The organism is Gottfriedia acidiceleris, from assembly GCF_023115465.1.
Lineage (GTDB): Bacteria > Bacillota > Bacilli > Bacillales > Bacillaceae_G > Gottfriedia > Gottfriedia acidiceleris_B.
In genome coordinates, this window is the sequence record NZ_CP096034.1 from 4,036,098 (window position 1) to 4,093,768 (window position 57,671).

54 protein-coding genes, 16 tRNA genes and 3 rRNA genes (2 of these 73 cut by a window edge) are annotated in these 57,671 nt (G+C 34.3%); 14 read left to right on the plus strand and 59 right to left on the minus strand.

Annotated elements, in window-relative coordinates:
• Positions 1-183, plus strand: partial view of a hypothetical protein gene (locus tag MY490_RS19060; RefSeq protein ID WP_248267088.1) — the 3' portion only. Its footprint begins 30 nt before the window's first position; 183 of the gene's 213 nt are visible here — the last part of the coding sequence; its start codon lies off the left edge, out of view; it ends in the stop codon at positions 181-183.
• A 158-nt stretch (positions 184-341) separates the two neighbouring features.
• Here MY490_RS19060 and MY490_RS19065 read toward each other — a convergent pair whose 3' ends face one another.
• Both MY490_RS19065 and MY490_RS19070 read right to left on the minus strand, forming a co-directional pair.
• A complete protein-coding gene (locus MY490_RS19065; protein ID WP_248267089.1) occupies positions 342-1,805 on the minus strand; it encodes a flavin monoamine oxidase family protein in 1,464 nt (487 codons plus the stop codon).
• A gap of 669 nt (positions 1,806-2,474) precedes the next feature.
• A complete protein-coding gene (locus MY490_RS19070; protein WP_248267090.1) occupies positions 2,475-2,987 on the minus strand; it encodes an SRPBCC domain-containing protein in 513 nt (170 codons plus the stop codon).
• Positions 2,988-3,320: 333 nt separating this feature from the next.
• Here MY490_RS19070 and MY490_RS19075 point away from each other — a divergent pair, with 333 nt between their 5' ends.
• Positions 3,321-3,683, plus strand: coding sequence for a carboxymuconolactone decarboxylase family protein (locus tag MY490_RS19075; RefSeq protein ID WP_248267091.1), 363 nt, complete (start codon positions 3,321-3,323; stop codon positions 3,681-3,683).
• 588 nt (positions 3,684-4,271) lie between these two features.
• Here the strand turns inward: MY490_RS19075 and MY490_RS19080 are convergent.
• The 11 genes from MY490_RS19080 to queG all read right to left on the minus strand — a co-directional run bounded on the left by MY490_RS19080 (position 4,272) and on the right by queG (position 17,263).
• On the minus strand, positions 4,272-4,427 hold the full coding sequence (locus MY490_RS19080) for a hypothetical protein (protein ID WP_156339672.1): 156 nt from the start codon (positions 4,425-4,427) through the stop codon (positions 4,272-4,274).
• Positions 4,428-4,615: 188 nt separating this feature from the next.
• Entirely contained in the window at positions 4,616-5,128 is a 513-nt protein-coding gene (locus tag MY490_RS19085; RefSeq protein WP_248267092.1) for a DUF2199 domain-containing protein, read from the minus strand.
• A 498-nt stretch (positions 5,129-5,626) separates the two neighbouring features.
• Positions 5,627-6,754 (minus strand): IS110 family RNA-guided transposase, encoded by a 1,128-nt coding sequence (locus tag MY490_RS19090; protein WP_248267093.1) that lies wholly within the window; start codon positions 6,752-6,754, stop codon positions 5,627-5,629.
• Between the two features lie 228 nt (positions 6,755-6,982).
• Positions 6,983-7,489, minus strand: coding sequence for a hypothetical protein (locus MY490_RS19095; protein ID WP_248267094.1), 507 nt, complete (start codon positions 7,487-7,489; stop codon positions 6,983-6,985).
• 1,493 nt (positions 7,490-8,982) lie between these two features.
• Positions 8,983-9,468: a hypothetical protein gene (locus tag MY490_RS19100; RefSeq protein WP_248267095.1), complete on the minus strand. Its 486-nt coding sequence runs from the start codon at positions 9,466-9,468 to the stop codon at positions 8,983-8,985.
• 265 nt (positions 9,469-9,733) lie between these two features.
• Positions 9,734-10,927 carry a sporulation protein YhbH gene (gene yhbH / locus MY490_RS19105; protein ID WP_248267096.1) on the minus strand — a complete coding sequence of 398 codons (1,194 nt, stop codon included), beginning with the start codon at positions 10,925-10,927 and terminating at the stop codon, positions 9,734-9,736.
• A gap of 327 nt (positions 10,928-11,254) precedes the next feature.
• Positions 11,255-12,157 carry an aldo/keto reductase gene (locus MY490_RS19110; RefSeq protein ID WP_248267097.1) on the minus strand — a complete coding sequence of 301 codons (903 nt, stop codon included), beginning with the start codon at positions 12,155-12,157 and terminating at the stop codon, positions 11,255-11,257.
• 103 nt (positions 12,158-12,260) lie between these two features.
• The gene (locus MY490_RS19115) at positions 12,261-14,156 is read right to left on the minus strand and encodes a PrkA family serine protein kinase (protein ID WP_248267098.1); all 1,896 of its coding nucleotides are present in this window, start codon (positions 14,154-14,156) and stop codon (positions 12,261-12,263) included.
• A 434-nt stretch (positions 14,157-14,590) separates the two neighbouring features.
• Positions 14,591-15,085, minus strand: a complete 495-nt coding sequence (gene trmL, locus MY490_RS19120) for a tRNA (uridine(34)/cytosine(34)/5-carboxymethylaminomethyluridine(34)-2'-O)-methyltransferase TrmL (protein WP_056467857.1) — start codon at positions 15,083-15,085, stop codon at positions 14,591-14,593.
• Between the two features lie 62 nt (positions 15,086-15,147).
• Positions 15,148-16,062 (minus strand): amidase domain-containing protein, encoded by a 915-nt coding sequence (locus tag MY490_RS19125; RefSeq protein ID WP_248267099.1) that lies wholly within the window; start codon positions 16,060-16,062, stop codon positions 15,148-15,150.
• A 76-nt stretch (positions 16,063-16,138) separates the two neighbouring features.
• On the minus strand, positions 16,139-17,263 hold the full coding sequence (queG, locus tag MY490_RS19130; protein WP_248267100.1) for a tRNA epoxyqueuosine(34) reductase QueG: 1,125 nt from the start codon (positions 17,261-17,263) through the stop codon (positions 16,139-16,141).
• A gap of 523 nt (positions 17,264-17,786) precedes the next feature.
• On the opposite strand from queG, the gene MY490_RS19135 reads away from it, so the two are divergent.
• Complete coding sequence (locus tag MY490_RS19135) at positions 17,787-18,083, plus strand: hypothetical protein (RefSeq protein ID WP_248267101.1); 297 nt, start codon at positions 17,787-17,789, stop codon at positions 18,081-18,083.
• A 235-nt stretch (positions 18,084-18,318) separates the two neighbouring features.
• Here the strand turns inward: MY490_RS19135 and MY490_RS19140 are convergent.
• From MY490_RS19140 to MY490_RS19230, 19 genes are all read right to left on the minus strand, one after another.
• A tRNA-Leu gene (locus MY490_RS19140) sits at positions 18,319-18,401 on the minus strand.
• 93 nt (positions 18,402-18,494) lie between these two features.
• Positions 18,495-18,578: transfer RNA gene (locus MY490_RS19145), tRNA-Leu, on the minus strand.
• Positions 18,579-18,592: 14 nt separating this feature from the next.
• Positions 18,593-18,663, minus strand: a tRNA-Cys gene (locus MY490_RS19150).
• 5 nt (positions 18,664-18,668) lie between these two features.
• A tRNA-Gly gene (locus MY490_RS19155) sits at positions 18,669-18,743 on the minus strand.
• Between the two features lie 5 nt (positions 18,744-18,748).
• A tRNA-Gln gene (locus MY490_RS19160) sits at positions 18,749-18,823 on the minus strand.
• A 79-nt stretch (positions 18,824-18,902) separates the two neighbouring features.
• Positions 18,903-18,978, minus strand: a tRNA-His gene (locus MY490_RS19165).
• A gap of 15 nt (positions 18,979-18,993) precedes the next feature.
• A tRNA-Trp gene (locus MY490_RS19170) sits at positions 18,994-19,067 on the minus strand.
• A gap of 5 nt (positions 19,068-19,072) precedes the next feature.
• Positions 19,073-19,157, minus strand: a tRNA-Tyr gene (locus tag MY490_RS19175).
• Between the two features lie 10 nt (positions 19,158-19,167).
• A tRNA-Thr gene (locus MY490_RS19180) sits at positions 19,168-19,240 on the minus strand.
• A gap of 243 nt (positions 19,241-19,483) precedes the next feature.
• Positions 19,484-19,559: transfer RNA gene (locus MY490_RS19185), tRNA-Phe, on the minus strand.
• Between the two features lie 8 nt (positions 19,560-19,567).
• Positions 19,568-19,643 (minus strand) — tRNA-Asp (locus tag MY490_RS19190).
• Between the two features lie 3 nt (positions 19,644-19,646).
• Positions 19,647-19,723: transfer RNA gene (locus tag MY490_RS19195), tRNA-Met, on the minus strand.
• A gap of 177 nt (positions 19,724-19,900) precedes the next feature.
• A tRNA-Val gene (locus MY490_RS19200) sits at positions 19,901-19,976 on the minus strand.
• 9 nt (positions 19,977-19,985) lie between these two features.
• Positions 19,986-20,060: transfer RNA gene (locus MY490_RS19205), tRNA-Glu, on the minus strand.
• 23 nt (positions 20,061-20,083) lie between these two features.
• Positions 20,084-20,175: transfer RNA gene (locus MY490_RS19210), tRNA-Ser, on the minus strand.
• Between the two features lie 4 nt (positions 20,176-20,179).
• A tRNA-Asn gene (locus tag MY490_RS19215) sits at positions 20,180-20,254 on the minus strand.
• Positions 20,255-20,264: 10 nt separating this feature from the next.
• Positions 20,265-20,380: ribosomal RNA gene (gene rrf, locus MY490_RS19220) — 5S ribosomal RNA — on the minus strand.
• A gap of 120 nt (positions 20,381-20,500) precedes the next feature.
• Positions 20,501-23,438 (minus strand): 23S ribosomal RNA (locus tag MY490_RS19225).
• A 152-nt stretch (positions 23,439-23,590) separates the two neighbouring features.
• Positions 23,591-25,140: ribosomal RNA gene (locus tag MY490_RS19230) — 16S ribosomal RNA — on the minus strand.
• Together the 16S, 23S and 5S rRNA genes with 16 tRNA genes alongside form the textbook arrangement of a ribosomal RNA operon.
• Before the next feature lie 341 nt (positions 25,141-25,481).
• On the opposite strand from MY490_RS19230, the gene MY490_RS19235 reads away from it, so the two are divergent.
• Together MY490_RS19235 and MY490_RS19240 are read left to right on the plus strand one after the other, a co-directional pair.
• Positions 25,482-26,171 carry an MgtC/SapB family protein gene (locus tag MY490_RS19235; RefSeq protein WP_248267102.1) on the plus strand — a complete coding sequence of 230 codons (690 nt, stop codon included), beginning with the start codon at positions 25,482-25,484 and terminating at the stop codon, positions 26,169-26,171.
• A 69-nt stretch (positions 26,172-26,240) separates the two neighbouring features.
• Positions 26,241-27,227: a potassium channel family protein gene (locus tag MY490_RS19240; RefSeq protein WP_248269429.1), complete on the plus strand. Its 987-nt coding sequence runs from the start codon at positions 26,241-26,243 to the stop codon at positions 27,225-27,227.
• A gap of 49 nt (positions 27,228-27,276) precedes the next feature.
• Here the strand turns inward: MY490_RS19240 and MY490_RS19245 are convergent, their stop codons facing one another.
• Both MY490_RS19245 and MY490_RS19250 read right to left on the minus strand, forming a co-directional pair.
• Positions 27,277-27,681 carry a YugN family protein gene (locus tag MY490_RS19245; RefSeq protein ID WP_248267103.1) on the minus strand — a complete coding sequence of 135 codons (405 nt, stop codon included), beginning with the start codon at positions 27,679-27,681 and terminating at the stop codon, positions 27,277-27,279.
• 120 nt (positions 27,682-27,801) lie between these two features.
• Positions 27,802-29,154, minus strand: a complete 1,353-nt coding sequence (locus MY490_RS19250) for a glucose-6-phosphate isomerase (protein WP_248267104.1) — start codon at positions 29,152-29,154, stop codon at positions 27,802-27,804.
• A gap of 202 nt (positions 29,155-29,356) precedes the next feature.
• Between MY490_RS19250 and MY490_RS19255 the strand changes: the two genes are divergently transcribed.
• Positions 29,357-29,590 (plus strand): DUF378 domain-containing protein, encoded by a 234-nt coding sequence (locus MY490_RS19255; RefSeq protein ID WP_056468643.1) that lies wholly within the window; start codon positions 29,357-29,359, stop codon positions 29,588-29,590.
• A 76-nt stretch (positions 29,591-29,666) separates the two neighbouring features.
• Here MY490_RS19255 and MY490_RS19260 read toward each other — a convergent pair whose 3' ends face one another.
• On the minus strand, positions 29,667-30,053 hold the full coding sequence (locus MY490_RS19260; protein ID WP_248267105.1) for a CvfD/Ygs/GSP13 family RNA-binding post-transcriptional regulator: 387 nt from the start codon (positions 30,051-30,053) through the stop codon (positions 29,667-29,669).
• Positions 30,054-30,375: 322 nt separating this feature from the next.
• Between MY490_RS19260 and MY490_RS19265 the strand changes: the two genes are divergently transcribed.
• The gene (locus MY490_RS19265) at positions 30,376-31,212 is read left to right on the plus strand and encodes an alpha/beta fold hydrolase (protein ID WP_432707095.1); all 837 of its coding nucleotides are present in this window, start codon (positions 30,376-30,378) and stop codon (positions 31,210-31,212) included.
• 38 nt (positions 31,213-31,250) lie between these two features.
• On the opposite strand, the gene MY490_RS19270 is transcribed toward MY490_RS19265, so the two are convergent.
• The 6 genes from MY490_RS19270 to kapD all read right to left on the minus strand — a co-directional run bounded on the left by MY490_RS19270 (position 31,251) and on the right by kapD (position 36,613).
• The gene (locus MY490_RS19270; protein WP_248267107.1) at positions 31,251-32,654 is read right to left on the minus strand and encodes a sensor histidine kinase; all 1,404 of its coding nucleotides are present in this window, start codon (positions 32,652-32,654) and stop codon (positions 31,251-31,253) included.
• The gene (locus tag MY490_RS19275; RefSeq protein ID WP_248267108.1) at positions 32,651-33,325 is read right to left on the minus strand and encodes a response regulator transcription factor; all 675 of its coding nucleotides are present in this window, start codon (positions 33,323-33,325) and stop codon (positions 32,651-32,653) included. The genes MY490_RS19270 and MY490_RS19275 overlap by 4 nt, the downstream gene beginning before the upstream one ends.
• Complete coding sequence (locus MY490_RS19280) at positions 33,318-34,304, minus strand: YncE family protein (protein WP_248267109.1); 987 nt, start codon at positions 34,302-34,304, stop codon at positions 33,318-33,320. The genes MY490_RS19275 and MY490_RS19280 overlap by 8 nt, the downstream gene beginning before the upstream one ends.
• A gap of 93 nt (positions 34,305-34,397) precedes the next feature.
• Positions 34,398-35,144, minus strand: coding sequence for a FixH family protein (locus tag MY490_RS19285; RefSeq protein ID WP_248267110.1), 747 nt, complete (start codon positions 35,142-35,144; stop codon positions 34,398-34,400).
• A 212-nt stretch (positions 35,145-35,356) separates the two neighbouring features.
• The gene (locus MY490_RS19290; protein ID WP_069034802.1) at positions 35,357-35,539 is read right to left on the minus strand and encodes a hypothetical protein; all 183 of its coding nucleotides are present in this window, start codon (positions 35,537-35,539) and stop codon (positions 35,357-35,359) included.
• 453 nt (positions 35,540-35,992) lie between these two features.
• The gene (kapD, locus tag MY490_RS19295) at positions 35,993-36,613 is read right to left on the minus strand and encodes a 3'-5' exonuclease KapD (RefSeq protein WP_248267111.1); all 621 of its coding nucleotides are present in this window, start codon (positions 36,611-36,613) and stop codon (positions 35,993-35,995) included.
• A 241-nt stretch (positions 36,614-36,854) separates the two neighbouring features.
• Between kapD and MY490_RS19300 the strand changes: the two genes are divergently transcribed.
• The gene (locus tag MY490_RS19300; RefSeq protein ID WP_248267112.1) at positions 36,855-38,726 is read left to right on the plus strand and encodes a transglycosylase domain-containing protein; all 1,872 of its coding nucleotides are present in this window, start codon (positions 36,855-36,857) and stop codon (positions 38,724-38,726) included.
• A gap of 51 nt (positions 38,727-38,777) precedes the next feature.
• Here MY490_RS19300 and MY490_RS19305 read toward each other — a convergent pair whose 3' ends face one another.
• From MY490_RS19305 to MY490_RS19335, 7 genes are all read right to left on the minus strand, one after another.
• A complete protein-coding gene (locus MY490_RS19305) occupies positions 38,778-39,335 on the minus strand; it encodes a DUF5366 family protein (protein WP_248267113.1) in 558 nt (185 codons plus the stop codon).
• Positions 39,336-39,625: 290 nt separating this feature from the next.
• The gene (locus MY490_RS19310; protein WP_025671788.1) at positions 39,626-40,012 is read right to left on the minus strand and encodes a PaaI family thioesterase; all 387 of its coding nucleotides are present in this window, start codon (positions 40,010-40,012) and stop codon (positions 39,626-39,628) included.
• A gap of 202 nt (positions 40,013-40,214) precedes the next feature.
• Positions 40,215-40,676: an SRPBCC family protein gene (locus MY490_RS19315; protein WP_248267114.1), complete on the minus strand. Its 462-nt coding sequence runs from the start codon at positions 40,674-40,676 to the stop codon at positions 40,215-40,217.
• 3 nt (positions 40,677-40,679) lie between these two features.
• Positions 40,680-41,327 (minus strand): 3D domain-containing protein, encoded by a 648-nt coding sequence (locus MY490_RS19320; RefSeq protein WP_248267115.1) that lies wholly within the window; start codon positions 41,325-41,327, stop codon positions 40,680-40,682.
• Between the two features lie 90 nt (positions 41,328-41,417).
• The gene (locus tag MY490_RS19325) at positions 41,418-41,735 is read right to left on the minus strand and encodes a YuiB family protein (protein ID WP_248269430.1); all 318 of its coding nucleotides are present in this window, start codon (positions 41,733-41,735) and stop codon (positions 41,418-41,420) included.
• A 94-nt stretch (positions 41,736-41,829) separates the two neighbouring features.
• Positions 41,830-42,309, minus strand: coding sequence for an NUDIX domain-containing protein (locus MY490_RS19330; RefSeq protein WP_248267116.1), 480 nt, complete (start codon positions 42,307-42,309; stop codon positions 41,830-41,832).
• Between the two features lie 190 nt (positions 42,310-42,499).
• The gene (locus tag MY490_RS19335) at positions 42,500-43,717 is read right to left on the minus strand and encodes an NAD(P)/FAD-dependent oxidoreductase (RefSeq protein WP_248267117.1); all 1,218 of its coding nucleotides are present in this window, start codon (positions 43,715-43,717) and stop codon (positions 42,500-42,502) included.
• A 369-nt stretch (positions 43,718-44,086) separates the two neighbouring features.
• Here MY490_RS19335 and MY490_RS19340 point away from each other — a divergent pair, with 369 nt between their 5' ends.
• Positions 44,087-45,076 carry an NAD(P)/FAD-dependent oxidoreductase gene (locus MY490_RS19340; RefSeq protein ID WP_248267118.1) on the plus strand — a complete coding sequence of 330 codons (990 nt, stop codon included), beginning with the start codon at positions 44,087-44,089 and terminating at the stop codon, positions 45,074-45,076.
• A 302-nt stretch (positions 45,077-45,378) separates the two neighbouring features.
• Here MY490_RS19340 and MY490_RS19345 read toward each other — a convergent pair whose 3' ends face one another.
• The 3 genes from MY490_RS19345 to MY490_RS19355 form a co-directional block, all read right to left on the minus strand.
• Positions 45,379-45,732 (minus strand): HesB/IscA family protein, encoded by a 354-nt coding sequence (locus MY490_RS19345; protein ID WP_098565754.1) that lies wholly within the window; start codon positions 45,730-45,732, stop codon positions 45,379-45,381.
• The gene (gene dapF, locus MY490_RS19350; RefSeq protein WP_248267119.1) at positions 45,733-46,599 is read right to left on the minus strand and encodes a diaminopimelate epimerase; all 867 of its coding nucleotides are present in this window, start codon (positions 46,597-46,599) and stop codon (positions 45,733-45,735) included.
• A 342-nt stretch (positions 46,600-46,941) separates the two neighbouring features.
• A complete protein-coding gene (locus MY490_RS19355; RefSeq protein ID WP_216853911.1) occupies positions 46,942-47,178 on the minus strand; it encodes a YuzB family protein in 237 nt (78 codons plus the stop codon).
• Positions 47,179-47,374: 196 nt separating this feature from the next.
• Between MY490_RS19355 and MY490_RS19360 the strand changes: the two genes are divergently transcribed.
• Positions 47,375-48,442, plus strand: a complete 1,068-nt coding sequence (locus MY490_RS19360; protein WP_248267120.1) for an NAD(P)/FAD-dependent oxidoreductase — start codon at positions 47,375-47,377, stop codon at positions 48,440-48,442.
• Between the two features lie 68 nt (positions 48,443-48,510).
• On the opposite strand, the gene MY490_RS19365 is transcribed toward MY490_RS19360, so the two are convergent.
• From MY490_RS19365 to MY490_RS19380, 4 genes are all read right to left on the minus strand, one after another.
• Positions 48,511-49,476 (minus strand): SPFH domain-containing protein, encoded by a 966-nt coding sequence (locus tag MY490_RS19365; protein ID WP_205753817.1) that lies wholly within the window; start codon positions 49,474-49,476, stop codon positions 48,511-48,513.
• 15 nt (positions 49,477-49,491) lie between these two features.
• Positions 49,492-49,911, minus strand: a complete 420-nt coding sequence (locus MY490_RS19370) for an NfeD family protein (RefSeq protein WP_248267121.1) — start codon at positions 49,909-49,911, stop codon at positions 49,492-49,494.
• A gap of 449 nt (positions 49,912-50,360) precedes the next feature.
• Positions 50,361-51,821, minus strand: coding sequence for an IS1182 family transposase (locus tag MY490_RS19375; RefSeq protein WP_248267122.1), 1,461 nt, complete (start codon positions 51,819-51,821; stop codon positions 50,361-50,363).
• A gap of 557 nt (positions 51,822-52,378) precedes the next feature.
• Positions 52,379-52,681, minus strand: coding sequence for a DUF1462 family protein (locus MY490_RS19380; protein ID WP_049819759.1), 303 nt, complete (start codon positions 52,679-52,681; stop codon positions 52,379-52,381).
• Between the two features lie 122 nt (positions 52,682-52,803).
• Here MY490_RS19380 and MY490_RS19385 point away from each other — a divergent pair, with 122 nt between their 5' ends.
• Positions 52,804-53,031 carry a NifU family protein gene (locus tag MY490_RS19385; RefSeq protein WP_025671774.1) on the plus strand — a complete coding sequence of 76 codons (228 nt, stop codon included), beginning with the start codon at positions 52,804-52,806 and terminating at the stop codon, positions 53,029-53,031.
• Between the two features lie 41 nt (positions 53,032-53,072).
• On the opposite strand, the gene yutH is transcribed toward MY490_RS19385, so the two are convergent.
• Complete coding sequence (yutH, locus tag MY490_RS19390) at positions 53,073-54,071, minus strand: spore coat putative kinase YutH (protein WP_248269431.1); 999 nt, start codon at positions 54,069-54,071, stop codon at positions 53,073-53,075.
• Between the two features lie 506 nt (positions 54,072-54,577).
• Here yutH and MY490_RS19395 point away from each other — a divergent pair.
• Positions 54,578-55,099: a phosphatidylglycerophosphatase A family protein gene (locus MY490_RS19395; RefSeq protein WP_248267123.1), complete on the plus strand. Its 522-nt coding sequence runs from the start codon at positions 54,578-54,580 to the stop codon at positions 55,097-55,099.
• A 117-nt stretch (positions 55,100-55,216) separates the two neighbouring features.
• On the opposite strand, the gene MY490_RS19400 is transcribed toward MY490_RS19395, so the two are convergent.
• Positions 55,217-55,987 (minus strand): TIGR01457 family HAD-type hydrolase, encoded by a 771-nt coding sequence (locus tag MY490_RS19400; RefSeq protein ID WP_248267124.1) that lies wholly within the window; start codon positions 55,985-55,987, stop codon positions 55,217-55,219.
• Between the two features lie 87 nt (positions 55,988-56,074).
• Entirely contained in the window at positions 56,075-56,527 is a 453-nt protein-coding gene (locus MY490_RS19405) for a DUF86 domain-containing protein (RefSeq protein WP_025672293.1), read from the minus strand.
• A 289-nt stretch (positions 56,528-56,816) separates the two neighbouring features.
• On the opposite strand from MY490_RS19405, the gene MY490_RS19410 reads away from it, so the two are divergent.
• Both MY490_RS19410 and MY490_RS19415 read left to right on the plus strand, forming a co-directional pair.
• Positions 56,817-56,996 carry a fructose-bisphosphatase class II gene (locus MY490_RS19410; RefSeq protein WP_248267125.1) on the plus strand — a complete coding sequence of 60 codons (180 nt, stop codon included), beginning with the start codon at positions 56,817-56,819 and terminating at the stop codon, positions 56,994-56,996.
• A gap of 14 nt (positions 56,997-57,010) precedes the next feature.
• The gene (locus MY490_RS19415; protein WP_025672291.1) at positions 57,011-57,280 is read left to right on the plus strand and encodes a DUF3055 domain-containing protein; all 270 of its coding nucleotides are present in this window, start codon (positions 57,011-57,013) and stop codon (positions 57,278-57,280) included.
• Positions 57,281-57,501: 221 nt separating this feature from the next.
• Here MY490_RS19415 and MY490_RS19420 read toward each other — a convergent pair whose 3' ends face one another.
• Positions 57,502-57,671, minus strand: partial view of a YutD family protein gene (locus MY490_RS19420; RefSeq protein ID WP_056468720.1) — the 3' portion only. It continues 106 nt past the right edge of the window; only the last 170 of its 276 coding nucleotides appear in the window; the start codon falls outside the window, past its right edge — the gene reads right to left on this strand; it ends in the stop codon at positions 57,502-57,504.

Sequence of the window (57,671 nt, forward strand, 5' to 3'; positions counted from 1 at the left end):
CAACTTGTCACGAGAGGGAATTACTTTTTAATCAACATTAAAAATTCCCAAGAAAATGATAAAAATATAATTGAAAAACTGGCTAAAGAGCTAGAACTTGATGGGAAAATTAAACTTAAAGAGTGCACACTTCTAGAAGATTCAATCTTTTTAACTGGAATACTTAAGTATGCATCCATTTAAATTGGATGCTTTTTACTTGTTGAACATGGAAGTATAAAAGATAATTATTTAACCGAATAATTATTCTTTGGCTTGACCTTCTGTAATCCCTTTTACTAATTCATTTATTTTTTTATTTAATATTTAATTTAAATATATACTTTTAATAGTAATAAAATTTATCTATTATTAACTTCATACGCTGTTCTAACTCCTGCTTCAATTGCACCTTGAATCCAACCTGGTGTAGTTGACGAATGTGATCCTGCGAAATGAATTCTTCCTTCTGGTGTACCAATAAATTGACCAAACTCTTTTATTTGGTCGGGTTTATACATGACAAATGCTCCTCCAGCATAAGGAAATTCTGACCAATTATGTGAGTATCCTATTAAAAAATCTGAAAACACTTGATCTCCAAATATATATGAGAGATTATTCAAGGCAATTTTTATCCTTTCTGCCTGTGTCATATTATCCCAGATACTAGAATCATCTTCCCATGTATAGCTAGCTAACATTATCCCTGTATCGTCCGCTGACCCTTGACCATGACTAGGAAAATATGCAAACTTGATTGGTAGATCTGTCGTTAATTTACCACCACTTAATCCATACTTTTCCCAAAATCTTGTTTTAAATTGAAGACCTATTTTAGTTGAATTTGCATAATGGATCTTTCTAATAACATTTCTCTTTTCATATGAAACAGACTCATAGGGTAGTAAATCTATGAAATTCAATAAAGTATAAGGAACTGTAGAAATTACAAAATCGCTTGTAAGTTGATGCTCAGTATTAAGTATTTGATTTTCAGTATAGATCGTTACGTTCGAATCTTGTTGTATAATTTTTTTCACTCTTTGATTTGTAATAATATGGTCTTTAAGTTGTGGTAAAAATCCATTAATAAGATGATCCGTTCCCCCTGTAATTTCATAAAGTTTTAGATCCTTAGTTAGGAGTACTAAAACTTCTCTTAATATTGCAGTAAATGCAAGTTCTGAAAATCCCTCCAATCCAACCATTGTTTCTATCATATTGATTGCTTCAGATGATAAAGATACACCCACAGGGTTATATCTTAAAAATTGATACATTGAATATTGATCATACATATTGATAACTATTTCCCAATTTTTCTCGGGATTTTGGTTTATAAAATCAATGACTGGACCAACTGCTAATAATAGTAATTCTGATGCAGTCTTTCCTTTTTCACTTGGAGAGACATTATAGTTTAATTGGTCAGGATTTGATTCATAGTTTTTTTCATTAGTTAATACATTATTGATGAACATCAGATCATTAGGGGTTCTATTTATAAATTCATTTACTTGTAAATTGAATTTTTTTATATATTCAATTACTAAATAATGAAATGAAGGTATTCGCATTGCTCCAAGATCTATATACTGATTATTAATAAAAGGTTCTCTTTTTGTATAAATTCTCCCGCCAATTCTGTTATTTGCTTCAATAATGGTAACATGATGTCCTGCTTCCTTTAAAAGTGACGCAGCGACTAAACCCGATATACCTGCACCTATAATAGTTACATTCTTTGGTGAATTGGATTTTTGTAATCCATTTTGTATTATGAATATCATTTGCTCTTTTGAAAGTTGTAATTTTTGTATCATATTTATCACCCCAACTTACAAAAATTATCCGTCTCTTCATTATTATTCCATTGTAAGTTGTAATAGAATTTTAACTAATCTTTATTTCATTAATAAACAAATTGAAATTAAAGTGCTAATTCAAAAATTCTGCCAAATAGTGAACTAAGTAAGGGAAGTCTCTCATGTGACTTCCCATCTATGAAATCCGTTATCTATATAGGCATACGGCTTATCCATATGTTAAACGTTCTATGCAATAAAAGAGTATCTTCCCATTATCTTTTAACTAACGAGCTCTTACTTTGTAACACCATAGAACGAAACGAACCTTATCTTTTTACAAGTCAAAAATTAATTCAAAAAGTATAAACTGTTGTGTACCCATTTAGATGTTACCTTCTACTCCTATTAATACATATTTTAAAAATGACAAAAAACCAGAAAAACCTTCATTTAGTCTTCTCTGGTTTCTAACTTTCTACGAATCTCGCACTCCGTTTAATACCCTATACCCATTTACTTTGCCGACTTCTCATGCTCCTGTTTGACTCTTTTTTGAAAGTCATTTTCCCAAAAATCCGCTGTTAAGGATATACCCGTATTTGATCAATTTCATAATATACGAAGCTAAGGATCATTTTCCCAAATACCTTCAGAATTTTCACCACCATCCCCCCCATAAACATACTAATTTAGGGAGACAAGATAGTCGGCAAGTTTATCGAAAGTACCCTCAAGATCTTGTTGAAGCTTTGGTGCCATACTTTTGTAGGTTTCTTGTTCCTCAGCTGAAGCGTTCACAGGGCAACCTATCAGTTTTAAAACAGTTTTACCTTCGTCATCTTCTAGCGTTATGATATTCATAATTTCAAGAGGCCAGCTCACGCTAAAAGGCGCTCTGACTGTATTGCCTTGCTCATTAGAAAAGGATCGGATATAAACCACTTTCTCAGGTTCGACAACCTCTTGGTATGTAAATTTTCCCCACAGAACCTGTTTTCCGTCAGGAGACGTCTGAATACCTAAAAACTCGCCACCTGATCGAGCGTCCATTTTAACGATTTCGAGGGTGACCCCCTTTGGTCCCCACCATTTCGCGAAATGCCCGATCTCTGTCCATGCTTTAAATACGAGTTCGCGAGGGGCATCGAATACACGCTTAATTGCTATTTCGAACGATTGATTCAGATTGTTATCCATGAAAATCCTCCTTGTTTTTCATGTAGCGTAAAAGCCTCGGTAATTAGCCAAGCAGTCAACGAACAGGCGAGTAACGGAGCACCACGTCGCCGAAGTAGCCGAAGTAGCCGAAGTAGCCGAAGTAGCCGAAGTAGCCGAAGTAGCCGAAGTAGCCGATCCAAATTGAACTAACGCATGCGTTAGTTCAATTTGGACTTTTATAATATATAAAATCCCGACCTTTTACTTGTTATATGTATATTTGAATGTAAGTTATAAAATTTTAATATTTTTATTTATAACGTTAATAATACTATTGATAAACCTAGTAAATAGAAAAGGAGCTTTAATAATATGGAATATGATTCAAAAAATACTACACAATTAGCACTAAAGAAATATAAAATAGGACTTGGATTGTTTTCTGAGAAATTTCCTCACTTTGTAAATAAATTTAATTCTTTTACAGAAGAATGCTTTAAAGAAGGTGCTTTATCTCAAAAACAAAAACAATTAATTGCGCTAGGAATTAGCCTTTATGCTCAGGATGAGTATTGCATCATCTATCATACAAAAGGATGTCTTGATCAAGGATGTTCTGAACAAGAAATTTTCGAAGCCATCGGAGTGACTGCTGCATTTGGAGGTGGGGCAACAGTGAGCCAAGGGGTTACTCTTGTTCAAGAGTGCATTCAGGAGTTAAATGAAGTTAAGTAGGAATATTGTTGAGTGTAAGAAACACCAATTTAAAAGCATGTAAATATAAAATGCATGGTATCTTAAATTATATACTTTGAATTGAATTCTTTAAAACTGATTAACTTATTTACTAACTTGTCAGGCATTAATTGTTTGAAATGCACCCCAATTGTTAGAAAGATGTAACTAACCATTGGAGGTGCCATTTTTTTGTTATAAATATGGAGAGTTTTTTAAACAAGTTCAACATTGACACTGCATTTTGTTAGCGTTACACAGCAATATCGTACTCAAGGTACTTCGCATAGAAGAAGAATCCTTTCTTATACACTATGAAATCGTTAAGTTCCGGCGATAGTGGGCGGCTAATCTGGTATCTTTCGCATAGTGGTCATGTAAATAAGGTTGGTACCCTTTGTTATTTTTCGTTTGTAGCGAGCGATATCTTCGACGTCAGCGCTGACACAGGATGTCCAGTGAAAATAAGCTTCGTGCGTATGCTTAGAGAAGGTGAAGCACAAAAAAGGTGTTTTACAGCCCTTCGCGATCTTCAACTATCGCATCAGTTAGTTGAACAAGAAAAGAAATTAGTAGTTATCAAATAAATTATTTCGAATTTAATAATTGGAAAATATTCCATAATTGTCCTCTAATATTGTCCAAATCCTCTTGTAAGTTATGAATTTGAAAACCGATATAGTATAACCCTGAAATAAGAGCAATACCAAAAATATACAGGGAAATTTTATCAAATTTACTCATTTAAATCCTCCTGATAAATTAACGTTAGTAATGATTATTCGGCAAATTAATATATAAACCTTTACTAAGTAAATTTCTTGGATTGTTATGCAACTAAACTGCCATTATGTTGAATAAAAAAATCGACTAAACAGTCGATCTTGGTATTCAACTAAAGCATGCGTTAGTTGCATAAGAAATTACTAATCTTACTCTTCTGAATCACATAATTCTTCTGCAATTTGCTTAATTCGTTCTAATGTTATTCCTTCTCTTTGTTCCACTGCTAATGGGTGTTTAGTTGGCTCTAATTCAATAACAGAACACAAACCGATTGTCCTTGTGTGTATCATAGTTTTTAAATTTATTGTGTCTGGGTAACAAGGAATATCAATCGATAACCAACCAAACATAGGATCCAATTTTTGTTCCCTTTCAGGATCCTCCCAAAAATCATTTGTTTTATCGAAGTTCTCTTCGCTTAATGATACCCATACATCCCAAATAAACTTTTGATTCGTATCGATAACAGGAATTTCAATATTTCCACGAATAAAAAAATACTTATCATCAATAATACATAAATCATCGTTCATCTCGACACGACTTTCTTGCTCATCAACTGGAATATCAAAAAAATAGTCAGGAACTGCACTTCCGTAACTCATTGGTAACTCTTCATGATATTTTCCACAACACTTACATACAAAACCATTACTCATGTGATTGCCCCCAAATACTTTTAACTAATTTAATAATAAACTAACTTTTATTTTTGATGAAGTAGAGAACTTCTTATATGAACGAAACTGTCAAACCACCAAACCAAAAATGTTTTAATTTAGGGATTTTTCAATTTTTAGACAGACTTAAATTAGGACTACCAACCTAGAATTTAAAAATTAGATTTTCTAAGTCTGTGAATGACAACTTTATAATAGTAGATATTTTTAGTTTCTAAAGAAAAGATAATGTCTTAAAAGCTTGGCACGAAGGCAAATAAATTAACAGTGATTTACAGTCTGATATGCGTGGGTTGGTTACCACATTTCATTTTATCCGTTACGGAGCTGCCTCGATCTAAACGCGCATGTTCAGTTATTAAACTTAATGCATAGTTGCACAAGAGGGTTCTCCTTACCGAATTTGCCTCCGAGCCAAGATTTCAATATTTACTAGACTTATTATTTTAATATTTATTGATTAGTGTGGTTTAGCTTTTAAGCAATTTTTGATTGGGATAATTGTGTACCTTCGATACTACAACCAATTGCCCATATAAATCCAATTAATTCTCGAGCGACTGCGACTACTGCGAATTTACCTGTTTTCCATCTAGCAGTGATTCGGCTATATTTTAAATTAAGACGGTGCTGAGCTTTCCAGGCAATTCTTTGTGCTTCGAGAGGTTGACCAATTTGCCTCTTTTTTAATTCACCTTTTAGTGATGGACGATGGCGATAAGACCAGGAAACTTCCACTAAAGCACGTCGGATATGTGAATTTCCAACTTTGGTAATCGAACCTTGCCAACGATTTGATCCACTGGAATATTCTTTCGGAACAAGTCCTGCATAAGACATTAGTTGCCTTGGATTTGAGAAACGAGAAAATTGCCCAACTTCAGCGACTAGTGTTACAGCTGTAATTTCAGCTATACCTCTTAGTGTCTGAAGTGCCTGAATGACAGGCGCATGTTCGCTTTCAATTGCTTCTTCATGAATCTGTGCTTCAATTCTCTTCATTCTTTCTTCAACTTCATAAATTGAATGAAGATACTCTTGGAATACAATTCGTAATGAAGTTTTTTCGAAAGTAAGAATGTTCAACCAGGCACGATATTTGACTGTCCAATTTTTAACACCTTGAGGTGGGCGAATTTCATGACGGAGTAAGAAGTGAACAAGTCTTTGACGTACTCTTTGTAAATCTTCACGAGTATCAAATCGAGCACGAATTAAATCTCTTAAAGCTTCATGGTTTTCATCAGGTACCCAAACAGAAGTTAGCTCTCCAGCTCGAAGAAGCTGAGCTAGTCTTAGTGCATCACGACGGTCTGTTTTTACTCGATCACCAGCTCTTTTCGGAATTAGAGTAGGTGCAACTACAATACATTCTATATCCATTGATAAAAGTTGACGGTAAATACAATACCCGCATGAACCTGCTTCATAGCAAACTAGTAGCTTTTCTGGATCGCCTAACTTCTTAAAAAGTTTACGAATGCTTTCAGGTGTGTTTTGAATATTACCGTGAAATCGTGGTTCGCCACGTCCTTCTTCAGCAATACCAACAGAAATAATGTCTTTTGACACGTCTAAACCAATAAATTTTTGACTATCCTTCATAATATAAACGGCTCCTTTTTGTTTGTAGCTCTACATTTGGAATGGGTAGGCTTTTAGTTAACTCCCATTATTGCCAAGTGCAACCTACGCTAAGCAAAAGGAGCCGTTTCGTTCATTATGACTAAACTGCCATTTACTTCAATAAAAAAACTGCAATTAAGCAGCTTGTAATCTTCAACTAATACTTGCTTTAGTTGAAGAAGAATCCCTTTATTGATAGTTGAAGAATTACTCGTCAATGGAATCTGCTGTTTTAACAAGGTCATTAATCGTGTACTTTGTTTTTGCATCTGGTAATTTAATTAATGTAATGTCATGATAAAATCCATCTTTTTTCCATCGAATCTCCTTTGGACTATCCTTATCCTTTATAATATTCACTCTTGTTCCATCTTTTAATTTAGTTGTTTTATGTTCTTGATCATCCCCATTAAAGGCAGTGTTTCTATTGTGAAACGTTGTGATATATAATATGGTTCCATTTCCGTAAGTATATTTAATAGAAGTGTGATCATATGTATGACTTTCCATGTTTTCTCCTACTTCAAGTGACACAGTTTTTACATCAAAAGGTAGTTTCTCAGGTACAACTATTTCATTTTGAACATCTTTAGGTAGTTTTTCTACTTCTTTTTTTAGTGTAGGGTAGTCTTCTTTTAGCTTATTTAATGTGCTATTCCCGTTAGTACAGGCAGTTAATAAAACAATAGAGATTGCTACAATAATTTTTTTCATTTTGCCACTCTCCTCTATTAATATAATTCATCAAATAATATTCGGATTCTTATATTTGTAATCTACATTACAGTTTTCCTTATGCAACTAAGCTGCTATGTACTTAAATAAAAAAGACGCATATTAGCAGCCTTGATTTTCAACTATTGCATGCGTTAGCCATCCATGAATCCTCAGATTCACAACTGTGAATGGAAGTTATAACGTACTCCCATGGTAGTTGAATAAGAATGTAAATCATGCATTATTAATTTTAATAAAATAGTAAATTAATATATATAAATAAGAAAAAACAATCGGAATAACATTTATCCATTTTGGTATTTTCACATTAAATTTACCCAAAACTTTCCTTAATAAGTCATTACATAATTGAAATAGATTTATTGTCAAAACCAGTATCATTACGAAATAAAAAATATTAAATTTGATTGCATATAAAATCAAAGATAAAAAAATTACTAAAGATAGTAATTCAGCTAAATCCATATTTTCTAACAATGTGTTCTGATAACCATTTTCTATATCTCTTTAATACCGGCATTTTCCAGCACCTCAAATTTTACTTTTCGTTCTAAAATTTCTATATTCTAATTCCAAAATTTATTACTAAATTATAAAATTCACTAGACATTTTCAAAATCCTTATACAACAAAACTGCCATTTAGCTCAATAAAAAAATCGACCATTACAGCCGATCATGTTGTTCAACTAAAGAACATGTTAGTTGAAGATCTACCTCAACAAACTTTTTCATATCATTTCTGTAACAAAGAAAGGTAGGTTTACTCCACCATCAATTGCCTTACTTCTTTAAACGCAATGTGAAATTTTATGCTATTAGCCAAAATTTTGCTAATCATCTGGCAAATCACTTATTAATCGCGGCTTTATAGGTACCACATCTAATTCATAATCATATTTGCTAAACCCCTGTCGAGCTATCATACTTGCACCCATAGTCATATAAATAGAAACCGCGCTTTGCCAGTTCAATAAAATCATTGGTTCCTGTCAGTTGGACGGGCATATTAGTATCAGAAATACATGATAATTGGAGCACTGCTGCCTCAATGTTTTCAAAAGGAAAATTTAACAATTCACATGGAACAGGAGCTTGCCCAGGGTAACAAATGGCCAAGTTGCCCGTTTTTATCAGATGCAATCCATACCATGTCCCAGCCACCAAAATAATCCATATATTGAGGATGATCCATCCTCCACAATTTGGTCTCTCGATTTACTAACATTATGGAGCTCAATCCCTTCAACCATTTGGCTTTCGGCCCGCTATCTAACTGTCTACGCTTAAAGATTAAAGTTACCATTAACCCTCCAAGACTCGCTACGAGCGAATGGCTAATTCTTACTCGACGGGAATCCTACCCGTTATATGATACGACCTAGGCTCGGCCCGCACATGCATCAGTTAGTTGAATAAGAAAAAGCTTTATTTAAATTGTTTATACAAAATTTAAAGGCGATACCAACATTAATCCCAATAATTAAACATTACATCACCAATTGTTCTTGGCTCCCAACGCTGTACTTGTTCTTTAATAGTACGAACATTTCTTAACTCCTCATGTTCTTCAATATTAAATTGTTTGTTCAATTCTTTTACTTTCATAACTGTATAATCCCAAAACTCTTCTGCCAACTCTTTAAAGTCGATAAAATTCAATGGGAATGAGTTTCCAAATTTACCGTATTCATCAGCAAGACAAAATGCTAAAAATGGATGTGCATCATTTACAACTGCATATATAGGTTGGGGTAGAAAGAAAAACTTTACTGCATAAAAATTTTTATAATCTGTTTCTAAATCACTTAATATCTCATACTTTATATGTTTTAATGAAGCAACTTCTTTACATTTAGCATAAAATTTTGATTTATCAATTGAGGGTGGTTCAGGTTCCTCTCCAGGCATGTAATATCCCCCTGTTACTCCATATGGTAAATTTACTTTGGTCATATTGAACTCCTATATCAAATTGGATTTTAATTAAAATTTTCTATAATTATACCAAATTAATTAGACCTAAAATGATATACCTTAGTGAAAATATTCTATTTTTCTTATTCAACTAATCTGCCATTAAGTTGAATAAGGATTTTCTCTATTCCATTATTAAACTTTAAGTAAGTATGACAAAAAAACAGAAAAACCCTCAATGAGGTCTCTCTGTTTCTCACTTTCTACGAATTTTGCAATCCACTTAATTCTCCATACCCAACTACTATTTCGCTGCCTTCTCATGCTCTTGTTTAAAGAAACTCTTCATTGAATGGAATACATCTGATTTTTGTTTAAGGATGTAGTAGCGGAATTTTTCGTCGTTAATGTTTTTATATGCGGACATTAGCGTACTGTGTCGATTGTATTGGTTTACTTCTCCGTATCCGAACATATTACTCACTTTCATTAATTCTTGAACTAGTTTTACGCAGCGAGCATTATCAGATGTTAAATTATCTCCATCAGAAAAGTGGAATGGATAGATATTATATCTTTCAGGAGAATATTTGAATTCAATTACTTCTAAAGCTTTTCGATAAGCAGATGAACAGATCGTTCCTCCGCTTTCTCCTTTTGTGAAGAACTCTTCTTCTGTAACTACTTTTGCTTCAGTATGGTGTGCGATAAACTCGATATCAACTGATTCATATTTTGTTCGTAAAAATCTTGTCATCCAAAAGAAGAAGCTTCGTGCCATATACTTTTCCCATAAGCCCATACTTCCGCTCGTATCCATCATTGCGAGTACGACGGCTTTAGATTCTGGTTTTCTAATTTCATTCCATGTACGGAACTTTAAGTCTTCTGGAGATATCGGATAGAATGATGGAGTACCACGCATAGCGTTACGTTTAAACGCTGACATCATCGTACGTTTTTTATCAATGTTACCCATTAAACCGGTTTTTCTAATGTCATTAAATTCAATGTTTTCTACTGTATTTAAATCTTGTTCTTTTCGTTTTAGATCAGGTAATTCTAACTGACTAAAAAGAGCTTCCTCTAATTCCATTAGTGAAACCTCTGCCTCATAGTAATCTTCGCCTGATTCTTTACCTGCTCCTTGACCTTTACCAGCACCCTTTTGCGGCTGGCCACCTTGTGAACCATCTCTTGCCACTACATCGCCAACTTTACTGTCTCCAGTACCCTGACCAACGTGTTTATTTTTATCATAGTTGTATCGAATCTTATACTCATCAAGTGACCGAATTGGAATTTTTACTACATCGCGCCCGTTTGACATGATGATGCTTTCTTCTGTGATCAAATCTGCTAAATTCTTTTTAATCGCCTCTTGTACCTTCTCTTGATGGCGCTGTTGGTCGTCGTGTCCTTTACGATGGAGGGTCCAGTCTTCCTGTGAAATGGTAAAATTATGCTTTTGTTCATGTTCATTATTTTCATTACTCATTTTCTTTCCCTCCCTTACTTGTTTGATTTATTTTTAAAAATAAAAAAATCGTCACACAATAATACACAATTGCATAAACTAATTCGGTAGATGATTTTCTACCCTTTTTTATGGATTACTCTATCATATGCAGAAGGACACAATAATTGACAAAGTTTCTTCTAAATTTTACACCCATTTTTTCAGAAAATTGGACGAGTCCTTAAAAATATATATATTTATATAAAAATTCCAATAAACTTTCGCCTTTAACTATATGTAAAAATACTTAAAAAAGAACAAAAAAATAGTGGAAAACTAGTAAAAAAGTTCTCCACTTATTTTTATTTAAGGTAAATTATGTCCCATTCCAGCTACGTAAATTCGTAACCATTGTTCCGCTGACATACTTAACTTAGTAGACTCAACTGCTGCTTTAACACGTTCAATTTTACCAGACCCTACGATTGGCATCATTTTAGCAGGATGAGCTAATAACCATGCGTACATTACTTCGTCGATTGAATTTGCGCCAATTTCACTAGAAACCTCTTCAAGCATTGCTCGAACTCGTACAGCTGATTCAGACTGACTAGTAAAAATTTGTCCGCCTGCTAATGGGGACCAAATCATTGGAGCAATATCTTTTTCAAGTAATAAATCAATTGTTCCTTTTTCAAAATGCTCTAATTGCATTGGAGAAACTTCAATTTGATTTGTTACTAAAGGCATGTTTAGATATGCTTGTAATGCATTAAATTGAGTTGGTAAAAAATTTGATACCCCAAAGTAGCGTACTTTTCCTTCCGAATGAAGTTGATTAAACGCCTCTGCGATTTCCTTTGGATTCATAAAAGGATTTGGTCTATGTATTAAAAGTAAATCGATATAATCTGTTTGTAGATTTTCCAGAGAATTATTAACACTCATAAGGATATGCTCTTTACTAGTATCATAATGATTCATTTTAAGTTCAGGAAACTTTGCTGACTTTAACTTTATTCCACATTTTGTAACGATTTGGATTTTTTCACGAAGCTCCGGTTTTAGCGCTAAAGCCTTTCCAAAAATTTCTTCACAAGTATAGCCACCGTAAATATCGGCATGATCGAATGTTGTAATTCCTAACTCAATACATTCTTCTATAAAAGTGACTAATTGTTCTGATGTCATTTTCCATTCAGATAAACGCCATAATCCGTGTATAATTTGTGAAAACTCAAGATTTTCAGCTATTTGAATTCTTTTCATCTGCACTACCTCATCTTTCTTTTCAATCATTATCATCATTATAAGATAAACGTTATTAAATGCAAAAGAAAACGGCTATCTAATAGATAGCCGCTTAAACAATTTATCGGTTAAGTAATGAGCCTACGTAGCGTAATAATTCATTTGCTGATGTTGAGTTATAACCATACTCATCAACTAATCTACTGACAACGTCATTGATTTTCTTTAATTGACGCTCATCAGGAGTTTTTGTGGACGTCGTAATCTTCACAACATCCTTCAAATCCGAAAAAAGTTTCTTTTGGATTGCTTCTTTTAATCTTTCATGTGAATTGTAATCAAAGCGTTTGCCTTTTCTTGCATATGCAGAGATTCTGATTAGTATTTCTTCACGGAATGCTTTCTTTGCATTCTCAGAGATACCAATTTGTTCTTCAATCGAACGCATCAACTTCTCATCTGGATTCATCTCTTCACCTGTTAATGGATCGCGAAGCTTATTCTTATTGCAATATGCTTCTACATTATCAAGATAATTATCCATAAGAGTTTTTGCAGACTCTTCATATGAATAAACAAAAGCTTTTTGAACTTCTTGTTTTGCAATATCATCATATTCTTTTCTTGCAATAGAGATAAAATTCATATAACGCTCACGATCTTCATTAGAAATAGATGGATGTTGATCTAAACCATCTTTTAATGAGCGTAATACATCCAATGCATTAATTGATGGAATCTCTTTTCGAATAATTGTAGATGAAATACGGTTAATAACATATCGTGGATCAATACCATGCATACCTTCATCTAAATATTCTTTCTTCAGTTCCTCTAAATCAACAGTGTTATAGCCTTCTACCATTTCACCATCATATAGACGCATCTTCTTAACTAAATCAATATCTCCTCGTTTTGGTTCTTTTAAACGAGTAAGAATTGTAAACATAGCTGCAACACGTAAAGTATGTGGAGCAATATGAACATTTGAAACATCACTTTCAGAGATCATTTTTTGATAAATTCTCTCTTCTTCGCTAACTCTTAAATTATAAGGAATTGGCATTACGATTATTCGTGAATGAAGTGCTTCATTCTTCTTATTATTAATAAAGGATCTGTACTCTGTTTCATTCGTATGAGCAATGATTAATTCATCCGCAGAAATCAATGCAAAACGCCCTGCCTTAAAGTTTCCTTCCTGCGTCAGGGATAATAAGTGCCATAAAAACTTTTCATCACATTTTAACATCTCTTGGAATTCCATCATTCCACGGTTTGCTTTATTCAATTCACCATCAAACCGGTAGGCACGTGGATCTGACTCTGATCCAAATTGAGCAATTGTTGAAAAATCAATACTTCCTGTTAAATCTGCAATATCTTGAGATTTTGGATCAGACGGGCTAAAAGTACCAATACCAACTCGACGATCCTCTGATAAAAAGATTCTTTCTACGATAACATCTTCTATCCTTCCACCAAACTCTTGTTCAAGTCTCATTAAATTTAAAGGTGAAAGATTTCCTTCAATTCGAACTCCATATTCTTTGAAAAAGTCTTCTCTTAAATGGTTAGGAATTAAATGCAATGGATCTTCATGCATTGGGCAACCTTTAATAGCGTAGATTGCACCTTGATCAGATCTTGAATAATTTTCTAAGCCTCTCTTTAACATCGTTACCAAAGTAGATTTACCACCACTTACAGGCCCCATTAACAATAAAATACGTTTTTTTACATCTAATCTCTTGGCAGCAGGATGGAAATATTCTTCCACGAGTCTCTCTAACGCTTCTTCTAATCCATATAGGTTGTTACTAAAGAAACTGTAGGCTTTTTTACCATTCACTTCTTCAATACCTGCGTCTTTAATCATATTATAAATTCTAGAATGTGCAGTTTGTGCAACCCATGGTTCCTCTTTTAACATTTCAAGATACTCAGCAAAAGTGCCTTCCCATTTCAATCTTTGTTCCATGTCCCGATGCTGCTCAAGTTTCTTTAAAATATCCATGGACAAGTACCTCCTTCTTCTCATCTGTAAGAGAGATTATTAAAGGATATGCAAGGATGTCCGTACTCATGCTATATCTTTGAGTAGGAAAATATATTTTATCGAAATTCAATTCTCATAATTTTACTTTCATATTTCTATGTTTTTTTTGTATAATAAGGTTTAGGGTGTTGGGAATTTTTCAATTGGGAGGATACATACTGATGAGACTAGTATTAATTTTATTAGTTACAGCATCATTCTTAGCAGCAATTTTCACAGGCGGCTATAATGACAAACCTGGACTGAAAAACAGATAATATTTTTTAAAGGATGCTTCTAAATGCGGATCTTAATTTTATTTAGACCGTTCTAATGGAAGCATCTTTTTTTTGTTTACTCTTTGATAAAATCTTGATTTAATAAAAAAATCACCATTTATATGGTGACTTTTATTACTTAGAATAATCCTTTACCTTTAACAGCTCACGGAAATCTTGCTGACGTAAAGCTTCGTAAATTAAAATTGCTGCTGTATTTGATAAATTTAGAGATCTAATATGATCTGTCATTGGTATACGTAAACAAGTTTCCATGTTTTTTTCAATCAACTCTTTTGGAAGCCCTGTTGTTTCTCTACCAAATACAAAGAAAATCTCTTCATCTAAATTTGTATAATCAAAGTTTGAATATGTTTTTTCTCCAAATTTAGTTATAAAGTAAAATTTCCCATCTTTATATTTATCAAATAAATCGTCCAAAGAATCATGATAATGTATGTCAACATGCTCCCAATAATCAAGACCAGCTCTTTTTAACATTTTATCATCAGTTGAAAAACCTAATGGACGGATTAAATGTAAACTTGTATCTGTTCCTGCACAAGTACGTGCAATATTTCCTGTATTTGCTGGAATTTGTGGTTGATATAATACAACGTGTATTCCCATCTTTTTCACCTCTATATTGTTTCAATGCTTAATATTATACCAAATTCGTAATGAATAAGGTATTATTCCATTGAAGGGTTAGAAAAGTCATCAACGAAGTGAAAAAACTTATACTTAATATTCTCCGTAAAAGCAGAAGAATCATAGTATGACCAATATCTTTTACGGCTATTTACAGTATGTGCATTCACTAACGGTTCACCATTTTCATCCTTAGCAACAACGATCGTACAATGATTCCATACTCCATCACCTTCAAAATCATATACGATAATATCCCCCAATGTAAGATCTTTTGGAGAAGGCACCTCTTCTGCTTTAATTCCAGTTTTAGAAGCAGGTAAAAATCGTCTTAATGCGTGAGCAACTCTCCAGCTATAACTACTATTCGAATGATTTTTATACCACCACCCTGTCCCGGGTTTTGGCATTCCAACCATTCGAATACCTCCAGCCCTTAAACATTGAGATATAAAATTAGTACAATCATTTGCATACAATGGATATTCTTTATTATGGCCATCCCACCAGGTTTCAGCATATTTAACAGCATTAAAACGATTATATCTGTTGTTTCGATCTAAAAATTCATTTTCAACTAAATCATCTACCTCGAGTTCAAAATTTTCAACTTGATTATCGATTGGGAATGGTATGTCATATAAAATCACACCATTTTCAATCGCGATCTGTCTTTCATGCTGATCCTCTTCAAAATATAAATCAGTTTGCTTTAAAAAATATCGCGTATGGAATGTATAATTTATATAAGTTGCTTCCTGTTCAGTCCAAATATTGTTTACTTCAAGATTTCCATATACTTTCACTAATGAGATATTACGCTTATTATATAATTCAACTTTACGCTTGATTGCCTGATATTCTTTTTCTTGAATAGGATGACTTCGATGTCCTTCACCAAAATAAAGTTGTAATCGTTCTTTTAAATAACGCTCTAAAAGTTCACGATTAAACAAGATAATCCCCCTTTTCAACATCTATTCTTATTCTATACGATGTTGAAAAATAAGAGATTATACCACTCAATATTGATTACTTTGATAGAACGGCATTAATTTCTTTTAATACAATCTCGTCTTGCTCTTTTTGCAAACAACTTTCAATAAATGGTGTACTGTTCTTACCTTCAATCTCAAAAATAGCCCAAATAGCTGTACCTCTAATTACCGGTCTTGCATCTTTTTTCGCTAATTCCTTTAAATCATCTAATGCCGATTCATCTTTAAAATGTGCTAAAGCAATGATGGCATTTCGCTGAATAGGATTCTTTCCTCTCCATGACCCAGACATTTGGCCAAACTGAGTTTTAAACTCTCTGTTACTTACCTTTAAAACAGAGCGTAATAAAGGTTTTACGGTTTCTGGATCTGGTTCCATTTCAGTATGATGAGTAAAATTAATTCCTTTATTTTTAGGACAAACTGTTTGACATGTATCGCAACCATATATACGATTTCCCAGCTCTTTTCGAAACTCAACAGGAATCATCTCTTTTGATTGGGTTAAAAAAGCAATACAATTTTTAGCATTTAATTGACCTGGAGAAACAATCGCACTTGTCGGACAAACTTCAAGGCATTTTGTACACTCTCCACACTGCTCTTCAATAGGCGAATCTGGTTCAAAAGGTAATGATGTAATCATTTCCCCTAAATACACATAAGAACCGAATTCTGGCGTAATGATTGAACAATTTTTGGCACTCCAACCTATACCTGCTCGTTCAGCTACAGCTCGATCTACTAGCTCACCAGTATCGACCATCGACTGAACCTTTGCACTTGGATAATGTAATAAAATAAATGACTCAAGCTGCAGTAATTTCTTTTTTACAACTACATGGTAATCTTCCCCCCATGAGGCCCTACAAAAAATTCCTCTTGTAGATCCTTTTTTACTTTTTGGAGGATTTTTTAGTTTAGATGGATATGCTAGAGCAATTGCAATAATTGAATTAGCTTCTGTCATAATTTTTCTGGCATCTACTCTTCGTTCAATACCCTTTGTCTCAAAACCGGATTGATAGTTTAATTCCTGCTGCCTATATAAACGATTTTTTAATGTTAAAAATGGATCAACAGTCGTAAATCCAATCTTATCTATTCCAATTTCTTTACTATATGAAATCAATTCTTTTTGAAATTCTTTTATATTCACAAGAATCACCTAACTGCCTGTTAATTTACTTATTATATTTTCTATTTTAGTCAGAAAATTATTTCTTTATCTAATTATGTCACAAAAGCCCTTAATAATAGACATTTTAATATAAAAAAACGCAATGTATCGTTCTTCGAATGAATCAATACACTGCGTTGTTATCAAGTTATAAGTGCTAACTACTAATACAAATGTAATATGTATTTAGTAGGTTTTTAATGAACTTGTAATTAAATTTATCATAAATATGTCATAAATTCAAGAATAAAATCATTTTTTGTCGAAAGGGTTATAGAATGACTTATGAAAGGGTTGAGAATGACTTATGAAAGGGTTGAGAATAGAAAATATTTATAGTAGATAAAAAATAGCGGATGACGTGGGTAAGAAAAAGATCAATATTCATCATAATTAACTAATTGTAGTGGATATTGAAAGATTTGTAGAAATTTGAATGAAGGTATTATGAATTTTTCCATAGAATTCTTCTTTATAGGTTAAATATAGGAGGAGAGTAACTATGACAGATCCTTTGGTAAATGAAGAAAAAAATCCTTTGGTCGAAAGTTTCGAAGGTGTCTGTAGTTTGATTGAAGAAACAAACGACAGGATTGATTTTACACAAGATACTCTTAAGGAACTTGATCGATACAATAATGAGAAATTAAAAGATGCAAAACAATTTACGATTAAAGTAGCTGCTGCAAGCCTACTAATAGCAACAACAGGCTTAGTAGTTACTTTAGCAAATAAAAGAAAACCAAAACAATTTGATTGGCTTACTGCTAAGCAAAAACGTAAGTATGTAAAGATGTAATGAATAGTATTTCTAAATGTGGAATAACCACATTTAGAAAGGCAGCGAACATTATGATAGTCGAATAGTCGTTGCCTTTCTTTATGATGATCGTTATACATAATGAAGACAATTATTAAATGCTGGTTGAAGATAAAGAATGTAAAAGCCTATTCTATTCTTTTCTTTACCCTTTTCTTTCTAAACAAAAAAAGGATTCTGCATCTCTGCAAAATCCTCTTCTCAGATTTCAATATAGCGGTGACAGGACTTGAACCTGCACATCCGTGAAGATACCTGATTTTGAGTCAGGCGTGTCTGCCATTCCACCACACCGCCAAAAAGTTATAAAATAATTATAATATATGAAAGACAAATTGTCCATTCAAATCTGTAATTAAAAACCTCTTACAAAAGTAAGAGGTTTAATGATACCGAGGGCCGGACTCGAACCGGCACGGGGTCAACCCCCGCAGGATTTTAAGTCCTGTGTGTCTGCCATTCCACCACCCCGGCAGAAGTAAACTAAAAGGCGGTAACCGGATTTGAACCGATGATAAAGGTTTTGCAGACCTCTGCCTTACCACTTGGCTATACCGCCATATTTGGAGCGGAAGACGGGGCTCGAACCCGCGACCCCAACCTTGGCAAGGTTGTATTCTACCACTGAACTACTTCCGCATAAATGGCTGGGCTACCTGGATTCGAACCAGGGCATGACGGAATCAAAATCCGTTGCCTTACCGCTTGGCTATAGCCCATTAATTAAGAACTTTATATACTATATTCTATTTACTATAAATTATATTACACTCTTTAGTAATCGTTACAATAATTAAATGGGGCGACCGATGGGAATCGAACCCACGAGTGTCGGAACCACAATCCGATGCGTTAACCACTTCGCCACGACCGCCATTATTGTATTGTTTGGCAGGGGCAGTAGGAATCGAACCCACACCAAAGGTTTTGGAGACCTCTATTCTACCGTTAAACTATGCCCCTATAAATGGTGGAGGGGGACGGATTCGAACCGCCGAACCCACAGGGAGCGGATTTACAGTCCGCCGCGTTTAGCCACTTCGCTACCCCTCCGGTTAAAGAGTGCCGACTAGAGGACTTGAACCCCCAACCTACTGATTACAAGTCAGTTGCTCTACCAATTGAGCTAAGTCGGCTTAATATTAATTAAATTAGTTTGTTTAGTTAGTTACTTATATAATTCATTTCACTCAAACTTAGGTATTGGTGTAGTAATCTTCATAAAGTCGTCCTTGTCTCATATAGATAATTCAAGGTGTTTTTCGACAAGTACGCTGATGTTTCGCTACGAAGCTTATTCATTCGTGCTCTACCAATTGAGCTAAGTCGGCTTAATATTAATTATATTAGTTTGTTAATTTACTTATAAACTTTTAAGATGGTGGCTCGGGACGGAATCGAACCGCCGACACGAGGATTTTCAGTCCTCTGCTCTACCGACTGAGCTACCGAGCCATCTTAAATGGCGGTCCCGACCGGGATCGAACCGGCGATCTCCTGCGTGACAGGCAGGCATGTTAACCGCTACACCACGGGACCATTTGGTTGCGGGGACAGGATTTGAACCTGCGACCTTCGGGTTATGAGCCCGACGAGCTACCAGACTGCTCCACCCCGCGATAATGTGGATACTATTTTTTATAGATCCATGAACTGTATTTTCGTTAAGACCATCCCAATCTCAGGATGTTATTGCAAGTAGCAGCTCGATTGGTATGCTGAAGTAATTTCTTCGAAGCATATTCGTTCGTGCTCCACCCCTCGATAATAAGAGATATTTATTAAACTTAATTAGATGGTGGAGGATGACGGGCTCGAACCGCCGACCCCCTGCTTGTAAGGCAGGTGCTCTCCCAGCTGAGCTAATCCTCCGTAATAAAATGGTGACCCGTACGGGACTCGAACCCGTGTTACCGCCGTGAAAGGGCGGTGTCTTAACCGCTTGACCAACGGGCCAGTATAATAGTGCTGAAAACATGTGGCGGAGAGCAAGGGATTTGAACCCTTGAGACAGGGTTACCCGCCTACACGATTTCCAATCGTGCTCCTTCGGCCACTCGGACAGCTCTCCAAAATGGCTCCGCAGGTAGGGTTCGAACCTACGACCACTCGGTTAACAGCCGAGTGCTCTACCACTGAGCTACTGCGGAATAATCATAAACCAAGCGACGTTCTACTCTCACAGGGGGAAACCCCCAACTACCATCGACGCTGAAGAGCTTAACTACCGTGTTCGGTATGGGAACGGGTGTGACCTCTTCGCTATCATCACTTGATTCAATTCCTTAAGGACAATAACTATTATATCATATCTTATTTGAAAGTCAATGACTTTTTCAAAGTTTTTATAATAATTTTTGCACCCTCAAAACTAGATAATGTCAATATCAAACTTGTTAGTTAAGTCCTCGACCGATTAGTATCAGTCAGCTCCACGTGTCACCACGCTTCCACCTCTGACCTATCAACCTGATCGTCTCTCAGGGGTCTTACTAGCTTAACGCTATGGGAAATCTCATCTTGAGGGGGGCTTCATGCTTAGATGCTTTCAGCACTTATCCCTTCCACACATAGCTACCCAGCCATGCTCTTGGCAGAACAACTGGTACACCAGCGGTGTGTCCATCCCGGTCCTCTCGTACTAAGGACAGCTCCTCTCAAATTTCCTGCGCCCACGACGGATAGGGACCGAACTGTCTCACGACGTTCTGAACCCAGCTCGCGTACCGCTTTAATGGGCGAACAGCCCAACCCTTGGGACCGACTACAGCCCCAGGATGCGATGAGCCGACATCGAGGTGCCAAACCTCCCCGTCGATGTGGACTCTTGGGGGAGATAAGCCTGTTATCCCCGGGGTAGCTTTTATCCGTTGAGCGATGGCCCTTCCATGCGGAACCACCGGATCACTAAGCCCGACTTTCGTCCCTGCTCGACTTGTAGGTCTCGCAGTCAAGCTCCCTTATGCCTTTACACTCTTCGAATGATTTCCAACCATTCTGAGGGAACCTTTGGGCGCCTCCGTTACTCTTTAGGAGGCGACCGCCCCAGTCAAACTGCCCACCTGACACTGTCTCCGAGCCGGATCACGGCTCTAGGTTAGAATTTCAATACAGCCAGGGTAGTATCCCACCGACGCCTCCACCGAAGCTAGCGCTCCGGCTTCTCAGGCTCCTACCTATCCTGTACAAGCTGTACCAAAATTCAATATCAAGCTGCAGTAAAGCTCCACGGGGTCTTTCCGTCCTGTCGCGGGTAACCTGCATCTTCACAGGTACTATAATTTCACCGAGTCTATGGTTGAGACAGTGCCCAAATCGTTACGCCTTTCGTGCGGGTCGGAACTTACCCGACAAGGAATTTCGCTACCTTAGGACCGTTATAGTTACGGCCGCCGTTTACTGGGGCTTCAATTCAGAGCTTCTCCCGTAAGGGATAACCCCTCCTCTTAACCTTCCAGCACCGGGCAGGCGTCAGCCCCTATACTTCGCCTTGCGGCTTCGCAGAGACCTGTGTTTTTGCTAAACAGTCGCTTGGGCCTTTTCACTGCGGCTCTCCCGGGCATACACCCAAAAGAGCACCCCTTCTCCCGAAGTTACGGGGTCATTTTGCCGAGTTCCTTAACCATAGTTCTCTCGCTCACCTTAGGATTCTCTCCTCGCCTACCTGTGTCGGTTTGCGGTACAGGCACCTATTTCCTCGCTAGAAGCTTTTCTTGGCAGCGTAGAATCAGGAACTTCGGTACTATATTTCCCTCGCCATCACAACTCAGCCTTATGATGTGCGGATTTGCCTACACATCAGCCTAATTGCTTGGACGCGCATATCCAGCAGCGCGCTTACCCTATCTTTCTGCGTCCCTCCATTGCTCAAACGGAAATGAGGTGGTACAGGAATATCAACCTGTTGTCCATCGCCTACGCCTTTCGGCCTCGGCTTAGGTCCTGACTAACCCTGGGAGGACGAGCCTTCCCCAGGAAACCTTAGGCATACGGTGGACGGGATTCTCACCCGTCTTTCGCTACTCATACCGGCATTCTCACTTCTAAGCGCTCCACCAGTCCTTACGATCTAGCTTCAACGCCCTTAGAACGCTCCCCTACCACTGATACCATATGGTATCAATCCGCAGCTTCGGTGATACGTTTAGCCCCGTTACATTTTCGGCGCAGAGTCACTCGACCAGTGAGCTATTACGCACTCTTTAAATGGTGGCTGCTTCTAAGCCAACATCCTGGTTGTCTAAGCAACTCCACATCCTTTTCCACTTAACGTATACTTTGGGACCTTAGCTGGCGGTCTGGGCTGTTTCCCTCTTGACCACGGATCTTATCACTCGTAGTCTGACTCCTATGGATAAGTCATTGGCATTCGGAGTTTGACTGAATTCGGTAACCCGTTGGGGGCCCCTAGTCCAATCAGTGCTCTACCTCCAAGACTCTAACACATAAGGCTAGCCCTAAAGCTATTTCGGGGAGAACCAGCTATCTCCGAGTTCGATTGGAATTTCTCCGCTACCCACACCTCATCCCCGCACTTTTCAACGTGCGTGGGTTCGGACCTCCATTCAGTGTTACCTGAACTTCATCCTGGACATGGGTAGATCACTCGGTTTCGGGTCTACGACCACGTACTATATCGCCCTATTCAGACTCGCTTTCGCTGCGGCTCCGTCTCTTCAACTTAACCTTGCACGGGATCGTAACTCGCCGGTTCATTCTACAAAAGGCACGCCATCACTCGTTAACGAGCTCTGACTATTTGTAAGCACACGGTTTCAGGTTCTCTTTCACTCCCCTTCCGGGGTGCTTTTCACCTTTCCCTCACGGTACTGGTTCACTATCGGTCACTAGGTAGTATTTAGCCTTGGGAGATGGTCCTCCCAGATTCCGACGGAATTTCACGTGTTCCGCCGTACTCAGGATCCACTCAAGAGGGAACGAGGTTTCAACTACAGGGTTTTTACCTTCTTTGACGGACCTTTCCAGGTCGCTTCATTTACCCCGTTCCTTTGTAACTCCGTATAGAGTGTCCTACAACCCCAAGAGGCAAGCCTCTTGGTTTGGGCTATCTTCCGTTTCGCTCGCCGCTACTCAGGAAATCGCTATTGCTTTCTATTCCTCCAGGTACTTAGATGTTTCAGTTCCCTGGGTCTGTCCTCAGTACCCTATGTATTCAGGTAAAGATACTACTCCATTACGAGTAGTGGGTTTCCCCATTCGGAAATCTCCGGATCAAAGCTTACTTACAGCTCCCCGAAGCATATCGGTGTTAGTCCCGTCCTTCATCGACTCCTAGTGCCAAGGCATCCACCGTGCGCCCTTTCTAACTTAACTAATTTTAAAACTAATTGAATTAAACTTACGCAGTTTAATGAATGACATTATCTAGTTTTCAAGGTACAAAGTTGAGAGTGAACTCTCAAAACTAAACAAAACAATGAAGAAACATTTCATACATGAACCATCGGTTCATGATGTCTCCATAGAAAGGAGGTGATCCAGCCGCACCTTCCGATACGGCTACCTTGTTACGACTTCACCCCAATCATCTGTCCCACCTTAGGCGGCTGGCCCCTAAAAGGTTACCCCACCGACTTCGGGTGTTACAAACTCTCGTGGTGTGACGGGCGGTGTGTACAAGGCCCGGGAACGTATTCACCGCGGCATGCTGATCCGCGATTACTAGTGATTCCGGCTTCATGTAGGCGAGTTGCAGCCTACAATCCGAACTGAGAATAGTTTTATGGGATTAGCTCCACCTCGCGGTCTTGCAACCCTTTGTACTATCCATTGTAGCACGTGTGTAGCCCAGGTCATAAGGGGCATGATGATTTGACGTCATCCCCACCTTCCTCCGGTTTGTCACCGGCAGTCACCTTAGAGTGCCCAACTAAATGCTGGCAACTAAGATCAAGGGTTGCGCTCGTTGCGGGACTTAACCCAACATCTCACGACACGAGCTGACGACAACCATGCACCACCTGTCACTCTGTCCCCGAAGGGAAAGCCCTATCTCTAGGGTTGTCAGAGGATGTCAAGACCTGGTAAGGTTCTTCGCGTTGCTTCGAATTAAACCACATGCTCCACCACTTGTGCGGGCCCCCGTCAATTCCTTTGAGTTTCAGTCTTGCGACCGTACTCCCCAGGCGGAGTGCTTAATGCGTTAACTTCAGCACTAAAGGGCGGAAACCCTCTAACACTTAGCACTCATCGTTTACAGCGTGGACTACCAGGGTATCTAATCCTGTTTGCTCCCCACGCTTTCGCGCCTCAGCGTCAGTTACAGACCAGAAAGTCGCCTTCGCCACTGGTGTTCCTCCAAATCTCTACGCATTTCACCGCTACACTTGGAATTCCACTTTCCTCTTCTGCACTCAAGTTTCCCAGTTTCCAATGACCCTCCCCGGTTGAGCCGGGGGCTTTCACATCAGACTTAAGAAACCGCCTGCGCGCGCTTTACGCCCAATAATTCCGGACAACGCTTGCCACCTACGTATTACCGCGGCTGCTGGCACGTAGTTAGCCGTGGCTTTCTGGTTAGGTACCGTCAAGGTGCCAGCTTATTCAACTAGCACTTATTCTTCCCTAACAACAGAGCTTTACGACCCGAAGGCCTTCATCGCTCACGCGGCGTTGCTCCGTCAGACTTTCGTCCATTGCGGAAGATTCCCTACTGCTGCCTCCCGTAGGAGTCTGGGCCGTGTCTCAGTCCCAGTGTGGCCGATCACCCTCTCAGGTCGGCTACGCATCGTCGCCTTGGTGAGCCGTTACCTCACCAACTAGCTAATGCGCCGCGGGCCCATCTGTAAGTGATAGCCGAAGCCATCTTTCAATAAAGGAACAGGAGTTCCTTTATGTCATCCGGTATTAGCTCCGGTTTCCCGAAGTTATCCCAGTCTTACAGGTAGGTTGCCCACGTGTTACTCACCCGTCCGCCGCTAACTAACGGGAGCAAGCTCCCATTAGTCCGCTCGACTTGCATGTATTAGGCACGCCGCCAGCGTTCGTCCTGAGCCAGGATCAAACTCTCCATAAAAGTTAAGTTTAAATCTTGTATTGCTCAAAAAACTAATAATTGACGTTTACTTCATGTTTTGTTTAGTTTTCAAAGTTCACTTCGTCGCGTCATTTGCGACTTTTTCATATTAACATCTCTTTAACAGCGAAGTCAACATTTTTTTTATTTTTTCTTACTTCATTTCGTTTTTTGTCGAACCATCTCGGCGACGTATATAAATATAACATCCCATTTCGATTATGACAAGCCCTTTTTTTCATTTTTTTTATAAATAATAAAAAAATTTCTATATAGTACGAAGGAAGTGTAATACGCAATGTCGAATTAGCCATAAACTATATAGAAAAGGGGTTTAGAAAATGGATCTACAACCAGATATCCTCATAAAATTACTTGTATCAGCAATGTTAGGTTCCGTTATCGGTTTAGAAAGAGAGTTAAAAAGAAAACCTCTTGGATTAAAAACATGCCTTGTTATTTCAATAATGAGCTGCCTATTAACAATTGTTTCTATTAGTTCTGCCTTTTCATTTCATGGAAGTGATTATTTAAATATTACCATGGATCCATTACGTTTACCGGCTCAAATAGTATCAGGAATCGGTTTCGTTGGAGCTGGTGTAATTCTCCGAAGAGGTAATGATACAATAGCTGGCTTAACAACAGCTGCTATGATTTGGGGCGCATCAGGTATCGGAATAATTGTTGGGGCTGGCTTTTACGCCGAGGCTTTAGCAGGCGTAGGCTTATTAATAATAAGTGTAGAATTAATTCCTTACTTAATTAACAAGCTTGGTCCTAAAAGATTAAAAGAAAGAGATATAAGTTTAAAGCTAACAGTATTAGGAAGCGATAATATAAATATTGTCATTGATCAAATTACCGCTCAGGATATAACAGTTAAAAACATTAAAATAAAAGGATTAAATAATGATGAACATTATGTCCAAATGAAATTATTAGTGTTTAATAAACGAAGAACGACAGAAATTTATTATGATATTGAACAAATAGAAAACATCCGTGGAATTGAAATAGAAAGTATATAGTAGTGATAAGTTATTGCTTATTGGTAAAAATAAGTGTTACGAAATTGCGATGGAGGAATAAACTTGAAAGTGTTTCGTAACCAACCTATCTATTTTAAATCCTATACACTATTTAAAATTACATTAATTTTATTATCGTTAATTGCTATTTTCGGATTAATCATCCATTTCGCTGAGCCATTTACTTTTCCAACTGTTTGGGACGGTATGTGGTGGTCAATAGTAACTACATTTACAGTAGGTTACGGCGATTACGTACCTCTATCTCCAGTTGGACGTTTTTTTGCAGTTATCTTAATTTTACTTGGTACTGGATTTGGTTCTTATTATATGATTTCATTCACAGCACAAACATTTAAGAACCAGGACGCGGATTTTAGAGGTGCACTTACATTTACGAAAAAGAACCATATTATAATAGTAGGATGGAACGAACGAGTTAAAAATGTTATTAAACAACTACGTGCATCTTCAAACCAGGTCTATATTGTATTAATTGATGAAAGTTTAGAGTTATTACCTCCTGATTTAGAAAAAGTGCACTTTGTAAAAGGCTCTGCCTCCAATGACTCAGTTTTAGAAAAAGCAAATATAAAATTTGCCAATACAATCTTAATTACTGCTGATCAAAATAAAAATGAGCAAGATGCTGATATGCAAACAATTTTAACAATCATTGCTACGAAAGGTCTTAACCAATCAATTAACTGTATCGCAGAAATCTTAACCAAAAATCAAGTTATTAATGCAAATCGAGCTGGCGCCAATGAAATAATTGAAGCGCATTTGTTAACTTCCTTTGTAATGTCAGGTTCAATTATGCATAAAGGATATTCAGATGTTGTACTTAAGTTAACAAATCAATTAGAAAACTTTACAGTAAAAATATTGGAAGTTGAACAAAAAATGATTGGAAAATTTTATTTCGATATTGTAGTTGAAGAATTAAACAACGATAAAATGATTATTGGAATCATTCGTGATAAACAAACAATCATCAGACCCGATAAAAGTATTAAAATTACTAAAGATGATTTTCTGATCTTACTTACTTAACAATCGCTATCAAAAAAGAGAGCCAATCGGAAGATTTGGCTCTTTTTTTTTATAAAAGTTCATCCTCAATTCTCTTAAGAATTTCAAACCCTTTTATTTGATATTTTCTAGGAACTTTTCCATCTTTTTCAAGTGGTTCTTGGAACTGATTTAATGATCCAGTTAAATTTCCCTCTATACCAACATTATCATCTAACCCCTCATTATAAATATGAGTTAATAAAAAGGGAGTCTCAAATTGTACAACAGCCCCATCCATATCTAACGAACCTGAAGTAACATTAAAGGGTAATCTTAAATATTGATACCCGTCATCGTCCTGCATTAATAAATCAAAACTCCCATGATCATATTCCCAGTTTGCTCCAATTACAAATCCATGATTTTTTAATTTCCCCTCAATGTCATTAAGCGGAAATATTGCATTCTCTAATTTAGATTTTAAAGGATACATGCTTTTCTCCTCCTTTTTCAATAGTATTTTCTTATTAAGTAAAAACATGAATATTAATTTTAATTTAAATAAAAAAACCGTTGTTAAATTCAATTTAACAACGGCCTTTTTGTCTTAATATTATTTTAAGCGTTCTTCTAATTGCATTTTTAGTTCTTCAAATCCTGGTTTACCTAATAATGCAAACATATTTTTCTTGTATGCTTCAACACCTGGTTGATCAAACGGATTTACACCAAGTAAATATCCACTCATCGCACAAGCTAGTTCAAAGAAGTATACTGTATAACCGAAAGTATACTCATCTAATTTTGGTAATGAAACAATTAGATTTGGTACTCCACCGTCAGCATGAGCTAATATTGTACCTTCAAAAGCTTTTTTATTAACAAAATCTACAGTTTTACCAGCAAGATAATTTAATCCATCAGAGTCGTTATCCTCAAGTTCAATTGTTAATTCATGGCGAGGATTTTCAACAGATAAAACTGTTTCAAATAAATCACGTCGACCTTCTTGTACATATTGTCCAAGAGAATGTAAATCCGTTGAGAAGTTTGCTGAAGATGGATAGATACCTTTTTGGTCTTTCCCTTCACTCTCTCCAAATAATTGCTTCCACCATTCTCCAAAGTATTGTAAAGATGGTTCGTAGTTAACAAGCATCTCAATTGTTTTCCCTTTGTTATATAAAACATTACGAACAACTGCATATTGATATGCTTGATTATCTTCTAATTCTGAAGAGTTGTATTCTTTATATGCATCTTGTGCACCCTTCATCATTTGTTCAATATCAATACCCGCTGCAGCAATCGGTAATAAACCTACTGCAGTTAATACTGAATAACGTCCACCTACATCATCAGGAATAACAAATGTTTCATATCCCTTTTCATCAGCAACAGTTTTTAATGCCCCACGTTCCTTATCAGTTGTAGCATAAATACGATGTTTAGCTTCTTCAACACCATATTTTTCTTCTAACAGCTTTCTAAAAATACGGAATGCAATAGCTGGTTCAGTAGTTGTCCCAGATTTTGAAATAACATTAATAGAAAAATCCTTATCCTTTAAAACTTGAGTTAAATCGTGCATATATGTAGAACTAATATTATTTCCTACGAAGAAAACTTGAGGTGCTTTTCTTTCTTCTTTAGATGCAATATTAAAAAATGAGTGTTGTAACATTTCAATTGCAGCGCGTGCACCTAAATAAGATCCACCGATACCAATTACTAAAAGAACGTCTGAATCTGATTTAATTTTCTCTGCTGCTTTTTGAATTCGAGAAAATTCTTCTTTGTCATAGTCATTAGGTAACTCTACCCATCCTAGAAAGTCGCTACCTGCACCTGTTTTTTCATGAATTGTATGGTGAAATAATTTCACGGCATCCCTTAAATATGATATTTCATGATCTTGAAAAAACATTTTTGCTTTTGAATAGTCAAATTTAATATGAGAAGTCATACATCAAACCTCCTTAAATAGTTGTAATACCTTTACAATGTACCTAATTAAATAATTGAAAGCAAGTAAATGCAATTATATTTATGTGAAAAAATTAACAAAAAATTAAAAGATATTTCTTCTTATAATTATTTTTGAGTACATAAACAAAAATAAATGAGGAAAGCTATGTTAGAAGGTCATAAAAAGGAGGTTAACCTATATGAGTACATTACAACGTATTGCACTTATTTTTACAATTATTGGGGCTATAAACTGGGGTTTAATTGGATTTTTTCAATTTGATTTAGTTGCAGCAATTTTTGGTGGTGCAGATTCTGCATTTGCTCGAATTATTTATGGTATCGTTGGTATTTCAGGATTAATTAACCTTGGCTTATTATTTAAACCTTCAGAAGAGCTAGGAACACATCCTGAAACAAATGAAGTAAGATAAATTGCAGACGAAATTAGTCTCTTTTGTATCTATACTTTCCTAAGAATTAAAAAGGAAGGGTAAATCCCCTTCCTTTTTAATTCGTCATATTTTCTTTCTTCATCTCAACACGAAGCCATTCATTTAATTTTTTATGCAGGGTACTAAATCCATCTGGTTTAAGTTCTCTTAATAGTCTAGCTGCATGTTTTAAGTTCTCTTCACCATTAAATCCTTGATCGATACTTGCTCCTTTTAAAGACAAACTTATTTTTCCTGTCATCTCATCAATAGACAGTACACGTACATTTACTAATTGCCCAACAGAAATATAGTCTCGAATATCGCGAACATATCCATTTATAATTTCGGAAATATGTACTAGTCCTTGTGTTTGTTGATCAAGTGAAATAAAGGCACCATACGTTTGAATCCCTGTTACTTTACCAGTGTAAACTTTTCCAATATTGTAGTTTTGTGCCATTCAAAACACTCCTAATTTTCGTTCAATTCCACTAACTAAATTTTAGCACACACAGACCAACTTTTAAAGTTTGCTTACTACTCATAAATGGCACTTCTTTTCTAAAATCCCTTTACTTATTATAGTCACTTTAAAGGTTGGGTTATTTCAATTATTTTAAATAAATACTTTGTCTCTATTAGAATTGACGAAAAACTTATAATTTAAAAGTATTTTAACGATTTGCATAACATATGGTGACATACAGAGCATTACTTTGATAAAGAATGTATTCCTTCCGTTTGGACATAATAATCCAAAAACTTAAAGGAGAGTTTGGATGATGAATCATTCTGGAACAATGCAGTCAACATATAAGGTTTCTGGACTTGATGTTTATTATGAACTTTACGGATACCATAATAGCAATAAGCAAGATTCAAAAGTATTTGTATTAATTCACGGTTTTTTATCATCTTGCTTCAGTTTCCGAAGACTAATCCCTTTTATCTCAAAAGATCATGTTGTTGTCGTAATTGACCTACCCCCGTTTGGGAAAAGTGGAAAGCATTTAAATTTTAAATATTCGTATGATAACTTTGCGAATGTCGTTATCTCTCTTGTAAATCATTTAAATTTACAAAACATTTATTTAGTTGGACATTCTATGGGTGGGCAAATTGCTTTATATGTAACAAAGAAAGAACCGGAGCTTGTTAAAAAAGTGATTTTATTATGTAGTTCTGGTTATTTAGGAAGGGCAAATCCACATTTAATAATTTCATCTTATTTTCCTTTTTTCTATCTATATATTAAAAGGCATTTAGCTAAACAAGGTATTATGAATTCACTAATTTCAGTTGTTCATAATCAGAAGTTAATCGATGATGAGATGATAAACGGATACAAGGAACCTTTTTTACAAGATGAAATTTTTAGAGCATTAACAAAGATGATTCGTGATCGAGAAGGTGATTTAAGTCCTGAAGATTTACAAAATATATCTGTACCTACTCTATTAATTTGGGGTGAAAAAGATAAAGTTGTTCCATTAGAAGTAGGCGAAAGATTGCATCGTGATTTAAGGTACTCAACTTTATATACTTATCCAGAAGCAGGACACTTAATTCCTGAAGAAATTCCTGAACATATTTATGAACGTATTTCAAATTTTGTATAAGAAAAAGAGTCCTCAATCTGGACTCTTTTTCACATTTATTATATTTCAAATATCGGCAAAGTAATAATAACCTTCAAGCCTTTACCATCTATATTCATAAATTTTATCTTACCATTGTGTTGGTCAATAATATGTTTTACGATGGCAAGTCCTAATCCGGTTCCACCTTCGTTTCTAGATCTTGCTTTATCGACTCGATAAAATCTTTCTCCTAAATGAAGAATCTCTTTAGTGGGAATTCCCTTTCCTTCGTCTAAAATTTCTAATGTGACTTGTTTTTCTTGAAATAGTGTAATATAAATTGTTTTACCTGTAGGTGTGTAACGAATTGAGTTATCAAGTAAATTGTGGATAACCTGTTGAAAACGATCTGGGTCAACATTTGCGATAATCGTCTCATCTAAATTCTTTTGAATTTTAATATTACGTTTAATGAGGATTTGAGAATATGTTTCAATTGTATCTTCAATTAGCTGAGCAATTACGTTAGGTTCTTGACTAAGTGGAAATTGCTGACCATCTAATGTGGCCAAGTCAAGTAAATCTCTAACTAACCTTTGCATCCGACTAGCCTCTTTCTGAATGATACCAACATATTTTAGTTGTTGTTCTTGTTTTATTACACCATCTAAAATTGCTTCACTATATCCCTTAACATAACTTAATGGCGTTCTTAATTCATGCGAAACATTGGCTAAAAACTCTTTTCTATTTTCATCTTCTTTTTGTAAAGAATCAGACATTGAGTTAAACGCAGTAGCTAGTTTTCCTATTTCATCACCACTATTATAGTGTATACGTTCGGTGTAATCACCATTTGCCATTTTATAAGATATTTGCTCCATTCTGGATAAAGGCTTAATCATTTGTTTTATTATACTTCTACCAATTAAAAGAATAATGAAAGCAAATAACAATGTACTAATCGTAAAGATCCATTTTGATTGTTGGATCAATTCTGTAACACTCCGTAAAGGTAAGTGTAAATAAATAATTCCTTCCAGTTTTTCTTTTTTTACAACTGGAACAACAACACCAATTATTTGATGCTTAAATCTTTTTTCAAATCCTGTTTTCGTAATCACTTTTCCTTTTAATAAAGTTTCACGATCATCTTCAGTAATGAAAGATTCGTGGCTTACATTATAGGGAATACATGCACTTAAATCTCTAGGATTACTAATAAATAAAACATTAGCATTTGAAACAGCATCAAATTTTGAAACAAATTCTGAAAAGTCATTAACATTATTCGTTTTATGATAATGTTTTACTAAACTTGTACCTTCTTGGATTAAAGTGGAACGAACATATGAAACATATAATTGCTTATATGCAAATTGAAACATTAAAAAGAAAAAGATTGTTGTACAAATTACGATTAAACAAATCGTTAACCAAAGCTTTTGTAAAAACGATAACGAATAGAGTAATTTCCTCATCCGTTTATCCCAAATTTATACCCTACACCCCAAACAGTAGAAATATAATCTGCATCCTGTCCTAATTTAATTCTTAATGTTTTAATATGTGTATCAACTGTTCTGGCTGTACCAAAATAATCGAAACCCCAAACCCTTTCTAAAATTTGTTCGCGGCTAAAAACGTGGTCTTGGTGCTTACAGAAGAAGAGGAGCAAATCATATTCTTTTAAAGTAAGTGATAAAGGTTTGTCCGATACAAAAGCATTCCTAGACTTTTCATTTATTTTGATTTTGCCAATCTGTAAAACGGGCACATCCGAATTTTTCGTTCTTCTTAAAACTGCATCTACTCTTGCAATTAATTCTCCAGGACTAAATGGTTTTACGATATAATCATCCGCTCCCATTTTTAATCCATTTACCTTGTCCCACTCTTCACCTTTTGCTGTTAAGAAAATAACAGGTACATTTGAAGTTTCTCTAATCTTTTTACAGAGGGTCCACCCATCCATTATCGGCATCATTATATCTAAAATTAATAAATCATAGTTTGATTGACTTATTTTTGATAATGCGCTCTCACCATTGTTTGCCTCGTCCCAACTATATCCACTATTTTCTAAATACATTCCAACCAATTGGCAAATTTCTTGTTCATCATCAACAATTAATATCTTTCTTTCAATCATGACGAATGCCCTCTCTTAACAATAATTGAAAAGGTCCTCTTCCTACTGCAACTTCTTTTTCAATTTTCATCGTTGTCGTATTTATTTGGTATAACTTGTTTAAATCATAGCTAGCTGCATACGCGTTATGTTTAAAACCAATAGCCGCATATGGATTTGATCCAACTTCAATAAACGTGGTCTGATTAACTATATTCGGATTTAGCTTATAAATTTGATTTGTTCCATGAGCGATCGTAAACAATCCATCTTCATTTTGAAAAAACGAAATAGGCATTAATGGCGTATGAAGAGACTTTTGTTGCTTACCAGTAATAGTTGAATATACTTTTACGTCCTCATTTTCCACTTCGCCATTTCCGTGTCCCCCAACAAATAGTTCAGATGAATCTTTGTTTAGTATTAAACCTACCGATGTGTACGGTACTTCGATCGTTTGTTCAGTTTTAAAACGCTCCAAGTTAATACCAATCACTTTTCTTTCGTTAAACAAGCTAACATATAATCTATGATGATTCGTATCTTCTACCATCGAAATTGGATTTCTACCTATTTTAATTTTTTTAAGAACCTTACCCTTCTGATTAAAAAATGTAATATTATTCTTCTTTCCATTCGTTACAGCAATCACCCGATTACTTTTTAAAGAAATTATATTAGTAATACCAGTACCAGCATTCCAACTATCGACATGGTCCCCTGTTGAAAGATGATAAATATCTATGTTGGGATTTGCTGGATGATATACGGCAATATCTTCTCCGTTTTGTACTAATACTGCTCCACTTACATCTCTATTTAAATTCCAATCTGTTACTTTATGTAAGTTATCTAAATTTAGGAACGTTAAACTTCCCACTTTTTTATTTACTGTAATAAGGACATTTTCCGAATCCTGAATACGTGATAGATTATTTGGCACACAGCCATTACAAAACAAGAAGAGTATAATCGTGCTGAAGATCGAAATCTTTCTCAAAATATTCACCCCCATAAAAGCGATATCAGTCAGCTTTTATATAAAAGAGGCTATCCTTCTATTCATCAAAGATAGGATAGCCTTTGTTATTATTTAATTTACCGTAACTTCTTTTTCAGTATGGTCATGTAGTCCTTCTTTCTCAACATGAACCTTTACTGTACTTGTTCCTTTTTCTTTAAAAGTATACTTAACTTCATATTCACCTGGTGCAACTTCTTTTGCATCAGTATAGTCATGCTTTCCTTGCTCATCTTTCCATGTTTCAATTCGCACGTTCGCTTTTTCAAGCGGTTTTCCATCATTCGTCATAAGATGAATCGTAAAGAGATTTTCTTTATTTGCATCAATATTTTCAGTGCCCATCAAATGAATCATTACATCGCCATGATGATCGTCTCCACTGTGAGTTTCATGCTCACTCTTTACATTATTACTATTACTAGTTGAGTTACTAGTTTGAACTTTAAAATCCTTTTTAGGCATTGAATGTTGATCCCTAGCAGTAACATGGGCAATTACATAATAATCTCCTGGATCAGTAAATTTGTATGTAGCTGAATAAATACCATCTTCACCATTTTTTGCATCAAGCATGGCAATACTATCTTCACCATTTTTACCAATTTCAAATTGAACTTCATCAGCATCAGAAACAGCTTTATTATTTTGACTAACTTCAGCACGTATTGTAATTTCTTTATTTAAATTAATATCGGATGTCGGCAAAAGTATATTTACATCAACTGGTTTTTCGACTACTGGTTCCTTCTTCTTGTCATTAGAACATCCTGCAGTAATCATAATGCTTACAATTAAAATACTTAATAATCTTTTCATATGTATTACCTCCTAAGATTCTGCTAAATTGAAACAGATCTTAAATTTTAGATTGATAAAGTTAATGTATTTTACGTGCTTTGTTGATCGAATTCGAATTAATCATGTAGCTAATAAATACACAAAAATAAATTTATCACAAAAATGTGATAAAAATGTGATGTAAATTAAAAAAAGAGACCTTCCTTTGTAAGTCCCCATTTTGAATTATTTTATTCACGTAATGATTTTTTTTCTTTTGATTCCATTAATTCTGTTATACGCTTTTCTTCTTTCAGCGATGCCTTTTTAATTAAGTAAAAAGTAATAAATGCACCAATCATAAAAATGATTAATGAAATAACGGCAGGTATATACTCTGTTTTATCTTCAGGAAAATATAAAAACTCCATCATAGTCCCATCACTCCCACTGCCAATTATACAAAGTATTCTATAATAATCAAAGTAAAATGAGGTATAGGTCAAAAGATTTTTCATTGATCATTATGTATTGTGTTGTTGATTTCCACTACGGGATGCTTGCTTACCATGTGGCATGAGCTGAGCCTCCTCGTTTATGCAGGGGCTCACCCTTCCTGCATCTCCCATAGGAGTGGAGCATCTCTTCTTTCCAATCATTCTCTTTATAACAAAGTAATATTTTAAAAATTAAAATCAAAAATCAGATGTTCTAGTGATTCTTTATTTTTTTAATCAAATAATAAGTGAAAATCAAGTACGAATTAACATCAAGCAATCATGAAAACATTTAAATTTGCACCTATAAAAAATAGTGAATTAGTACCTAAACTGCTAGATTCCTCTTTCAACAAAATAAAAACCAACTGATTTAAAATCAATTGGTTTTTAGTATGAAGATATTTTTTTCTTTAGTAATGAGAAATCAATTAAGTCTCCTAAAGTCGCTGGTGCAGGTTTTTTCATGTATTGCTTATCTTTTTCTACTAATTTATAAATATGATATGTTGTTAATGCATCGTCTAGTGCTTTGTGGTGATTTCCAGTTCCATCTTTTCCATACTCTTTCATTGCGTTCCAAAGGCCAGTTTGATTTTGGTTACCGAAGAAGGTTTTATACTCTAGACATAAGTCTCTTACTTCCCCATGAATTGGGAATGAAATATTCGCAGCCTCGCAATTATGTTTTAATACTCTCATATCCATATTGCCCCAAGTAATTACCGTGGTTCTATAGTTTTTTGTCGCTTCATTTAATATTTCTCCAAGTTCCTTTAATTGTATTCCATGATCTACATCTTCTTGAGAAATATTTAGAAACCTTTTGCATCTTGAGGATAACGTTGGAAATTGCAGTGGTTTAACAAATGAAGAATATGTTTGATTAATCTCATCATTAATGACACTTACAAAACCAACTTCAATGATTTCCGGAAAAAATTTAATTCCTTTTGATTTTCCATCGGGCATTGTAAATTCAAAATCAATAAACAGAAACTGCTCTTTCATTTCCTCACCTCCAGAAAAATAAATTTTCTGATTTTTACTTATTGTCTTATATGATTAACGAATATTCAAGTAAGACAAATTTACTATTTTCAACTTTATTCCTTATTTTATTAATACAACCAATTTGTGTAAAAAATAACATAAGATACCCATCAAGATGAAAAATCGTGTTAAAATAATATCGTTCGTTTAATTATTTCATTGAACGAATTAAAAAATAGAAAGTATATAGAGGGCTATTATGAAAAAAATTATTGGATTTATTATTATTATAATAAGCTTTCTTGTCTTTTATTTCACATCTCAGCAAGCTATGATGGCGTATGAGACCTCAAAACATATTCCCAAAAAGAAGGTAGAAGAACTACCTGTTGTTTCTTTATCACAGAACAGTGTTTTTTATGATCGAAATAATAATCCTTTTTATATTCCTGCTTCTGGTGATAATAGAATTAATTTAAAAAGCGGTGATATTCCGCAACTAGTAAAAGATATCTTTATTTCTACCGAAGATCGATATTTTTATTCACATAAGGGTATTGATTTATTTGGAGTTGCTAGGGCATTTATGGTGAATGTTTCGAATAGTGGAATAGAACAGGGAGCTAGTACAATTACACAGCAACTTGCAAGAAACTTATATTTAACTCAAGCACGTACAGTCGAACGCAAAATAAAAGAGATTCAAATCTCTTTACAACTTGAAAAGCAATATTCTAAAGATGAAATTTTAGAAATGTACATTAATACAATCTATTTTGCAAATCGAAACTATGGAATCGAAGCTGCAAGTAAAGCATACTTTAGCAAATCGGTAAAAGATTTGAGTATTGCTCAAACAGCTTTCGTATGTACAATTCCAAATAACCCAACTTTATATGATCCTTTGAGAAACTTTAATAATGCTAAAAAGCGTCAAGAAAGAATTTTAGGTATACTTAGAGATCAGGGAAAAATAACTGAACAACAGTATACTGCTGCCATGAAAGAAAAAATTACGCTAAAGAAAGATAGTAAAACACAGGAATATCCTGATTACTATTCTTACGTAGATTCTGAGCTAAAGAGTATTTTAGCTGGTAAAAAAGGAAAATTTAATACTAGCAAGCTATCAGCAGCACAACAAACTGAATTAAAAAAATTAAAAACAGTTCAAGAGAGAGCATTATATTTACAAAATCAAGGCTTAAAAGTCTATACAAGCTTAAGTCCTTCAGTACAACAAGCGACAGTTAACGCAGTTAATCGAGGAACGCTTTCAACAAATACACAGGGCGCAGCAGTTGTAATAAGAAATGATACACATGAAATTATTGCTATTTCTGGTGGAAGAAACTATGAACCTCACAATCTAAATCGAGCATTCCAATCATATAGACAGCCAGGTTCAACCATTAAACCATTACTAGTTTATGCACCATATATCGAAACCTTTGGTGCTACACCAGATACAAAAGTAAACGCAGATAACTACTGTAAAGGCACATATTGTCCTAAAAATGATAGTAAAAAAGAATACGGGGATGTAACTATACGTACTGCTATGCAAAACTCATATAATACGGCTGCAGTTCGATTATATGAGCAACTTACACCACGCATAGGTTATTCATACTTAGATAAGTTTGGGTTTAGAACAATTACAAATGAAGACCGTGTAGAGCTAGGTCGTGCTCTTGGTGGCTTCAATGTCGGTATGTCACCATTAGAAATGACAGATGCATACTCTACATTTGGAAACAATGGAGTATTTTATGAAAATACAGCTATTAAAAAAATCACGTTAAGAGATGGTACCGTATTATACGATAATGAACCTAAAGCAATTCGTGTTTACAATCCATCAACGAACGAAACTATGAGAAGCATGTTAAACTCTGTCGTAAAAGATGGTACTGCTAAACATATCTATATGCCGTTAAACTATATTGGCGGTAAAACAGGTACAACTAACGATAATACGAATCTATGGTTCATGGGATTAACTTCAAATTATACAATTGGTACGTGGATTGGTAACGATAAACAAAGAATTCCAATTCCTAAAAACTATTCTTATCCACCTACTCAACGCATATGGCAAAATATCGTTGTGAATGGCCAATTATATTAATCTATAAACAAAAAAGTAGCACTTTTGAGAAACTCAAAAGTGCTACTTTTTTTAAAATGGCATTGAAGTTTTAAATTTAGCTAAAACTGTAAATGCGCCATATACAACTCCGCTTCCTACTAATCCCCAAATAATTAATTGGATCATTATAAAACCAATGACTCCTATAATTGTATAGTTAGATCTTTGCTTTATTAAAAATAGAATATAAAATGCAATTACTGATACTAGTAAAATAATAGCAATATACACTAAAGATTTATTTAAAAAGATAGCAATTAATCCACCTATTAAAAAGACAAAAGAATATTTCTTGGTTGCTAATAAGTCTACTCCTTCATTGTCCTTTGAGAATAGTAATAGCGCAAATTGCCAGATCATATCAGAAATTAATTTGAATCCACTCAAAACTAAATAGAAAAGAAATGCTATACCTAGAAATGTAAGAATTCTAATTTCCTTCTCTGGAAGTAGATCTGTAAGTGGTTGTAGAATACCAGATACTGATAAAAAGTTTATAGTCATTTGAAAGAAGTTTAATGTAATGGCGACCGTAAACATAATAATTGATAAAAGTGCATTAAAGCCTGTGTAATATATATTTTTCATCGAATGTCTCCTTTCTTCTCTATCTCAAGAAATTTCTAATTCATTAAAAATTCTTATATAGAGGATGTCTCACTTATCTTCGAAATCTTATATACACAACTTAATTATTTTACCATAAGTTTAAGATAAAATTGATGAGTTTCTATTTTTTCTTTTTAGAAATAATCATTTTAAATTGTATTTTAATATTTAAGAAACCTGACAGTTCCATTTACCAAGTGTCATTAATTTGATATCCTTGGTCATAAAAAAACTGCTAAATTACAATTGTAATTTAACAGCCCTTTGTATTAATTTCGTTTATCTTTAATCGCAACTGTACATCTCGAGATACAAACTAACTGCTCATCCTCGGAGTAAATTTTTATATCCCAAACCATTGTCGTTTTTCCTGTATGTACTGCTGTTCCGATTGCTGTTACGACACCGTCACGAACAGAACGTAAATGATTTGCGTTTATTTCAAGACCAAAAGCAAGTTGATTCTCTTGATCAATCATCGAAAACGTTCCTACACTCGCAACTGTTTCAGCTAAAGCAACTGAAGCACCACCGTGTAAATAACCAAACGGTTGATGTACTTTTTCCGTTACCTCCATTTTCATCACTACTTTGCCTTCTTCAACAGACTCTATCGTCATGCCTAAAGCATGCATTAAGGTCATTTTCTCTTCCATTATGCTTCCACCTCTCCATAAAGCTTCACTTTAAACAACTCTGTTTTCGTCTTACTTGTTTGAACAAAAGATTATGTTTAACAATTTTTATTATAAAATTTTACTTATTTTAAATTCGAGATAATGAAAAGATTTTCCTTTTATTCAAAACAAATCCTTTTAACGTTTTAAACCCCTTGCTATTAATGCAAGGGGCATGTTTTTATAATACACCATCAAATCGCTTTTCTGCATATTCTTTTAAACTACTCATTTGTTTTACTACAATTCGTTTTGTAAACCAACTGAATATGAAGCCCGTCATTTTAGCCACTACTGAAGACATTTCCAAGCTACATTCATAATCTAATCGGGTTTGATTTGATTCAACAGAAAAAAAGCGATAGACCGCATCGGCTGTAAAATTAGTATGCTTTAATCGAATACCTAATTCTTTTGGCGGGCTATAAGAAATGATTTCACCATCATATTCTCGAATTTCCCCATCTTCTTCTAGCTTTTGCTTAAACTTATGACCAACTGGTTTTTCTCTGTTAAAATTTTCGTCATATTTATTCTCTATAAAACCTTCCATCCACTTTTTTATATGCTCATCCGAATCAACAACTTCAAAAACAGCTTCGATTGGTGCATTAATGGTTAAGCTATAATTTATTTTTTCCATAATCTATTCTCCAATTTGATTCTTTGATTGCTGTCTAAATACTTGTAATGAGTTTTGTTCATTCAATTCTTTGAGATCTGATTCTGTAAATCTTCCTGACCCTTGCTTTATTATATAAACAGTCAATTTCTTCTTTCCCCAATGCTCAAATACATCTCCAACAGTTTGAAAGTATAAATCCAAATGATTTCCTTTTACTGCTGCACCTTTATCTGCTACTACTCCATATCCATAGCCAGGAATAAATAATACCGTTCCTATCGGAAAAACGTTTAAGTCGGCTGCAATGGTTGAAAATAGATCCCTCTTTACTTCCACACCTGAGTAAGTAATTCCGTATGAATGATCTTTAGGACTTTTTCCTGTTGATTCTCTTCCCGCTGTATAACCTGTTGCAGTAACTGTTACTTTTTTATAGTTATTCCAATTCGTATTATGTTCGATGTTTTTTGCCATCGTAATCATTATGCTCTCATTTGTGATCGTTTTATTTTCTTCAGCAAATACTTTATTGATTGCAATTGAATCACTAAACCAGCCTTTTATAGTAGCGACTTGAATATTTGCAAGAATTTTTAAAGAAGAAAACAATGCAATAATGAATAAAATAGATAAAATAACACGTCTAAATAATTTTTTATTTATACCCAATGAATCATTTCACTCCTTTTCATCTTTTCATCTTTCCCTAAAACAAAAAAAATATAAAAAAAACTTTCTCATTCATGAGAAAGTTAAAAGTTAGAACATTTGATATCCATTTTTTCTTAATGAAAGGATTACTACTCCTGACATAATTGCCCCTACTAAACCAGCTGTTAAAATAACAATATCACCAGTTCCTACTGCCATTAAGTTTGTTTTTAATGTCTCAAAAGCTACAGTAGTATTAGTAAAATATTTTACCGTACTAATCTTGTCCACAATCATAACGATTAATAGTGGATAGATTATTACCATGAACCAAGTTGTTCGAAAAAGCATATTTGCAAGGAAACCGATTCCAAAAGCTAATACGAAAAATAACAAAATTGAAATTAGTAAAACTGGAATACTCATCACCATATAAAAAACACCCCACATTTTTTCTATATACAGTGTAAAACCTTCTTGTCCTATCGTCAATTTTAAAAAAATTCAAATTATTTAAAAATTATTTAATGAAGTGATAGGTTGTATATTGGAATTGATCTCCTGGGTTTAAACCTTTAACTACATTCATTGGTCTATTCGGAGGATTTTCAATTAAGTATTTAATTAGTAATGAAGATGTAGGATCCTTTAGTAGCTCTTCTTCAGAAATAAAACGTGCATCTGATAACTCTTCTTCTTGAATAGAGATTGTTGTAGCATCTGCCTGTAATAAGAAAATTAACATATTATCACTAATTTCTTCCCGAATAACGCCAGTCCTAACACCTATTAAACCGATTAAGGTTGCATTTACGCCTGTTTCCTCTTTAATCTCTCTTAAAACTGCTTGGTCAACAGTTTCATCTTGTTTTACAAAACCAGCTGGTAAAGACCATAAACCTTTTAAGCCACTATATTTTTTCTTTACAACTAACCATCTTCCGTTAGAGTCTTTCACTAAACCAGCTACCCCTAGCCATACATTGCTTCTTTTACTCATCTATTATGACCACCTTTACGATAGAGAAAACTCGTCAATTGGCGAGCTTTAGGTGAAGACAGAGGCGTAGTTGCTTGCACTTATACTTAATCCCTAAAATGGGCAACTACGTCAATAATTCTTCACCGCTGTCAATTTATTCTAACTTAATTTACAAAGAAAAAGCTCGACTTAAGTCGAGCTGATCTGCTTATAGAAAGTTTAATTTACCTTTTTTAAGAACTAACATTGGTCCGCCAAGTAGGAATAAGTAACGGTTATCAATTACTTTCTTCATAAATGAAGCTTTCCAACCAGTTAATTTTTTACCGTAAACTACACCAATTGCATCATCATGTCCTAATGAACATACTGTCCCTTTAATGTCTGGTGTAAACTCTTCAAGTTCACCTTTTCCACGAACTAATACAGCTAAGTTGTGTGCAACATTAAATCCTTGTTGAATTGCTATTTGTGCTGTTGGTGGGTATGGACGGTTACTAGATTCGTCAATTAATAAAGCAGAATCACCCACGATAAATACGTCATCATATCCTGGAACACGCATATCTTTTGTAACTTTCACACGTCCACGCATAGCTTCGAAGCCAGCTTGCTCTACTAATGCATTACCACGTACACCTGCAGCCCAAACAACTGTTGCAGAGTTGATTTTCTCTTCTACATCACCTTTAGCAACGATGATTCCATCTTCAGTACATTCTTTAATAGCTGTACCAATTTTGAATTCTACGCCTTTTTTCTCTAATTGAGATACTGCATAGTCAACTAATTCAGGATCAAAACCTGGTAATACCATTGGAGCAGCCTCTACACAAATAATACGAACTAAATTACGATCGATATCATATTCCTTGCATAATTCTGGCACACGGTTTGCAAGTTCTCCAACAAATTCAATACCAGTAAATCCAGCACCACCTACAATAATTGTTAATAACTCGTCGCGCTTTTCAGCTGGTGTGTTGTAATATTTAGAAAAGCTATAATCAATATGCTCACGAATTTGACGAGCAGCATTGATGCTTGCAATTGAGAATGCATGTTCTTTTAAACCTTTAATTCCAAATGTTTCTGACTCAAAACCAAGTCCAACTACTAAATAATCATAGTTTAATTCACCGTTAGAAAGAATGACTTTCTTTTCTTCTGGTTTAATTTGAGTAACAGTATCTTGGATAAAGTTAACCTTACTTGGGTTAATCACGTCTTTAATGTCAAGGCGTGTACGGTCATGATGTAATGTACCTGCCGCATTTTCATGTAACCAAGTCGTTTGGTAGTGGTAACTATTTTTATTTACTAATGTAATGTCCGCTTCATTTGCAGATAATGTTTTTTGAAGTCGAGTTGCAGTAATAATTCCACCGTACCCAGCTCCAATGATTACAATCTTAGGCTTATTCATGATATACATACCATCCTTTTAAATTATATTAAGTACCTACAATTTGCCGTAATATCTCTAAATTTATAACTAAGCTCAATAGTGAGCAATCTAGTTCATTATAAAATTAGTACATAAGTGAGCAAACAATTGAATAGGGATATTTGTCTAAATATTTCGTAATAATTGTCACAAAATGTTAACAATTAGCCTATAACAATATTAAAGTTTTTTGTGTAAGATTTCAAGCATAAATCTAATCGGTAGAATTCTCGAAATATTAAGTTAAATTAGTTATATTTTGATCCACACCTCAGTTTATCGGCATAAAATATGATATTATTCTATTAAAGATGACATGCATTTATACATGAGGGGGATATTCCGTTTATGAAAGACGAAAAAGTATATGATATTACGATAATTGGTGGAGGACCAATTGGTTTATTCACTGCTTTTTATGGTGGAATGCGACAAGCTAGTGTAAAAATCATAGAAAGCCTTCCACAGCTTGGTGGTCAATTATCTGCACTTTACCCTGAAAAATACATATATGATGTAGCTGGTTTCCCAAAAGTACGCGCTCAAGAGTTAATTGATAACTTAAAAGAGCAAATGAAAAAATTTAATCCTACCGTATGTTTAGAGCAGTCAGTTCAAACGATTACTAAAGGTGAAGACGGAGTATTCCATTTAGTTTGTAATGATGGTTTTGAGCATTATACAAAAGCTATTATCATCACTGCAGGTAATGGTGCATTCCAACCACGTAAACTTGAAATCGCTGGTTCTGAAAAATTTGAAAAAGCAAACCTACATTACTTCGTAGATGATATGAATAAATTTGCTGGTAAACGAGTTGTTGTTTTCGGTGGCGGAGATTCTGCTGTAGACTGGTCATTAATGCTTGAACCAATCACTGAAAAAGTAACATTAGTTCACCGTCGTGATAAATTTAGAGCTCATGAGCATAGCGTTGAAAACTTAATGAACTCTAAAGTAGAAGTAACAACTCCTTGGGTTCCTGTTGGAATCGTTGGTGAAAAGCGTATTGAAAAAGTTGTACTTCAAAATGCAAAAACTGAAGAGCGCATTGAAATTGAAATTGATGATGTGATCGTTAACTATGGTTTTGTTTCGTCTTTAGGACCAATTAAAAACTGGGGCCTAAACATTGAAAAGAATAACATTGTTGTTAACTCACGCATGGAAACAAATATTCCAGGTATTTATGCTGCTGGCGATATTTGTACATATGATGGAAAAGTTAAGCTAATTGCTTCTGGTTTTGGTGAAGCACCAACAGCAATCAACCATGCTAAAACTTATATTGATCCAACTGCGAAAGTACAACCAGGTCATAGTTCTTCAATGTTCTAAAATATAAAATTTAAATCATAATGACTGGCTTTTAATAGGCAGTCTTTTTTAACCTCACTTGTGATACATTGAACAATGTACAGCATAATTCGTGAACCATTTCACAACCAACTTCTTAAGAAACCATTTCAAATTTTTATCTACACTATATAATAGTACACAACTTCAAAAAAGATTCAATAATTTACCCTGAATTTGTAAAAATATTAACAATTAAGAATTTTGCCTAGTTTGTATAATAGAAAAAATAGGATACAAAAGTATCCTATTCATTTTTTATTCAGTGATTAAGTTTGGCTCAATTAGCACTCTTCAGGTGTACCAGCATTCGTAGCTGTTCTAAAGCTTGAACCACATCCACATGATGCGATTGCATTCGGATTTTCGATTGTAAATCCTCCACCTAGTAATGACTCTTTGAAATCAATTACAACTCCTTTTAAAATTGGAGCACTTTCATTATCAATTAAAAACTTAATGCCATGATATTCTAATTCTGTGTCATCATCATTTTTTTGTGGATCGAAACCAAGTCCATATGAAAGTCCAGAGCAACCTCCACCTTTTACTCCCAAGCGAACAAAAGTGTTTTGATCTTCTTCGTTTTCAATCATTTCTTTAATTTTTAAACCTGCTTGTTCAGTAACTGTAATCATTTATTTCACTCCTCTTTGAGTATAGTATATGCCTTCTGTTATTGTAACTGCTGGGCCTTTCATCCATACATCCCCATCAGTGGACCAAGTAATTTGTAAATCTCCACCTTGCAGGTGAACAGTTATCGGTTCATCTCGTTTATATTTACCTTCTTGTATCATAGCGACTGCTGCAGCACAAGCTCCTGTTCCACAGGCTTGCGTTACACCAGAACCTCGCTCCCATACAACGAAATTTATCTCATTATGCGGCAAACATTCGATAAATTCAACATTTACGCTTTCCGGAAATAAATTATGCTTTTCAACAATTGGACCTAAAGTAGTTAATGGTGCCTTTTTTATATCAGTTACTTCAAAAACAGCATGAGGATTTCCCATCGAAACCGCTGAAAATTCATAGCTTTTTTCTTCATATAAAATTCTATCCTTAGCATATTCCTGGTCATTACCGATCATTGGGATTTGTGATCTTTGGAATATTGGTTTCCCCATATTTACTGTTACTTGATTAACAATATTATTTTCAACATGAACTGTTGCTTCAACAATTGTACTGATTGTTTCAATCTTAAATGAAGTATTATTTGCAATTCCATGTTCATATGCATATTTAGCTACACATCTTAGACCATTACCACAATTTTTAGCTTCTGACCCATCATTATTAAATACTCGCATTTTTACATCTGCAACTTCTGATGGACAGATTAATATCATTCCATCACTACCAATACCTGTATTAATATTTGAAACTTCAACTGCAAGTTTAGAAAGCTCTTCTTCTCTTAAATTTTCTTCAAACATATTTACATAAATATAGTTATTTCCTAATCCATGCATTTTTGTATAACGAAAAGAATTCATTTACATGACTCCTTACTTTTTTTATTAATACAAGTATAAAATTTAAATGAATTGAGCACAATAAGAACATCCCCCGTTTCTCGATATAGAAACATTTTAAGAGCTTCACTTAGGTGAATGCTCATTTTTTTTGCATTTATTTTGCTTTATAATTAAAAACAGTGTACGTAATAAAAATAATATTGGTTAATGTAATTAATCTAAAGGATAGTAATTTTCCCATATGTGAATTGTTTAAATTAGGGAATGATCGAGGGATGTTAAACGGTTTGAGGAAGAATAAACTATTGTTAAAATAGCTCAAAAAACAGAAAAAGCACTGTTAATTATTAACAGCGCTTCTTATATTAACATATTTTCTTCTAAGAAAATATAAATATTATCTACTAGCTCGGTTGCCGTTTCTCCAGTAACTACTTCCCCTTCAACTAGTGCAAAAAGTGATAGACTACATTTTCCACAATATCCAAGGCAGCCATATTCTAGTATGTCTAGATTTGGATCACGTTCAAGCTGTTCTAAAGCTTTTTGTGCACCGTCTGATAGATTTTTTATACAAAATTCGACTAATGGTCTCACTATTTTTCACTCCTTGCTCCTCATAAAGTTACTCTTTTTTTTTAAAAACGTCAATCCTTTTGAGAATAAATGGAATGAGCTTTATTTTACCGAGTTAGGCGTTGTTATTTTAACATAAAATATATATAATATAATTGTCGAAAAATAGAAAAATTTTTTCATTCAACGCTAATAAAACAAAAGGGGAACATCAACTATGAAAAACCTCGTATTACTAGGTGCCGGATATGGAAATATTCGTGCTTTGTCACGTCTATTAACATCTGATTTACCTGAGGATGTTCATATCACATTGATTGATCGAAATTCTTTTCATTGCTTTAAAACTGAGTATTATGCATTAGTTGCAGGTACGGTTCCAGAGCAACACATTAGAATACCATTACCAACTCATGAGAAATTAAAGGTTGTATATGGAGATATTACTACAATTGATACGGCAAACAAGAAAGTAGAATTAAGCAATGGAAAATCAGTTTCTTATGATGATTTAATTATCGGTTTAGGTTGTGAGGATAAATACCATAATGTACCTGGTGCACCGGAACATACTTATAGTATTCAAACAATTGAAAAAACAAGAAACGCTTATGAAAATGTAAATAGTCTACCTCCTAATTCAGTAATCGGTGTTGTAGGTGCTGGTTTAAGTGGAGTAGAAGTAGCTAGTGAATTAAGAGAAAGTAGAAGCGATTTACAAATTTTACTTTTTGACCGTGGAAGCCGAATTTTATCAATGTTTCCAGAAAAACTTAGTTATTATGTACAAAACTGGTTTATTGAGCACGATGTAAAAATTGTCAGCAATTCAAACATTACAAAGGTTGAGAAAAATACTTTATTTAACCATGATGATGAAATTCATTGTGACGCTGTTATTTGGACAGCGGGAATTCAACCAGTTGAAGTTGTCCGCAATTTAGACGTAGAAAAAGACAATACAGGAAGAATCATAGTAACGAAATATCATCACATACCAAACGATGAGCACGTTTATGTAGTAGGAGATTGTGCATCATTACCATATGCACCTTCTGCACAGCTTGCGGAAGCTCAAGCAGAACAAATCGTTATGGTTTTACAAAAAAAATGGAAAGGTGAAGACCTTCCAGAAGAAATGCCTAAAATTAAATTAAAAGGTATTATGGGCTCATTAGGTAAAAAACATGGTTTTGGACTATTCAATGAACGCCCACTAATCGGACGTGTTCCAAGATTAATTAAGTCTGGAATTTTATGGATGTATAAATACCACAATGGTTGATTAACAAATCTTTTTAGCTATACTTATATGCTAAATCGCCCCTTAACATAATTGCTAAGGGGCTTTTTTTATTCTGTTTTATCAGATTTAATAACTTCTTTTACACTTTCAACCATCCCTAAAAGCTTTGTAGCGTCTGTCGGAATAACAAGTTTTGATGCATGACCGTAAGCTACTTTTTCTAAAGCTTCCATTGAACGTAATTGAACCATTTCTTTAGTTGGCTCTGCATTTCTCCAAACATCTAACACAAGTTGTTCCCCTCTAGCTTTCGCTTCAGCAAGTTTAATGATTGCTTCCGCTTCCCCTTCCGCGCGTAAAACTTGAGAATCTTTATCTCCTCGAGCTTTTTCAACTTGACTTAAACGTTCCCCTTCTGCTTCAAGAATTTTTGATTGCTTTTCCCCTTCTGCTTTCAGGATTTTTGATTCTTTTTCACCTTGTGCATTTAAAACTTTTTCACGACGTGTACGTTCTGCTTGCATTTGTCTTTCCATCGCATTTTGTATATCAATTGGTGGAATAATATTTCGGATTTCTACACGATTAACCTTCATTCCCCATTTATCTGTTGCTTGGTCAAGAATTGCACGGAGTTTATTATTAACTGTATCACGACTGGTTAACGTTTCATCTAAATCTAATTCCCCTATTAAGTTACGTAAAGTAGTTGCAGTCAAATTGGAAATCGCAGAAAGAGGATTAGCAATTTCGTATTCATGACGCACAACATCAGTTACTTGATAAAAGACAACTGAGTCAACTTGGATACTAACATTATCTTTTGTAATCATTGATTGTGGTGGAAAGTCTACCACAGTCTCACGCAATGTTTTTTTACTAGCCACACGTTCAACAAATGGCATTACAACGTGGATTCCACTCTCTAATTTACGATGGAATTTCCCTAATCGTTCTACTAGATATACTTCAGATTGTCTAACAATACGAATACTGGATAATAAAAGTAACACAACAAATAAAACAATAATACCTATAATAATTGGACCAACCATAGAACTTACATCAGACATAGCACTTCTCCTCAATTAGTTATTTTTCACGTATAAAGTTGCACCTTCTATTTTTGTTACAATTACCTTTTGATTTAAAGTTAATGGTTCAGTAGAACGGATTGTCCATTCGTCACCATAAACTTTAGTCGTGCCTAGTGTAACATCATTTATTTCAACAGAGGCTACTGCGACCTCTTTACCAACTAATGCATATACTCCATTTTCGATCGTTTTATGCTGGTGGATTCTTTTTGCAAATTTCTTGGTACTAAGCCACAAAATTAATGCACTAATAACAAAAACAATAAAAGTAAAGGTGTTTGATCCTGTTAAATAATTGACAACTGATGCTAGAATACTCGCAATACCAATCCATAAGAATACAAATGTTAACGAAAACATTTCGATAATAATTAATAAAACTCCAATTACAAATAAACTGATTGCAACCATTCCACCCCTCCTCCCAATTATATATATATGCCAAAAATTGTAATTTATTTGTTTTACACTTCTATTCTATCATGTAAATCTTCCGCATTTTACATAAAATAGTGAAATATATTAAAACATTTTAATTTTTTTGGATAAGAATCATTTTCAATATGAACCCTACAAAAAACAATTTGTAATCAATAAAAAAACCCTTACATTTTTGTAAGGGCATGCTGTCGAAAAACTATCTTGTCAATTAATTATCAAATTTTCGTAAAAGGAGTAGAGTGATATTGATTTCCATTACAGGATGCTCGCTTTCCATGGGGCGAGATTCTTTAGCCTCCTCGGCAAGCCGAGGCCACTGAAAAACAGTCAATTTTATTTACTGTAATCTATATATGATCTAAAAAAGGCGATTTTTCGTTCAGAATTGAACGGAAAATCGCCTTTTCCTTTATACATTTTTATTTTTCTTCCTTCATTAAGGTCAGTATTCGTTTTAAATTAACTGCGAATATGGCCATTGCCCCTTGCATTTCCATGCCTAATAGACCCGTGGAATTTGCTACATTGTACCCGTGTCTGTGTTTTAATTCACTATTTTTTGCTTCAATTTTATAGCGTTCTTTTGATTTCTCTTTGAAATATTCGCTTTCTTGAAATTGTGCATGCTCTTTGTGTTCAGTTGATTTAATTGTTACACTATATGATTTACTTTTGGCACCTTCTTTGTAACATCCATCTTTAAAGGGACATTTTTTACATTTTTCAATATCAAAGTAATACATATCTCGCGGATTTTTTTTCTGATTTTTTCTTTCTTGTCTTCTTTTTCGGATTGCCATATGACCTGCCTTGCAAACGTACATACCCGCATCCTTATTATATTGAAATTCATCTTCTTTTTTACGTGTTCCATGTGTAATCGTTGGGTTTAATTTCGAAACTAATTTTAATTCATTTTCATTTACGTATTGAAGATTATCAATCTCTGAATAAGCTGTATCACCAATGACTGTATCAATTTCCATTCCTGTTTCACAACTTTTTTCAATCAATGTTTGTAGGTACTTTCCATCATTTTTTTCACCAGTAGTAACCAATGCAGCTGTAATAAGACGCTCTTCGTTCATCGCAATATGTGTTTTATAACCAAAGAATGAGGTATCAGCTGATTTGTGACCAGTTTTTGCGTCAGGATCATGTGAAAATTCTAGGTTGCCCTCGTAATCTTCTACAATTTCTTTTAGATAGTTTAGTTTTTCTTTGACTTTTGGATATTCACGGATTGATTCTTCTTTTTCCACAGATTGGATGACTTTTTGACTATATTTAATTTCATCGATTAAATCATTCGTTGTTGGCTTTTGTGGGAATTTTCCTCTCATTCCCTCATTGATTTGATAAACAGCTTTTCGAAGAAGCTTTGACTTTTCCATTAAAAATTCTTTTGGTGATTTTTGATTATATCGCGATCTTGTATGAGTTGCATCAACTATAATGGAAGTACTTTTAATTAGTTCTTTTTCAAGTGCGATTTCGACTGTTTTATTGATCAACATGTCTAATAATTCAACATCTTTTAAACGAAGCTTACGAAATTTCGTTAAAGAACTTGAATTGATCACTGATTCTTCCGGAGCCATATCAAGAAAATATTTAAAAGACATATCATACTTTGATCGTTCAACAACATCAACATCTGATAAATCAAAGATCGATTTTAGTAACAAATATTTGAACATACGAATAGGCGGCACTGCATTCCGGCCGTTATCAAGGCAATATTTATTTTTTAATTCTTCTAAAACAAACGTAAAATCTACTAATTCATTTATTTGACGAAGTATATTATCTTTCGGAACAATTAAATCGTATAAAGCCATGAAAGGACTGAGAGTAAAAGATTCTTGATTTGAGATCATTCGATACACCACCGTTACTTGATACAACAATTATACAAGAAAAAAGTGAAGGCTTCCTCGATGAAATCGAGAAAGCCTTCACTTTTTTTAATCACAAGGACTTTTTCAGTGGCCTCGGCAAGCCTGCGGGGTCTCAGCCTTCCCGCTAATCCCATAGGAGTCGAGCATCCCTCCATTCCAATCAACTTATTCATCAAAAAATGTCTGCGATAAACCCTAATCAAATAGCCTTTACTTAGAGTAATCTAACTGTTGTATTTTAATCAGATTGTAGATAATTAATATTGAACAGTTATTAAACTAAACGATCGAATTTGTTTTCTAAAAAAAGCTCATAATATTTTTAACTTCTAAAAAAATCATTTCTAGCGTTATTGAAATAATGAAATTGATCAAACCTATTAACATTTATAACCATTAAAAGATCATTCAAAAAATGCTAATTTTATCATTATTAAATGTTCACTTAAAGTTCACTTAAAGTCCGTTTTCCCTATTGACGACTTTATATTTCAACACTCTGCCCTTACATTTTTTTTGTAAGGGGTTTTCATACATTATAGTTCAATAGCGTTATAAACATCTTTTAATTTTGGATTACCTTCACCAACAACATTTCCATTTACTAATACTACTGGATAGAAAAATTCATCATTTCTAACTCGTTCAGCGAAATCTTCTTTTTCATTATTCTCTACATTAAATATATCAATGTATTGAAAATCAAAGGCTAAGTCAGGATATTTTCTTTGAAGTGCAGCTTGAAGCCATTCAAAAGTTTCAATTGATGATGGCATTCCTACACAACTTGCACATATTACTTCAGCTCCAAAAACTTCCACTAAAATTTTATTACTCATTTTCTCCTCCTAGCATACAATAAGGGTGTGTCCGAAAATAATTTCAAACACACAAAGTACTCTGTAATAGATTTTTTCCTCTTAACTGATTATAATAAAATTAGTGAAAGGAGTCGATATGAATGGACATGAAAGAACAAGTACAAGAAGTTTTAGATAAATTAAGACCGTTTTTACTAAGAGATGGTGGAGACGTTGATTTAGTTGATATTGAGGATGGTATTGTTAAACTGCGCCTTTTAGGTGCATGTGGCAGCTGCCCAAGTTCAACTATTACATTAAAAGCTGGTATTGAGCGAGCTTTATTAGAAGAAGTACCTGGTGTAATTGAGGTTGAGCAAGTATTCTAATATGTTTTCAATACTAAAGAGAGGGTTATAAACCCTCTCTTTTATTTTAGCCATTTAATTTCACGAATCCCTAACTTAGCCGTTGGTAGTCCAATCAAATCATAAAATCCACCTAAAAAAGCTTCAAACTCATTAGTGTTTTCTAGATAATTAACTAACTTCCGCTCATACCTTTTCCGATCCGCATCGCTCCTTGCCAAATAATATCCTTCAATTGTTTCAAAATAGTGTACAGGAAAAAGAAGTCTTGCAAATAATAAACGCCACGCAAAAGTAGATAATGGACTTTTCTTTTCATAACCATAAAAAAATGAGAGGATTTTCTTTTGATAATGATCAGGATTCTCTAAATATTCATCCCTAACCCATTCAGCAAGATCCCTGCTTGGATGATCATAAATCCATTCAATCGGTACTTTCGCAAAATGAATTTCTTTCTGCCTTCGTTCAGTCATTTTTTGATGACAAATTGTTGCTGCATCAACAACTTGAGGAGTATCATCAAGTTCAGTATCTACAACATATTGAATCGCATTTTCAGTCATTCCGAGATAATAAGGAAAAGATTCAATAAATATTTGTTCGAAAAAATTTTCGGGATGACTATTCACTTTACTTTGCCAAAATCTTTCTAATTGCTCTAACCGTTTTTCCCATAAATTCTTCCATTTCCCAATCCTATTTAATCTTTTCAATTCATCTGAATATTTTTTCCCTCTTAAATGAAAAATCGCAAGTTCTTCACCGTTATTATTACTGCGTTCATTTTGTCTGTTACTCTTAAATAAGGAATAATTATTTCCATCAATCTTACTCACATAGTACCCTTGAACATTTTGAACAAAGGTTGCGACCGATTGATCACCGGTTAAGCTCATAAAATCACTTAAACTCTTCATTTCCTGCAAATCATCTTCTTTTAAATTTCCAATGGGTGCAAGAAAATACACCCTATTCCGCTGCCAAAACATGTAATATGACTGTACTTGAAGTAATTCAGCTGGTTGAATTTGATAATGAGTAAACATGTCTTGAATGATGTTTTGGTTGCGAATAAACATCATCACTCACATCCTTCTTATACCTACTTAATTAATATATATGTCACAAACCTAAAAACCTGTACCCTTCTTTTTCACTTTCTATCTATAAACCCGAATGACCATACACAAAAAGGGAGAGAATGACGTAGTATATATGAAATGTAAAAGCCAATTGGTCAGCCCCACAAACATAAGACAAAGGCCAAGAAAGGTTCCTTTTTTCGCTTTACTTGGGCATGCTAAACTCTGAACTATACTATACAAAAAGAAGGCAAAAGGTTTAACAGATAAGGTATAAGTAATAAATTATATGTCTTAACAATTTTTTTACTATGTTTTAACTTTTTTTATAAAGGGGAATTATGTTCGATATCGAATCATATATAATTAATCCTCTTATTTCTTAAAAATAATTTAAAGTAAAAGTTTTAATTATTTTATGAAATCTCAATTTTAGTTATTTTTATAGTAATTAAATCAATCGATAAGGAAAAGGTGATGAAATGGAATATTTAAATCACGATTTAGAAAAGACTGCATTATCGTTATTAGTACAAAGAGGTGTTACGCTCGATGACATTGCTGACTTAGTTTATTTTTTACAAAGTAAATATCATGAAAATTTATCTAAAGATGAGTGTAAACACAATGTTGAGAGAGTCTTGACAAAACGTGAGATACAAAATGCCATCATTACTGGTATTGAATTAGATATTTTGGCAGAGCAAGATAAACTTCAGGAGCCATTATTGGCTATTATCAAAAAAGATGAAGGCCTTTATGGAATTGATGAAATAATTGCCTTATCGATCGTAAATGTATATGGTTCAATTGGATTCACGAATTACGGTTACATCGATAAATTAAAACCTGGGATTTTAGAAAGATTAAATGATAAATCAACAGGCTTAGTAAATACATTTTTAGATGATATTGTTGGAGCGATTGCAGCTGCTGCATCTAGCCGACTTGCTCATCGTGCTGCACATAAAAAGGCTGATCAAATTAAAGCTGAAGATGAATAAAAAAGAGGGGTCTCATAAGTCAATCTACATTTGAGACCACTTTTTTCATTTGAAATAACACAAAAACCCCACAAGTTAATTAATAACTAGTGAGGTTTTTTTAGTTTAGCTAATTTCTTAAATATATTTAATCCACTCTTCTAATGAGTCAACTGAATAAGTTGGCTGCGTTTCGTAATTTGACAACATATCCCTTGTCGTTACACCAGTATGAACAATCAATGTATCAACACCAGTATTAATACCAGCCATTATGTCTGTATCATAATAATCACCAATCATTAATGTATCCTCTTTTGCAACACCAAGAACTTTTAATGCTTGTTCCATAATAATTGATTCAGGTTTTCCAATAAAAATTGGTTTTACTGTAGTAGATACCGCAATAACAGATGTTAGTGAACCATTTCCAGGTAATAAACCTCTTTCGGTCGGAATCGCTATGTCGCCATTAGTAGAAATAAATGTCGCGCCATTTCGTACAGCTATACAAGCCTTTGCTAATTTCTCGTAATTAATACTACGGTCTAAACCACTAATTACAAAATCAGGATTTTCATCTGTAATTGTTAAGCCAACTTCCTCTAGAGCATATTGTAAGCCCTCTTCACCGATCATATAAACAGTAGCATCTGCCTTTTTTTCTTTTATGTAATTTGCTGTTGCATTACTTGTTGTAAAGACCTGTTCTTTTGTAGTTGGAATATTAAAGGAATTAAGTTTATCAGCAACTTGTTCTGGTTTACGTGTAGAATTATTCGTTACAAAAAGATATGGAATATTTTTTTCCTTCAGAGCCTTTATAAAAAGACTCGCTTCCTCAATTTGCTCCTCGCCACGATACATCGTTCCATCTAGATCAATTAAGTATCCTTTATATTGTTTCATATTGCCACTCCTTACTAGTCAGGCTGTTCTCTTTTGTAGGAAAAGAAAAACAGCGTTAGAATCAAATTTTACATTGAACAATTAAGATTATTTTTCCTCATCACTACTAAAAGCATTAATTACACCAAGTTCCTTATCAAGAAAAGCTTGAACCGCAACCGGGAATTCCTTATATGCTTCTATATTTTCGCTTAATGTCGTCACTATTTTTTCTGTAATTGAAGATGTGTAATCTTGTAATAAATGTTTTCGAATTGGAATTAATTTTTTTATCGATTCTCCAGTTGATGCAGTAATAACTTTTTCATCCATTAGAATATCAACAATGTCATCATAACTACCTGGGTCTCTCATTATAAAGCCATCAATCATTGTATTTCCAATATCTAACATACTATCAATCAAAAGATGTGTCATTCTTTCCAAAGCTAATTCTTCTATTTTATTTTTTGGATGGCTGCTGTTTGACGCATAAAATTCAAGCATTGAATTTAAAATTTCAATTCGATCTAATATGTTTTGACGATTTACAAAGTACATATGTACACTTCCTTCTCAATTCTATCTTCTACATTTTATGGACTTATATTTATTTTATAGCTAAATTCGAAAAAAATCGACAAATGAAAGCGTTTCTTACCGATTTTTGTTATATTATATAGGTGAATATTTTTCTTTGGATTGGACTTTTGGAGCGTGATTAGCAATTGAGATTATATGAGTTGCTGAAGCAGTTGCCCTTGCCTCTGCTCATTTGATGGGACAAAGGTAAGGAAATGAAGCTGAAACCCAAGATAATTATTAACATTAAATGATTTAGTAAAAGCTGATGATGCAATTTTTTGCTACTACAGGCTTTACTTTAGGTAAATTACTTGAAGGAGTTACTTTCTTAGGTGGAGACTTAGTTGAAACTCATTATATTGTAATGAGAAGTAAAATGAAAACTGTGTGCCATATTAATGCACATCACCATTTAGGATATAAGCAAAATTTTATTTTAGTATAATGGAGGAATAAAAAATGTCAGAACGTTTTTTCTTATATGATGACACTATTCAAGCAAAGACTCGTTTTGTAAGCTTTATGGGAGAAGAGCAAAGACATGATCTTGCTTTAGTCTATTCTGATCGTCATTATGGCAAAGTTATGATTATGGATATGCAAAGTAATCGATTTGCAATTATTGGTTCAGATGATTTAAAAGAAGAAGGTTACTTAGAATTTGCTTTCGGAATTTCTGAAGAAAAGGCAGCTGAATTATTAGATTTTCTTAGTGAAATTATTTTTTAATTTTTCGATCCTGTGGATAAATAATTTATTTTTACTAAATAATCTGAAAAATAGTGGATAACTAAAAAGTTGTCCACTATTTTTGTGATTAAGTCTTTAGTTATTCACATTTTTGTTGAAAGATTCAAACTTATCCACAAGGTTTTTATTCTTTGAAAAAATCAAAAAATAGTTTATCCACAATCTTATTAAAATAAAAAAATGATGGGTTTCCCCATCATTTAATTTTTTACTTTCTTAACCACAAAATATTTACATCCAAAATTACAATACTCATAAATGTATTCACGTAATGTACTTATTTTTGAATCATATGGAACATTTTTTTGAGAATCATCAAAAAATCCTCTAAGTCTTAGTTGCTCATAGCCCCAATCCCCAACAATGTAAT

What these genes read in the sequence shown, in the direction of transcription:
- MY490_RS19085 (WP_248267092.1), bottom strand. Translation starts at nt 5,128, where the DNA reads ATGAGTAATGGTTTTGTATGTAAGTGTTGTGGAAAATATCATGAAGAG.
- MY490_RS19090 (WP_248267093.1), bottom strand. Translation starts at nt 6,754, where the DNA reads ATGAAGGATAGTCAAAAATTTATTGGTTTAGACGTGTCAAAAGACATT.
- MY490_RS19135 (WP_248267101.1), top strand. Translation starts at nt 17,787, where the DNA reads ATGACAGATCCTTTGGTAAATGAAGAAAAAAATCCTTTGGTCGAAAGT.
- MY490_RS19275 (WP_248267108.1), bottom strand. Translation starts at nt 33,325, where the DNA reads ATGATTGAAAGAAAGATATTAATTGTTGATGATGAACAAGAAATTTGC.
- MY490_RS19110 (WP_248267097.1), bottom strand. Translation starts at nt 12,157, where the DNA reads ATGAAAAGAATTCAAATAGCTGAAAATCTTGAGTTTTCACAAATTATA.
- MY490_RS19065 (WP_248267089.1), bottom strand. Translation starts at nt 1,805, where the DNA reads ATGATACAAAAATTACAACTTTCAAAAGAGCAAATGATATTCATAATA.
- trmL (WP_056467857.1), bottom strand. Translation starts at nt 15,085, where the DNA reads ATGGGAATACACGTTGTATTATATCAACCACAAATTCCAGCAAATACA.
- MY490_RS19310 (WP_025671788.1), bottom strand. Translation starts at nt 40,012, where the DNA reads ATGGAAGAGAAAATGACCTTAATGCATGCTTTAGGCATGACGATAGAG.
- MY490_RS19380 (WP_049819759.1), bottom strand. Translation starts at nt 52,681, where the DNA reads ATGAGTAATAAAATTTTAGTGGAAGTTTTTGGAGCTGAAGTAATATGT.
- MY490_RS19410 (WP_248267125.1), top strand. Translation starts at nt 56,817, where the DNA reads ATGATGCAATTTTTTGCTACTACAGGCTTTACTTTAGGTAAATTACTT.
- MY490_RS19415 (WP_025672291.1), top strand. Translation starts at nt 57,011, where the DNA reads ATGTCAGAACGTTTTTTCTTATATGATGACACTATTCAAGCAAAGACT.
- MY490_RS19250 (WP_248267104.1), bottom strand. Translation starts at nt 29,154, where the DNA reads ATGACTTCTCATATTAAATTTGACTATTCAAAAGCAAAAATGTTTTTT.
- MY490_RS19260 (WP_248267105.1), bottom strand. Translation starts at nt 30,053, where the DNA reads ATGGCACAAAACTACAATATTGGAAAAGTTTACACTGGTAAAGTAACA.
- MY490_RS19315 (WP_248267114.1), bottom strand. Translation starts at nt 40,676, where the DNA reads ATGGAAAAAATAAATTATAGCTTAACCATTAATGCACCAATCGAAGCT.
- kapD (WP_248267111.1), bottom strand. Translation starts at nt 36,613, where the DNA reads ATGAAAGAGCAGTTTCTGTTTATTGATTTTGAATTTACAATGCCCGAT.
- MY490_RS19360 (WP_248267120.1), top strand. Translation starts at nt 47,375, where the DNA reads ATGAAAAACCTCGTATTACTAGGTGCCGGATATGGAAATATTCGTGCT.
- MY490_RS19070 (WP_248267090.1), bottom strand. Translation starts at nt 2,987, where the DNA reads ATGGATAACAATCTGAATCAATCGTTCGAAATAGCAATTAAGCGTGTA.
- MY490_RS19255 (WP_056468643.1), top strand. Translation starts at nt 29,357, where the DNA reads ATGAGTACATTACAACGTATTGCACTTATTTTTACAATTATTGGGGCT.
- MY490_RS19340 (WP_248267118.1), top strand. Translation starts at nt 44,087, where the DNA reads ATGAAAGACGAAAAAGTATATGATATTACGATAATTGGTGGAGGACCA.
- MY490_RS19270 (WP_248267107.1), bottom strand. Translation starts at nt 32,654, where the DNA reads ATGAGGAAATTACTCTATTCGTTATCGTTTTTACAAAAGCTTTGGTTA.
- MY490_RS19385 (WP_025671774.1), top strand. Translation starts at nt 52,804, where the DNA reads ATGGACATGAAAGAACAAGTACAAGAAGTTTTAGATAAATTAAGACCG.
- MY490_RS19400 (WP_248267124.1), bottom strand. Translation starts at nt 55,987, where the DNA reads ATGAAACAATATAAAGGATACTTAATTGATCTAGATGGAACGATGTAT.
- MY490_RS19375 (WP_248267122.1), bottom strand. Translation starts at nt 51,821, where the DNA reads ATGATCTCAAATCAAGAATCTTTTACTCTCAGTCCTTTCATGGCTTTA.
- MY490_RS19365 (WP_205753817.1), bottom strand. Translation starts at nt 49,476, where the DNA reads ATGTCTGATGTAAGTTCTATGGTTGGTCCAATTATTATAGGTATTATT.
- MY490_RS19115 (WP_248267098.1), bottom strand. Translation starts at nt 14,156, where the DNA reads ATGGATATTTTAAAGAAACTTGAGCAGCATCGGGACATGGAACAAAGA.
- dapF (WP_248267119.1), bottom strand. Translation starts at nt 46,599, where the DNA reads ATGAATTCTTTTCGTTATACAAAAATGCATGGATTAGGAAATAACTAT.
- yhbH (WP_248267096.1), bottom strand. Translation starts at nt 10,927, where the DNA reads ATGAGTAATGAAAATAATGAACATGAACAAAAGCATAATTTTACCATT.
- MY490_RS19285 (WP_248267110.1), bottom strand. Translation starts at nt 35,144, where the DNA reads ATGAAAAGATTATTAAGTATTTTAATTGTAAGCATTATGATTACTGCA.
- MY490_RS19305 (WP_248267113.1), bottom strand. Translation starts at nt 39,335, where the DNA reads ATGAAAAATATATATTACACAGGCTTTAATGCACTTTTATCAATTATT.
- MY490_RS19100 (WP_248267095.1), bottom strand. Translation starts at nt 9,468, where the DNA reads ATGACCAAAGTAAATTTACCATATGGAGTAACAGGGGGATATTACATG.
- MY490_RS19330 (WP_248267116.1), bottom strand. Translation starts at nt 42,309, where the DNA reads ATGAGTAAAAGAAGCAATGTATGGCTAGGGGTAGCTGGTTTAGTGAAA.
- MY490_RS19405 (WP_025672293.1), bottom strand. Translation starts at nt 56,527, where the DNA reads ATGTACTTTGTAAATCGTCAAAACATATTAGATCGAATTGAAATTTTA.
- MY490_RS19300 (WP_248267112.1), top strand. Translation starts at nt 36,855, where the DNA reads ATGAAAAAAATTATTGGATTTATTATTATTATAATAAGCTTTCTTGTC.
- MY490_RS19245 (WP_248267103.1), bottom strand. Translation starts at nt 27,681, where the DNA reads ATGTATCCTTTAAAATCTAAATTAGAGAATGCAATATTTCCGCTTAAT.
- MY490_RS19370 (WP_248267121.1), bottom strand. Translation starts at nt 49,911, where the DNA reads ATGGTTGCAATCAGTTTATTTGTAATTGGAGTTTTATTAATTATTATC.
- MY490_RS19395 (WP_248267123.1), top strand. Translation starts at nt 54,578, where the DNA reads ATGGAATATTTAAATCACGATTTAGAAAAGACTGCATTATCGTTATTA.
- MY490_RS19080 (WP_156339672.1), bottom strand. Translation starts at nt 4,427, where the DNA reads ATGAGTAAATTTGATAAAATTTCCCTGTATATTTTTGGTATTGCTCTT.
- MY490_RS19345 (WP_098565754.1), bottom strand. Translation starts at nt 45,732, where the DNA reads ATGATTACAGTTACTGAACAAGCAGGTTTAAAAATTAAAGAAATGATT.
- MY490_RS19265 (WP_432707095.1), top strand. Translation starts at nt 30,376, where the DNA reads ATGAATCATTCTGGAACAATGCAGTCAACATATAAGGTTTCTGGACTT.
- MY490_RS19075 (WP_248267091.1), top strand. Translation starts at nt 3,321, where the DNA reads ATGGAATATGATTCAAAAAATACTACACAATTAGCACTAAAGAAATAT.
- MY490_RS19095 (WP_248267094.1), bottom strand. Translation starts at nt 7,489, where the DNA reads ATGAAAAAAATTATTGTAGCAATCTCTATTGTTTTATTAACTGCCTGT.
- MY490_RS19290 (WP_069034802.1), bottom strand. Translation starts at nt 35,539, where the DNA reads ATGATGGAGTTTTTATATTTTCCTGAAGATAAAACAGAGTATATACCT.
- MY490_RS19235 (WP_248267102.1), top strand. Translation starts at nt 25,482, where the DNA reads ATGGATCTACAACCAGATATCCTCATAAAATTACTTGTATCAGCAATG.
- MY490_RS19335 (WP_248267117.1), bottom strand. Translation starts at nt 43,717, where the DNA reads ATGAATAAGCCTAAGATTGTAATCATTGGAGCTGGGTACGGTGGAATT.
- MY490_RS19325 (WP_248269430.1), bottom strand. Translation starts at nt 41,735, where the DNA reads ATGAGTATTCCAGTTTTACTAATTTCAATTTTGTTATTTTTCGTATTA.